At 41.1% G+C, this 57,671-nt stretch carries 60 protein-coding genes and 1 tRNA gene; 30 read left to right on the plus strand and 31 right to left on the minus strand.

Annotated elements, in window-relative coordinates:
• From HGJ91_RS04290 to HGJ91_RS04315, 6 genes are all read left to right on the plus strand, one after another.
• Positions 1-209: hypothetical protein (locus HGJ91_RS04290; protein ID WP_291346467.1), on the plus strand; the 209-nt coding region annotated here is incomplete at its 5' end.
• 211 nt (positions 210-420) lie between these two features.
• Positions 421-870: a Crp/Fnr family transcriptional regulator gene (locus tag HGJ91_RS04295; protein WP_291346468.1), complete on the plus strand. Its 450-nt coding sequence runs from the start codon at positions 421-423 to the stop codon at positions 868-870.
• 13 nt (positions 871-883) lie between these two features.
• Entirely contained in the window at positions 884-1,333 is a 450-nt protein-coding gene (locus HGJ91_RS04300; protein WP_291346469.1) for an OadG family protein, read from the plus strand.
• Between the two features lie 44 nt (positions 1,334-1,377).
• On the plus strand, positions 1,378-2,508 hold the full coding sequence (locus HGJ91_RS04305) for a sodium ion-translocating decarboxylase subunit beta (RefSeq protein ID WP_291346470.1): 1,131 nt from the start codon (positions 1,378-1,380) through the stop codon (positions 2,506-2,508).
• A gap of 57 nt (positions 2,509-2,565) precedes the next feature.
• Complete coding sequence (locus tag HGJ91_RS04310) at positions 2,566-3,021, plus strand: MFS transporter permease (RefSeq protein WP_291346471.1); 456 nt, start codon at positions 2,566-2,568, stop codon at positions 3,019-3,021.
• 22 nt (positions 3,022-3,043) lie between these two features.
• Entirely contained in the window at positions 3,044-4,654 is a 1,611-nt protein-coding gene (locus HGJ91_RS04315; RefSeq protein WP_291346472.1) for a thiamine pyrophosphate-binding protein, read from the plus strand.
• Between the two features lie 13 nt (positions 4,655-4,667).
• Here the strand turns inward: HGJ91_RS04315 and HGJ91_RS04320 are convergent, their stop codons facing one another.
• The 5 genes from HGJ91_RS04320 to HGJ91_RS04340 form a co-directional block, all read right to left on the minus strand.
• The gene (locus tag HGJ91_RS04320; RefSeq protein ID WP_291346473.1) at positions 4,668-5,798 is read right to left on the minus strand and encodes a DUF362 domain-containing protein; all 1,131 of its coding nucleotides are present in this window, start codon (positions 5,796-5,798) and stop codon (positions 4,668-4,670) included.
• A gap of 193 nt (positions 5,799-5,991) precedes the next feature.
• The gene (locus HGJ91_RS04325; RefSeq protein ID WP_291346474.1) at positions 5,992-7,869 is read right to left on the minus strand and encodes a CBS domain-containing protein; all 1,878 of its coding nucleotides are present in this window, start codon (positions 7,867-7,869) and stop codon (positions 5,992-5,994) included.
• Positions 7,870-7,893: 24 nt separating this feature from the next.
• Positions 7,894-9,156 (minus strand): hypothetical protein, encoded by a 1,263-nt coding sequence (locus tag HGJ91_RS04330; RefSeq protein WP_291346475.1) that lies wholly within the window; start codon positions 9,154-9,156, stop codon positions 7,894-7,896.
• Positions 9,157-9,180: 24 nt separating this feature from the next.
• Positions 9,181-10,029, minus strand: a complete 849-nt coding sequence (panB, locus tag HGJ91_RS04335) for a 3-methyl-2-oxobutanoate hydroxymethyltransferase (RefSeq protein WP_291346476.1) — start codon at positions 10,027-10,029, stop codon at positions 9,181-9,183.
• A 35-nt stretch (positions 10,030-10,064) separates the two neighbouring features.
• Positions 10,065-10,532 (minus strand): Lrp/AsnC family transcriptional regulator, encoded by a 468-nt coding sequence (locus HGJ91_RS04340; protein ID WP_291346477.1) that lies wholly within the window; start codon positions 10,530-10,532, stop codon positions 10,065-10,067.
• Between the two features lie 286 nt (positions 10,533-10,818).
• Here HGJ91_RS04340 and HGJ91_RS04345 point away from each other — a divergent pair, with 286 nt between their 5' ends.
• Together HGJ91_RS04345 and HGJ91_RS04350 are read left to right on the plus strand one after the other, a co-directional pair.
• Entirely contained in the window at positions 10,819-11,502 is a 684-nt protein-coding gene (locus tag HGJ91_RS04345) for a hypothetical protein (protein ID WP_291346478.1), read from the plus strand.
• A gap of 3 nt (positions 11,503-11,505) precedes the next feature.
• Entirely contained in the window at positions 11,506-12,756 is a 1,251-nt protein-coding gene (locus HGJ91_RS04350) for an IMP cyclohydrolase (RefSeq protein ID WP_291346479.1), read from the plus strand.
• Between the two features lie 57 nt (positions 12,757-12,813).
• Here HGJ91_RS04350 and HGJ91_RS04355 read toward each other — a convergent pair whose 3' ends face one another.
• A complete protein-coding gene (locus HGJ91_RS04355; RefSeq protein WP_291346480.1) occupies positions 12,814-14,844 on the minus strand; it encodes an RNB domain-containing ribonuclease in 2,031 nt (676 codons plus the stop codon).
• A gap of 42 nt (positions 14,845-14,886) precedes the next feature.
• Here HGJ91_RS04355 and HGJ91_RS04360 point away from each other — a divergent pair, with 42 nt between their 5' ends.
• Positions 14,887-15,489 carry a Smr/MutS family protein gene (locus HGJ91_RS04360; protein ID WP_291346481.1) on the plus strand — a complete coding sequence of 201 codons (603 nt, stop codon included), beginning with the start codon at positions 14,887-14,889 and terminating at the stop codon, positions 15,487-15,489.
• Here HGJ91_RS04360 and mltG read toward each other — a convergent pair whose 3' ends face one another.
• The 9 genes from mltG to HGJ91_RS04405 form a co-directional block, all read right to left on the minus strand.
• A complete protein-coding gene (gene mltG / locus HGJ91_RS04365; RefSeq protein WP_291346482.1) occupies positions 15,490-16,512 on the minus strand; it encodes an endolytic transglycosylase MltG in 1,023 nt (340 codons plus the stop codon). It lies immediately after the preceding gene.
• 85 nt (positions 16,513-16,597) lie between these two features.
• A complete protein-coding gene (locus tag HGJ91_RS04370) occupies positions 16,598-18,688 on the minus strand; it encodes an RnfABCDGE type electron transport complex subunit B (RefSeq protein ID WP_291346483.1) in 2,091 nt (696 codons plus the stop codon).
• 37 nt (positions 18,689-18,725) lie between these two features.
• The gene (locus HGJ91_RS04375) at positions 18,726-19,298 is read right to left on the minus strand and encodes an RnfABCDGE type electron transport complex subunit A (RefSeq protein WP_291346484.1); all 573 of its coding nucleotides are present in this window, start codon (positions 19,296-19,298) and stop codon (positions 18,726-18,728) included.
• Positions 19,299-19,310: 12 nt separating this feature from the next.
• Positions 19,311-19,928, minus strand: a complete 618-nt coding sequence (rsxE, locus tag HGJ91_RS04380; RefSeq protein ID WP_291346485.1) for an electron transport complex subunit RsxE — start codon at positions 19,926-19,928, stop codon at positions 19,311-19,313.
• Positions 19,929-19,951: 23 nt separating this feature from the next.
• Positions 19,952-20,536 (minus strand): RnfABCDGE type electron transport complex subunit G, encoded by a 585-nt coding sequence (gene rnfG / locus HGJ91_RS04385; protein WP_291346486.1) that lies wholly within the window; start codon positions 20,534-20,536, stop codon positions 19,952-19,954.
• Entirely contained in the window at positions 20,529-21,497 is a 969-nt protein-coding gene (locus HGJ91_RS04390) for an RnfABCDGE type electron transport complex subunit D (protein ID WP_291346487.1), read from the minus strand. The genes rnfG and HGJ91_RS04390 overlap by 8 nt, the downstream gene beginning before the upstream one ends.
• Positions 21,490-22,773, minus strand: a complete 1,284-nt coding sequence (locus tag HGJ91_RS04395) for a 4Fe-4S dicluster domain-containing protein (RefSeq protein WP_291346488.1) — start codon at positions 22,771-22,773, stop codon at positions 21,490-21,492. The genes HGJ91_RS04390 and HGJ91_RS04395 overlap by 8 nt, the downstream gene beginning before the upstream one ends.
• A gap of 74 nt (positions 22,774-22,847) precedes the next feature.
• On the minus strand, positions 22,848-23,213 hold the full coding sequence (locus tag HGJ91_RS04400) for a cytochrome c3 family protein (protein WP_291346489.1): 366 nt from the start codon (positions 23,211-23,213) through the stop codon (positions 22,848-22,850).
• Between the two features lie 104 nt (positions 23,214-23,317).
• A complete protein-coding gene (locus tag HGJ91_RS04405; protein ID WP_291346490.1) occupies positions 23,318-23,779 on the minus strand; it encodes a SoxR reducing system RseC family protein in 462 nt (153 codons plus the stop codon).
• A gap of 154 nt (positions 23,780-23,933) precedes the next feature.
• Between HGJ91_RS04405 and HGJ91_RS04410 the strand changes: the two genes are divergently transcribed.
• A tRNA-Asn gene (locus HGJ91_RS04410) sits at positions 23,934-24,009 on the plus strand.
• Positions 24,010-24,083: 74 nt separating this feature from the next.
• On the opposite strand, the gene HGJ91_RS04415 is transcribed toward HGJ91_RS04410, so the two are convergent.
• The 4 genes from HGJ91_RS04415 to HGJ91_RS04430 form a co-directional block, all read right to left on the minus strand.
• Positions 24,084-24,734 carry a lysophospholipid acyltransferase family protein gene (locus HGJ91_RS04415; RefSeq protein ID WP_291346491.1) on the minus strand — a complete coding sequence of 217 codons (651 nt, stop codon included), beginning with the start codon at positions 24,732-24,734 and terminating at the stop codon, positions 24,084-24,086.
• Between the two features lie 113 nt (positions 24,735-24,847).
• Positions 24,848-25,690 (minus strand): metal ABC transporter permease, encoded by an 843-nt coding sequence (locus HGJ91_RS04420; protein ID WP_291346492.1) that lies wholly within the window; start codon positions 25,688-25,690, stop codon positions 24,848-24,850.
• Entirely contained in the window at positions 25,683-26,438 is a 756-nt protein-coding gene (locus tag HGJ91_RS04425) for an ABC transporter ATP-binding protein (protein WP_291346493.1), read from the minus strand. The genes HGJ91_RS04420 and HGJ91_RS04425 overlap by 8 nt, the downstream gene beginning before the upstream one ends.
• 60 nt (positions 26,439-26,498) lie before the next feature.
• Positions 26,499-27,392, minus strand: coding sequence for a zinc ABC transporter substrate-binding protein (locus tag HGJ91_RS04430; RefSeq protein ID WP_291346494.1), 894 nt, complete (start codon positions 27,390-27,392; stop codon positions 26,499-26,501).
• Positions 27,393-27,564: 172 nt separating this feature from the next.
• Between HGJ91_RS04430 and HGJ91_RS04435 the strand changes: the two genes are divergently transcribed.
• From HGJ91_RS04435 to HGJ91_RS04450, 4 genes are all read left to right on the plus strand, one after another.
• Positions 27,565-28,587, plus strand: coding sequence for a HAMP domain-containing sensor histidine kinase (locus HGJ91_RS04435; protein WP_291346495.1), 1,023 nt, complete (start codon positions 27,565-27,567; stop codon positions 28,585-28,587).
• Positions 28,551-29,303, plus strand: a complete 753-nt coding sequence (locus HGJ91_RS04440; protein WP_291346496.1) for a response regulator transcription factor — start codon at positions 28,551-28,553, stop codon at positions 29,301-29,303. Before HGJ91_RS04435 ends, HGJ91_RS04440 begins: the two co-directional genes overlap by 37 nt.
• Positions 29,304-29,468: 165 nt before the next feature.
• Positions 29,469-29,696 (plus strand): DUF433 domain-containing protein, encoded by a 228-nt coding sequence (locus HGJ91_RS04445; RefSeq protein WP_291346497.1) that lies wholly within the window; start codon positions 29,469-29,471, stop codon positions 29,694-29,696.
• Positions 29,693-30,052, plus strand: coding sequence for a DUF5615 family PIN-like protein (locus HGJ91_RS04450; RefSeq protein ID WP_291346498.1), 360 nt, complete (start codon positions 29,693-29,695; stop codon positions 30,050-30,052). The genes HGJ91_RS04445 and HGJ91_RS04450 overlap by 4 nt, the downstream gene beginning before the upstream one ends.
• A gap of 94 nt (positions 30,053-30,146) precedes the next feature.
• Here the strand turns inward: HGJ91_RS04450 and HGJ91_RS04455 are convergent, their stop codons facing one another.
• From HGJ91_RS04455 to HGJ91_RS04465, 3 genes are all read right to left on the minus strand, one after another.
• Complete coding sequence (locus HGJ91_RS04455) at positions 30,147-30,875, minus strand: 4'-phosphopantetheinyl transferase superfamily protein (protein ID WP_291346499.1); 729 nt, start codon at positions 30,873-30,875, stop codon at positions 30,147-30,149.
• A gap of 122 nt (positions 30,876-30,997) precedes the next feature.
• Positions 30,998-31,141, minus strand: a complete 144-nt coding sequence (locus HGJ91_RS04460) for a hypothetical protein (protein ID WP_291346500.1) — start codon at positions 31,139-31,141, stop codon at positions 30,998-31,000.
• Between the two features lie 22 nt (positions 31,142-31,163).
• Complete coding sequence (locus HGJ91_RS04465) at positions 31,164-31,538, minus strand: hypothetical protein (protein ID WP_291346501.1); 375 nt, start codon at positions 31,536-31,538, stop codon at positions 31,164-31,166.
• Between the two features lie 167 nt (positions 31,539-31,705).
• Between HGJ91_RS04465 and HGJ91_RS04470 the strand changes: the two genes are divergently transcribed.
• From HGJ91_RS04470 to HGJ91_RS04495, 6 genes are all read left to right on the plus strand, one after another.
• On the plus strand, positions 31,706-31,897 hold the full coding sequence (locus HGJ91_RS04470; RefSeq protein WP_291346502.1) for a hypothetical protein: 192 nt from the start codon (positions 31,706-31,708) through the stop codon (positions 31,895-31,897).
• Positions 31,898-31,944: 47 nt separating this feature from the next.
• A complete protein-coding gene (locus tag HGJ91_RS04475) occupies positions 31,945-34,827 on the plus strand; it encodes an AAA family ATPase (protein ID WP_291346503.1) in 2,883 nt (960 codons plus the stop codon).
• Positions 34,820-36,076, plus strand: coding sequence for a hypothetical protein (locus HGJ91_RS04480; protein ID WP_291346504.1), 1,257 nt, complete (start codon positions 34,820-34,822; stop codon positions 36,074-36,076). The genes HGJ91_RS04475 and HGJ91_RS04480 overlap by 8 nt, the downstream gene beginning before the upstream one ends.
• Positions 36,077-36,107: 31 nt before the next feature.
• Positions 36,108-36,290, plus strand: a complete 183-nt coding sequence (locus tag HGJ91_RS04485; protein ID WP_291346505.1) for a hypothetical protein — start codon at positions 36,108-36,110, stop codon at positions 36,288-36,290.
• A gap of 75 nt (positions 36,291-36,365) precedes the next feature.
• Positions 36,366-36,959, plus strand: coding sequence for a hypothetical protein (locus HGJ91_RS04490; RefSeq protein ID WP_291346506.1), 594 nt, complete (start codon positions 36,366-36,368; stop codon positions 36,957-36,959).
• Positions 36,960-36,986: 27 nt separating this feature from the next.
• Positions 36,987-37,910: a hypothetical protein gene (locus tag HGJ91_RS04495; protein WP_291346507.1), complete on the plus strand. Its 924-nt coding sequence runs from the start codon at positions 36,987-36,989 to the stop codon at positions 37,908-37,910.
• Between the two features lie 150 nt (positions 37,911-38,060).
• On the opposite strand, the gene HGJ91_RS04500 is transcribed toward HGJ91_RS04495, so the two are convergent.
• The 4 genes from HGJ91_RS04500 to HGJ91_RS04515 are packed head-to-tail and all read right to left on the minus strand — an operon-like array spanning position 38,061 to position 42,757.
• Positions 38,061-39,824: a DUF6178 family protein gene (locus HGJ91_RS04500; RefSeq protein ID WP_291346508.1), complete on the minus strand. Its 1,764-nt coding sequence runs from the start codon at positions 39,822-39,824 to the stop codon at positions 38,061-38,063.
• A gap of 1 nt (position 39,825) precedes the next feature.
• A complete protein-coding gene (locus HGJ91_RS04505) occupies positions 39,826-41,529 on the minus strand; it encodes a radical SAM protein (RefSeq protein WP_291346509.1) in 1,704 nt (567 codons plus the stop codon).
• On the minus strand, positions 41,523-42,110 hold the full coding sequence (locus HGJ91_RS04510; RefSeq protein ID WP_291346510.1) for a nitroreductase family protein: 588 nt from the start codon (positions 42,108-42,110) through the stop codon (positions 41,523-41,525). The genes HGJ91_RS04505 and HGJ91_RS04510 overlap by 7 nt, the downstream gene beginning before the upstream one ends.
• Positions 42,107-42,757 carry an XTP/dITP diphosphatase gene (locus HGJ91_RS04515; protein ID WP_291346511.1) on the minus strand — a complete coding sequence of 217 codons (651 nt, stop codon included), beginning with the start codon at positions 42,755-42,757 and terminating at the stop codon, positions 42,107-42,109. Before HGJ91_RS04515 ends, HGJ91_RS04510 begins: the two co-directional genes overlap by 4 nt.
• Before the next feature lie 160 nt (positions 42,758-42,917).
• On the opposite strand from HGJ91_RS04515, the gene HGJ91_RS04520 reads away from it, so the two are divergent.
• The 10 genes from HGJ91_RS04520 (at position 42,918) to HGJ91_RS04565 (ending at position 52,949) form a co-directional block, all read left to right on the plus strand.
• A complete protein-coding gene (locus tag HGJ91_RS04520) occupies positions 42,918-43,727 on the plus strand; it encodes a DUF3786 domain-containing protein (protein WP_291346512.1) in 810 nt (269 codons plus the stop codon).
• Positions 43,728-43,957: 230 nt separating this feature from the next.
• Positions 43,958-44,404 carry a hypothetical protein gene (locus HGJ91_RS04525; RefSeq protein ID WP_291346513.1) on the plus strand — a complete coding sequence of 149 codons (447 nt, stop codon included), beginning with the start codon at positions 43,958-43,960 and terminating at the stop codon, positions 44,402-44,404.
• Positions 44,405-44,503: 99 nt separating this feature from the next.
• Positions 44,504-45,184, plus strand: a complete 681-nt coding sequence (gene fadR, locus HGJ91_RS04530; protein WP_291346514.1) for a fatty acid metabolism transcriptional regulator FadR — start codon at positions 44,504-44,506, stop codon at positions 45,182-45,184.
• Positions 45,166-46,740, plus strand: coding sequence for a glycerol-3-phosphate dehydrogenase/oxidase (locus tag HGJ91_RS04535; RefSeq protein WP_291346515.1), 1,575 nt, complete (start codon positions 45,166-45,168; stop codon positions 46,738-46,740). The genes fadR and HGJ91_RS04535 overlap by 19 nt, the downstream gene beginning before the upstream one ends.
• Position 46,741: 1 nt before the next feature.
• Positions 46,742-48,292 (plus strand): FGGY-family carbohydrate kinase, encoded by a 1,551-nt coding sequence (locus HGJ91_RS04540; RefSeq protein ID WP_291346516.1) that lies wholly within the window; start codon positions 46,742-46,744, stop codon positions 48,290-48,292.
• Positions 48,292-49,974 (plus strand): FAD-binding oxidoreductase, encoded by a 1,683-nt coding sequence (locus HGJ91_RS04545; protein ID WP_291346517.1) that lies wholly within the window; start codon positions 48,292-48,294, stop codon positions 49,972-49,974. The genes HGJ91_RS04540 and HGJ91_RS04545 overlap by 1 nt, the downstream gene beginning before the upstream one ends.
• A 33-nt stretch (positions 49,975-50,007) precedes the next feature.
• Positions 50,008-50,442, plus strand: coding sequence for a hotdog fold thioesterase (locus tag HGJ91_RS04550; protein ID WP_291346518.1), 435 nt, complete (start codon positions 50,008-50,010; stop codon positions 50,440-50,442).
• Between the two features lie 10 nt (positions 50,443-50,452).
• Positions 50,453-50,935 (plus strand): adenosine-specific kinase, encoded by a 483-nt coding sequence (locus HGJ91_RS04555; RefSeq protein ID WP_291346519.1) that lies wholly within the window; start codon positions 50,453-50,455, stop codon positions 50,933-50,935.
• A 612-nt stretch (positions 50,936-51,547) separates the two neighbouring features.
• On the plus strand, positions 51,548-52,432 hold the full coding sequence (locus HGJ91_RS04560; protein WP_291346520.1) for a hypothetical protein: 885 nt from the start codon (positions 51,548-51,550) through the stop codon (positions 52,430-52,432).
• A 76-nt stretch (positions 52,433-52,508) separates the two neighbouring features.
• A complete protein-coding gene (locus HGJ91_RS04565; RefSeq protein ID WP_291346521.1) occupies positions 52,509-52,949 on the plus strand; it encodes a hypothetical protein in 441 nt (146 codons plus the stop codon).
• A 262-nt stretch (positions 52,950-53,211) separates the two neighbouring features.
• Here the strand turns inward: HGJ91_RS04565 and panP are convergent, their stop codons facing one another.
• Genes panP through HGJ91_RS04590 form a run of 5 tightly spaced genes read right to left on the minus strand, consistent with a single transcriptional unit; the run spans position 53,212 to position 57,581 of the window.
• The gene (gene panP / locus HGJ91_RS04570) at positions 53,212-54,831 is read right to left on the minus strand and encodes a pyridoxal-dependent aspartate 1-decarboxylase PanP (protein ID WP_291346522.1); all 1,620 of its coding nucleotides are present in this window, start codon (positions 54,829-54,831) and stop codon (positions 53,212-53,214) included.
• 10 nt (positions 54,832-54,841) lie between these two features.
• Positions 54,842-55,387, minus strand: coding sequence for a 2-oxoacid:acceptor oxidoreductase family protein (locus HGJ91_RS04575; RefSeq protein ID WP_291346523.1), 546 nt, complete (start codon positions 55,385-55,387; stop codon positions 54,842-54,844).
• The gene (locus HGJ91_RS04580) at positions 55,387-56,211 is read right to left on the minus strand and encodes a 2-oxoacid:ferredoxin oxidoreductase subunit beta (RefSeq protein ID WP_291346524.1); all 825 of its coding nucleotides are present in this window, start codon (positions 56,209-56,211) and stop codon (positions 55,387-55,389) included. The genes HGJ91_RS04575 and HGJ91_RS04580 overlap by 1 nt, the downstream gene beginning before the upstream one ends.
• A 1-nt stretch (position 56,212) precedes the next feature.
• Positions 56,213-57,367 carry a 2-oxoacid:acceptor oxidoreductase subunit alpha gene (locus HGJ91_RS04585; protein WP_291346525.1) on the minus strand — a complete coding sequence of 385 codons (1,155 nt, stop codon included), beginning with the start codon at positions 57,365-57,367 and terminating at the stop codon, positions 56,213-56,215.
• Complete coding sequence (locus tag HGJ91_RS04590; protein ID WP_291346526.1) at positions 57,351-57,581, minus strand: ferredoxin family protein; 231 nt, start codon at positions 57,579-57,581, stop codon at positions 57,351-57,353. The genes HGJ91_RS04585 and HGJ91_RS04590 overlap by 17 nt, the downstream gene beginning before the upstream one ends.
• Positions 57,582-57,671: the final 90 nt, after the last annotated feature.

Genomic DNA, 57,671 nt, shown 5'->3' on the forward strand with positions numbered 1-57,671 from the left:
TGTTATCTTCCATTTGGTCTCCTTATTTTGTGTTATTGTATTTTCTTACCCAATTAAATCAATTAACACATTTGAGGTTCTACCTCAAAGGAGACCATCTTTCTCATTTTATCGAAGAACGAGCGAGTTCATGGCGGTCAGCGAAGGTAAGCTTAAACCGTGTTGCAATGTCCATCCAGCGGACGGAAGGGGATCAGCCGGGGACATAACCATATGAAATTATAGATTGTAAATAGCCTGTGACGGGTTAGGCGATATTTTTTATGGCAAATATCCAGTTTTGGAAAAACCAATCGTTTTTTTTGTAAAACAAAATCATATATAGAGGTAACTTATCACTTTCCTATCGACAGGATTTATAAAATATGGTTGAATGAATGTTTTTAAAACAAGTATGGTTTTAAATGTTACGGGAAAATAATGAGTAATATTAAAGAAATTTTAAACAAATCATCTATCTTCAGTTCTCTTGGGGAAGATGATATTCAAAGGCTGGAATCACTTTTTGAGAAACGGGAAATACACCCGGGAGATATCATTACAAATGCCAAAGATGTCGCACAATTCTTTTTTTTATTAAACAATGGTACTGTTTTGCTTGCCATGGAAGAAGGCAGATCAGTTGTTCTAAATACACCCGGGGATTTCATCGGACTGGAATTGTTATCTGCCGGAGGCATTTATAAAACGACCATGACTGTTCTTGGAAATGGAAGTGTGTTTGCCGTACCAAGGCAGGATTTTTTAGCCGTTATTCAGGAAGATTCTGAAGCAGCAGCCACCATTATGGTGTCCTGGCAGGAATATCTTGACAAAACAGCATCGTTTGCAAAAAATATTGAAGACATAAATCTTTTGGAACATTTTTAATGGAGGTAGACGTTTGTACGGATTAGAAGCAATCAATGCCAACAATGGGTGGGCTATTTCCGTTGTCGGAGTATCAATCGTATTTTCAGGTCTTGTCATGCTTTCCCTTGTGATCTCACAGCTTCATAAGGTATTGGCTTTGTGGGAAAATCCTTCAAAGATTAAAGCACTCTTTAAAATAAAACAACCTGAAGATCAGTCAGACAAATTGCAGGAAAAGGAAATAGCCGATCAGGCAATTTTTACGGAAAGCCAAAAAGAGGTTGTAAAGCAATTCGGCCTTCTTATAAGAACCATGGAAGATCATTTTTCATTGCCAAGACTGCTCCATCTTGCCCAAATCAGTGATTTAAAAAATCCTCATTCAACTCTTAATAACCTTCTCGAAACAAAGATAATTATCCCCGATGGCTCAGGTTTTTTTACATGGGAAAAAGAGACGTTTGACAAAGCCATTTTATAATAGAACAAATTTCTTAAAAAAAATGACAAGTAAAAGGAAATAAAATGGATGTGTTATTTATAGAGTTTTATCACAACACAGGGTTTTACCTGTGGGACTACCGTTACCTTATCATGATTGTTGTAGGGTTGGTGTTTGTCTATCTTGGAATTGCCAAAGATTATGAACCGCTGCTCCTGGTTCCCATTGGATTTGGTATCCTCATGGGAAATATTCCCGTATTCCAGGGACTGGGTTTAAGTATTTATGAAGACAACTCAGTTCTCCATTATTTATATTTCGGTGTGACACAAGGGATATATCCGCCCCTTATTTTCCTTGGCATAGGGGCTATGACAGATTTTTCCACCCTTTTGGCAAGGCCGATTCTAATGCTTTTAGGGGCAGCTGCCCAGACCGGTATTTTTATAACATTTCTGGGTGCACTGGCCCTCGGGTTTGCCCCTAATGAAGCCTCTTCCATCGGAATTATCGGTGGCGCTGATGGCCCGACCGCCATTTTCCTTACAGCAAAACTGGCACCCCACTTGATCGGCCCCATTGCCGTGGCAGCCTACTCATACATGGCGCTGGTTCCGGTTATTCAGCCTCCGATTATGAGGCTTTTGACTTCAAGAAAAGAGCGGTTGATACGAATGGAAGAGCCCAGGGAAGTTACAAAAAGAGAAAAAATAATTTTTCCCATTGTTGCATTCCTCCTCTGCTGTTTTCTGGCCCCTGCCGCCCTGCCATTGCTTGGAATGCTCTGCTTCGGCAATCTCTTAAAAGAGGCTGTTGTAACGGAAAGACTTGCTCAGACCGCAAGAAATTCCCTCATTGATACAGCAACCATACTATTGGGGATTACAGTTGGTGCAAGTACTCAGGGAGATATTTTTCTTGTACCAAGCTCGATTGGAATTTTCGCCCTTGGTGCACTCTCATTCAGTATTGCCACAGCATCCGGCGTTCTTTTTGCCAAGTTCATGAATCTGTTTTTAAAGATAAAGATCAATCCGCTTTTAGGGGCAGCCGGTGTGTCTGCTGTTCCGGATTCAGCCCGCGTTGTTCAGATGGTCGGCCAGAAAGAAGACCCCACCAACTTTTTATTGATGCATGCCATGGCGCCCAATGTGTCCGGTGTTATCGGATCAGCTATCGCCGCTGGTGTATTATGGAGTTTGATGGCGTCTTGATTTAAATTTAATAGTTGCCTGAATATATAAAAAGGCAAAATTAAAGGTGGATGGATAGTGTCAGAAAAGCCAAAAGAAATTATTATATCAAAAGAAGATGCCGTTTTCTGGATGGATAAAAATGGTGACTGGCATAATGAACACGGAAAGTTCGAGCATCCTAAAATCATAAAATATTTTAACGCATCCATAAAAAAAGATAAAAACGGGTATTATATCCACCAGGTGACGGATGAGGTTGATGAAAAAGTATATTTTCCTTATGAAGACACAGCCCTTTTTGTTTTTGATATAAAAGTGAATGAAAATATCCTCCTCACATTAAATAACAATGACACAATAAAATTTGATCCAAAACAACTTTTTACCAGGGATGACAACCTCTACATTCAAACCGCTGAACACCAGGTTAAGTTTAAAGATCGCGCGCTTTTAAAAATTTCAAAGTTTATGGAAGAAAAGAATGGACAATTGTTTTTTAAACTGGAAGGCAAGACCTATCCTGTTCAATAGCCATTGGAAGGGGTTAAACTAAATGATTACAGTGGCTCGCCAATTTTCTGAAACGCTTAAGGAAATCGGTGTTCGATATGTTTTCGGGGTCCCAAGCGGCAGCATGATTGACTATATTGAGGCCATCCGTAAAACAGGGAAGATTGATTTTATACTTGTCAGTCATGAAGCCAGTGCCGGCTTTATGGCATATGTCTGTGGCAGACTGACCGGTATTCCCGGCGCTTGTTTTGCCACTTTTGGCCCAGGCGCGACAAATCTTTCAACCGGTGTGGGCGGAGCACTGCTTGACCGGTCTCCGCTGCTGGCCTTTACAGATGAAATGCCGGAAGAAAAACGGCATCGCACCGTCCAGATGAATATTGATCATCAGGCATTCTTTAAGCCGATTACAAAGTGGACGACCCGTTTAAAGACCGGCACGGTCAGGGAAACACTTTTAGAGGCTGCCCGGATTGCCGGTTCCGGAATACCCGGACCGGTGCACGTCGGAATTCCTTCGGATATCAGCAACAAAAAGAGCCAAGAAGACCACATACAATTAACGCCGCTTCCAAAAAGAAAACCGGCAGCATTGTCTGTGATACAAACAATGCAGGAGATGTTTTCCCGGGCCTGTAACCCTCTGATTGTTCTGGGAATTACAGCGGTACAGACAGATGTAAAATCCTTGATACATGAGGTGATAGAAAAATTCCGGCTGCCTGTTATTCTGACCCCAATGGCCAAGGGAATGGTTTCAGAAGACCACCCTTCATATGCCGGTGTTCTGAATCATGCACTGGCAAATATTGTCAGCCGGACGTACCAGCAGGCAGATCTGATTCTTGGTATTGGATATGATCCTGTTGAAGTGAATTATGAAGACTGGGTCTCTGATGCTCCCATCATTCATATTAATACGGTTCCAGTGGATCTTGATACCGATTCCCATACGATTGCCGCAGACGTTGTCGGGGATATAAAAATCTCACTTCAATCGCTTATGACTGTTTCTCATTTGAACAATAAATGGGATATGGATGCAGTGCTGAAGCAAAAACAAAAAATGTTTGCAACTTTACAATCCTGCGAGGGGTCATTTGGTCCCCTGGCGGTGCTTGAAGGATTGAGAAAAATACTTCCCGATGACGGTATCATGACCTGTGATGTCGGTGCCCATCTGCATTTGATCGGACAACAATGGCGGACACCGGAACCCGGATGTCTGCTGATGACAAATGGATGGTCCTCAATGGGATTTGCCATACCGGCGGCAATTGCTGCAAAATTATGTCATCCTGAGAAAAAAGTCGTATGTGTCGTGGGGGATGGCGGTTTTTTAATGACGGCAGGAGAAATGGCAACCGCCCAAAGGCTGGATTTGCAAATTGTAATTATACTCCTATCGGATCAGGAGCTTTCACTGATTCGGATTAAACAAAAAAAGAAAAATTATCAATGTGGGTATGGTACCCTGCTTTCTGAAAAGGATCATCCGGTCTCGGATTTTTTTCTTGGCGTTCCGGTTTTAACCGTTTCGGATCAGACGGCTTATAAAACAGCATTGCAAAAAGCATTTGCCTGTTCTGGTCCAGTGATTGTCAAGGCTGCAATAAACAGCTCGGAATATGATGATTTGGTACTTAAATGATCGACCGGTTAAATTATTTTTTATATGACAGTGTTTTTAATTTAACCAGATTATACTCTCTTGTTCCAAGCCCTATTTTTTGGGCATAGTCAAGCTGATGTTCCCAGTCAACAGAGGGGTAAAGACCTTTGAACTTATCTTCTCCAGGGTTTAGATTTGTCTCAAGAACAGTGCCGGGCAGTGCTTTTTGCTGGTTGACAAGGTCGGCACTGGCCTGGTCAATGGCGACAGGATCGATGGATGCGAGAACGCCCACATTATTAACAATGGGGGATTCGCTGTAAGACAGACAATCGCATTTGGGTGTAATGTCCGTAATAAAGTTGATGAAAAAAGCCTTTTTTTCTTTGTTTTTAAGGACACCAAAAGTATGTTCCATCATTTTTTCAAGAAACACCGGGACGGTCTGATTCCAGTTGATATTCACCGATTCAGTCGGGCACCTGACAATGCATTCAGCACATCCGATGCATTTATTTTTATCAAGATAGGCTTTTTTTTCTTCAAGATGAATGGCGCCTGCAGGACAGTGTTTTTCACATTCGGCGCACCCGATACAGGTTTTTCTTTTTATTTTTGGGCTGACATTGGAATGTTGGTCAAGTTTCCCTCTTCTGGAGGCACATCCCATGCCAAGGTTTTTCAGAGTACCGCCAAACCCCGAGAGCTCATGGCCTTTAAAATGGGCCACAGAAACCAATGCATCTGCATCAATGATCTCAGATCCGATATAAACATGTTTGCAGTTTTTCTGGCCCACGTTAATTTTTGTTTCATTTTTCCCCCTTAACCCATCGGCAATAATAATGGGAGTGGCATCCATAGAAGAATAAGAGAATCCATTTTCAATGGCCGTATGAATATGAGAGATAGAATCTGATCTTGTCCCCACATAGAGGGTATTGGCATCGGTGAGAAAAGGGCCGGCCTTATATTTTTTTATGGTCCGGATGATTGTTCTGATAAAAACCGGACGGATATAGGCAGTATTGCCCTGCTCGCCAAAATGAATCTTTACGGCGGTCAGATCATTTTTGTTTAAAATGTTTTCAATCCCTGCTTTTTCAACAAGCCTTGAAAGTTTCTGGGGAAGGTTTTCCTTTGAAGTGGTTTCTAAATCTATAAAAAAAACATCAGCAGTCATTGTTTTCTCCTGGCAGGGTTTATATATTTTAGTTGTAAGAAATAAATTGTCAATTCTGATTTCCTCAATATTCACAACTATTAAATACGCTAACCAGTTGAGAATTACAATATACTGGATGCAAAAACAAGCTGTCTTTGGGAATAATCCCGAAAGACAGCCTGTTAAGGGTAAAGAGGTGCGATTGGATCGCTTATGTCATGGTTTGCAACAGCCGGAAGAGTGTTCTTCGGGCAAGTATGTCACCTGAAATGACACCGACCACTTTGTCTTTCTCAACAATGGGCATGGCTGATATTTCATGATTCTCCAGCTTCCGGATACAGTCAATAATGGTGGCATCGGGGCTGCTGGTAATTACGTCTGCAGTCATGATTTTGGTCAATGGAGAATCCATGGGCAGTTGTGACGCCATGGCCCTGGTAATATCCCAGGAGGTTACGATACCGATGAGTTTGCCTTTTTCAGACACGACATTGACGATGGTAACATGGGCATCCACTATCAATTGAGCTGCATCGGTCACGCTTTTGTCTACACCGATGGTGGGGGCTTCTTCCATGATATCCCGTGCTGTCCTTGATTTTTCTTTTGATGCAATTCTCTGAACACTTATTCTTTCTGCAATTTCACAGGGCAGGCTGTCTGCATCTTTGCAAAGACCGTCAATGAGTTCTCCCATATTTCGCCGGATAACTGTTTCAAGCTTTTCAACAGCAGCTTTTCTGCGAATTTCCGCAAGATTTGCAAAATCACTTCGGTTTTTTTCAAGCCAGGGTTCAATGGCGTTGGGATTTCCTAGAAGGTCTTTGGGAATCAGCAGATGATTCGGTGTCGGAATAATCCTTTCATGGGCAGCATAAATGACCCCGCCTGAGTTTACCAGGTAATCCGTTGCAATCAGCACACCTTTGTCCCTGTAAACATGACGTTCCATTCTTCTGCGCTCCGCTTTTCTTGCAGGGTTCGGAGAATAGGTGTTTGCCCCTTCAACAATGATCTGCCATTTTCCCATCCTGTCCGTGGTCATGGATGGGCTTGAGGCGGCATCCACATCCAGGTAGTTGAATACGGGCGATGCCGGAACCAGACAGAATGCGGATTCGGTTAGAAGGTTGTTGGGAGAGTTGGAAAAGACCATGTTTTTTAATTCAGGATGGTCCTCGTGCATGATTTGATCATGAAAATATTTCTGGGTCACGGTACCAAATTCTTTCCACATATCAAAGAGCTGTTTCCAGGGGAGCCCGTTCGAATTTAAAAGATAGCCGTCTACATCACTGATTCCTTTAATAATGGGGCAGTTTTCAGAATCATAATCATGGAAAATTCTTCCCACATGGGCACCCACAGCCCCAAATCCCTGGATGAGAATGTCTAGGTCCGAAGGGTTGGGGATGACCATGTTTTTAAACTGGGGCAGTTGCTTTAATTTGGGCAGGTGTTCGAGCAGGGCTTTGGTGGCTACCACAATACCATTGGCAGCACCGCCGAGTTCATCGATTCTGTTGCCGCCCATATCAGCCGGTTTTGATACGACATTGTTCAGGCCGTTTTCAATGGCAAAGGTTTTCATGTCCGCGTCATTGGTCCCCACATCCGGGCCGGGGATATAGATGTCCTTATATCGTTTTAAAAGTTGTCCAAATCCTTTTATGACTTCATACCGGCCTTCTTTAGAAAGATTTTCAGGTCTTACAATACCGGATTTTCCACCGCCAAAGGGAAGGTCGGCTGCGGCATTTTTAAGGGTCATGCCCCTTGCAAGATTATGGATAATATCCGGGGTGATATCCGGCAGCATTCTTGTGCCGCCCATGGACGGCTGACCCATGGCAAGGTTGTCCACCACAAGGAATCCGCCGATCTCCACAGGACTTTCTTCATTCCACATGCAGGACACCAGCCTTGGCCCCAGGCGGTCTACTTTTATGCCCAGGCGTTGAAGACGGTCAACATTCAGGGGACCGAATTCAAGAAATCTCGAAGGACCTTCCTTGATCAGGCGGTTTTTCCAGATACTTTCGGGCAGGGTATCGTGCAAAAATTGATGCATTCTTGACGGAATCATTTGTAAATTTCCTTATGCTTTAAATTAATGTAGATTTTTCGCTGCAATGATACCGGTGCCTGACTTGATCAATGCCTGTGCTGTCAGGTTGACGGAATCCTGTTTGTCAAGATAATTGGTTTGGAGTTCGTCCATCAGATCATTATCCAGAACTTCCTGTTTGGATAAAAAGTATTCAAGAATGTTGGATGGGTGTTCTCTTTCTTTCTCTACAGCAATTTCTCCACCTTCATGTTTTGCAGCCATATTAGGAACTTCTTTGGCAATTTCAATGAGTTCATCTCTCCTGTTGTAGGGTTGATTCACAATTGACTGATAAGTTTCAGTGATATGGTGCTCAAAGCGAACCTGTTTTTCCAGGCCCAATTGTTTTCTAATAATATTTGCCTGTCGGATGGTTTCATTGTTCACGGAGTTGGAAAGGTTAAAGCCCACAAGAGATGTGGTGCCATCTTCCCGGGAGAAGAGTTTGGCAGTCATGAGTGTCCACATGATAAAGTATGGATTGTCATTGCCCACGTATACGGAGATCTTAAATTCAATGTCCACACCCAGCCTGTGCATCATGTATCCTAAAAGAATAGTACCGGAATTTACGTTCAACACCTGCTGAATCCCATAGCTAGTATAATAATGGAGGTATTCTTCAGCCCATTTTATAGGATAGTCATTGGGCTGCCCGATACCGCCAAAATACCCGGTAATGGTGCCAGGGCCGCCAAGGTGAACATTGCTGCCATCGGTTCCCCGGGTATCAAGGGATTCCACGTAGGTGGCACCGATAATCTGCATGGCAAGGGCTGTAGCCATGATATCCCCGTTATCTTCAACCTGTTCGGCCATGTTTCTGACCCTGATAATCCGGCCCGGCATGAGCTGTTTTTTTTCAATGGCCTGTTTGGCCTGGGCCATCAGCCAGGGGAAAAACTGCAGGGCACTGATTTCAAGGGTTACAGCATTGATAGAATCAATAGATGAGGCATCGGCATCTTTTCCCAGAATATTTTTGCAATAGTCATCCATTGAAATAAAAGCTTTCTTATCCCTTTGTTCCATCAGCCATTCAAGGTCGGCAACATAGGGAGAGTTTATTTCTTTAAGACGTTTCATTAAGGTTTCAGGGTGTCTGGCCTGTTGAGCTTTTTCATTAATGGCTTTGGCACCGCCAAATTTTTCAATCAGGTCACAAAGTTCTTTAACTTGTTTGTTGTCAGGACTTGTGACGAGTTGATTAACGATGTCGAGATCTTTTGTTTTAATTTTAAGCATTTCTTTAAGGTCCGTCATGGTGATTCCTTTCTTTTTGGGCTTTTATTTTTTTATTTGTGCCAGAAATTTTTCTTTTTCCCCTGCCATCATATGGTAACAGTGCTGGTCTTCCGGGAATCTGCCTTCCCGAACATCTGCACAATAGGCTTTCATGGCATCGGTGATGATGCTGGCAACATCGCAATATTTTTTAACAAATTTCGGGGTGAATGCCTGGAATTGACCGATGAGGTCGCTGACAATCAAGAGCTGCCCGTCACATTCTTTTCCCGCACCAATTGAGAATACCGGTATGGTCAGGGTGTCGGCAATATATTGAGCTACTTCCGGGGGAACTGCTTCCACCAGAAGCATCTGGGCCCCGGCCTCCTGAACAGCCAGGGCATCTTCAACAACCAGGGCGGCATCTTTGGCTGTTCTGCCCTGAGCTTTGTGGCCGCCCAGCGCTCCTGAACTCTGGGGGGTCAGGCCAATATGCCCGATGACAACAATCCCTGCTTCCACAATAGCCTTGATTCTTGAAGCCACCCGGGTGCCGCCCTCAAGTTTGATGGCATCTACGTCTGCTTCTTTGAGGAAACGGCCGGCATTATATACCGCATCCACATCAGAGGTCTGGTAACTCATAAACGGCATGTCACCAATAATAAATGTGTTGGGCGCACCCCGTCGAACCGCATCACTGTGAACAATACATTGGTCCATAGTGACAGGAACCGTCCCCTTGTATCCATAGACACACATGCCAAGGGAATCACCCACAAGAATCATATCAAGTCCTGCTGCTTCTGCAAACTGGGCAGTGGGGAAATCATAGGATGTCAGCCAGGTGACTTTTTCATTCTTTTTCTTCATTTTATAAAAATCATGGATTGCTTTTTTCTTAGCCATTTTATTCTCCTTTTTAGATTATTCGTGTGTTTTTATTAACCTGAAGCTGCGTCAATAGGCCATCCCTGGTCGGGTTTGACCTCTGCGTATACAATAAATGTTTCGATTTTTCCCATGCCGGGAATGGTGGCCAGCTTCTCTTTGATCAATTTGCCAAGATCGCCTATGTCCGGGGCAACGACATGGAGAAGATAATCAAACCTGCCGGTAATATGGTAGCAGGCACGGACATTGGAAATCTTATTGATTTCATTTTCCAATAGTTCAATATCCTTGACCCGGTGCCGGTCAAGGGAAATACAGGCAAACCCCTGGGCTTTCAGCCCCAGCTTTGCTGGATCCACAATCGCCCGATATCCTTTAAGAATTCCCTTGTCTTCAAGCTTTTTGACCCGGTCCAGCATGGTGGATGGCGCAAGTCCGGTCTCTTTGGCAAGCTCAGTGTTTTTTTTTCGTCCATCCTGCTGCAATGCTTTTAAGGTGTGTCTGTCAATATCATCCATGGGGTCTCCAAGATTAAATTCGTTATTTTGGTCAAATAGATACAGAACAATTCGATAATATATTATTTATACCGAATAAAATTGCAATGTCAAGGATAAAAATTTAATAACTTACCAAAAATTGCTAAAATTATCGAATTTTATTCGATGGAAAAAAGTAAGATCATTATTGGAGAGGCTTTCGCACCTGGTATAGAAACTTGACTTTAAGGTGCTAATTATATTATTAATCGGGTCATTAAAAGAAAAAAATTTTAACCTTTCATTATAAAATTAAGGAAAGATTATGGGCAAGAATGTTGTGGAAAAAATTGATGATCAGGTGGAAATCAAGACCCTTCTGATGAGTGTGTCTGACAAATCAGGCCTGGAGTCCTTTATTCCGGGACTGGTTGAGTTGAACCCGGAAATTTTGATTCTGTCAACCGGCGGGACATATGGTAAAATAAAAGAGATCCTGGGGGATAAAGCAGATACGTGTTTAAAACAGGTGTCAGACTATACGGGTCAGCCTGAAACCCAGGGAGGACTTGTCAAAACCCTTGATTTTAAAATTTATCTGGGTCTGTTGACAGAAACCTATAATGATGCCCACCAGGAGGATTTAAAAAGAACCGCTGCCCGTGCCATTGATATGGTGGTGGTGAATCTTTATCCCTTTAGTGAAACCATTGCCAGACAAGGGGTGAGTTTGGAAGATGCCAGGGGAAATATTGATATCGGCGGCCCGACCATGATCCGGGCATCTGCCAAAAACTTTATCCGGGTGGCATCGGTGGTTGATCCTTCCACCTATCCTTTGATTCTGGAAAAACTTAAGGCCAATAACGGATCTTTATCCTTTGAGGACAGGTTTGGGCTTGCCCAAAAAGCATTTGAGCACACAGCAGTCTATGATAAAACCATTGCCGGTTATCTTGCCGAAAAATCGATAAATGATGTTAAATCATGCTATAAATCAGGAGAATAAGCCATGTCCAAAGATCTCAAAGCGATGTACAAAACAATTATGGATGATCATTTTACCCCGCAGATGGAAGTGTCTTTTGTTGATGGAGATAAGCGACAGACCCTTTTTTATGAAAAAGTTTCATGGGTGATTGACGGGGTGAACAAGGGATTAAGGTATGGTGAAAATCCAGGGCAGGAAGCAGCGCTTTACCGGCTTGTCAACGGCAACCTTTCCCTTGGCGATGCCCAGACCATTACCCCGGGTAAATACCTGGTGTCTGATATTGAATTACTGCAATCAGGCAAGCATCCGGGAAAAACTAACCTTACCGATGCGGACAATGCCTTGAACATCTTAAGATATTTTACCGATACCCCGTGCGCCGTGATTGTCAAACATAATAATCCTTGCGGGGCTGCAAGGGCGCAAAGCCTTGAAGAGGCCTATCACAAAGCTTATATGGCGGACCGTGTGGCAGCCTTTGGCGGTTGTATTGCACTGAATAAGGCCGTTGATAAGGCCACGGCACAGGCCATCGCCAGCCAGTATGCAGAAGTTGTGGTGGCACCGGAATTTGAAGACGGGGTTATCGATATATTGGGTGCCAGGAAAAATTTACGGGTAATCCGGATTAATAATATTGATACGCTTCAAACCTTTATCGGTGAACGGGTGATTGATTTTAAAACCCTGATGGACGGTGGGATGGTGGCTCAATGGTCCTTTGTTCCCCAAACCCTGTCTGAGAAAGATCTGGTTGTGGCGGTAACCGAGTATAAAGGAGAATCATACAAGATCAACCGAGAGCCTGCAAAACAGGAGTATGAAGATATGCTGTTCGGATGGCTGGTGGAATCCGGCATTACCTCCAATTCAGTGATTTATGTGAAAGACAATGTCACCGTAGGGATCGGAACGGGTGAGCAGGACAGGGTAGGGGTTGCAGAAATTGCCGTAGACAAGGCCTATAGAAAACTTGCTGACAGGTACTGCTTTGAAAGACATGAGATCTCCTTTGCCGATCTGACGGATGCTGATAAGAGAGAGCAAATTGAAAATGATGTTAAAGAAGTCAAGGGCGGTCTTATCGGATCTGCCATGGTGTCTGATGCATTTTTCCCTTTCAGGGACGGTATTGACGTGGGACTTGCGCAGGGGGTGAAAGCCGTGGTTCAGCCTGGCGGGTCTATGAACGATTATCAGTCTGTTGAAGCATGTAATGAGAATGATGCAACAATGGTTTATACTGGGCAGAGAAGTTTTAAACACTAAATTTATTTATATTGGATTTTTAAAAAAGCAGGGCAGAGATTTCTTGTCCTGCTTTTTTTATACAAACAAAGAGAGCTGGTCACGTCTTGCATCAGCATGTTGGATGGTGACCTGGACGATATCCCCGTACTTGAGTTTGATTCCGCTTGGGGGAAGTTTTGCTTCAAACATGAATTCCTTTATCAGCACATTATAGTGATCCCTGTGACAATCAAGAACCAAGGCTTCATAGGTGCTTCCCCGCATGGATTCCAGATACTTGATAATCCAGTATCGCTTTCTTGATGCCTGTACCCTGCCGACATTGGCAATGGTCAGTGAAATGGATTGGAGAATGTTTTCAAGTTCAGCCTTGGAGTAAGCTTTGTGATATCCGAAAATAGCCTTTATCTGCCGCTGTGTCAGAAGGTCATGATATCTTCTGATGGGGGATGTAGCGGTGGCATATGCTTTGACACCCAGACCCGAATGGATTTCCGGATCTGTTCCGACCATTGCACGGCTCAATTGTTTTCTTTGCATAAAATTCAGGGTTAAAGAGGTTTCAATACCTTTGAACAGTCTTTGTTTAGGTGCTGGTTGGGATCTGAAAACAGCAGGCATGTTGTTGTTTGCAAGAAATTCAGCCATCAGGGAATTGGCAAAGATCATCATTTCAGAGACCAGCATGCGTGCAGGGTTTTCCCGGTCAATTTTTAAATATCCGATCTCCTGATTTTCTTCGATCCATACATTTACTTCAGGCAGAGTGATCTGAATAGCGCCGGCTTTGAGTCTTTTTTCCCGCAATAGTGTTGCAATTTTATAGAGGGTGGTAATGGGGTCATTTTTGCCGTTTAACAGGTTTGCCTCGGTATAGCTCATCTGCGTATGAACTTTGATGATACTGGGGACAATATCGTATTCCAGAATTTTAAAAAAGCGGTTCATTTTAATGATGGTGCTGATACCCGGTCTTATTTCATTTTCTTTCAGGCTGCAAAGATTTTCAGAAAGATTGGGCGGTATCATGGGCAGTTTATCATCGGGCATGTAAATGGAACTGGCCCGATCCCTTGCCGCAAGATCTATCGGGTCATTGGATTTAACATAGGCATCAACATCAATGATATGTATTCCGAGCGTATATCCGGTTTCCGTATTTTCAAGGCTTATAGCATCATCAAAATCAAGTGTGGACTGGCCGTCAATAGTGATCAAGGGAGTATTTATCAGGTTCTTTCTTAACGGGTCGTCAAAAAAGTTAGTCTGGGCGCTTGCCAGGTTTTTTTCCTGTTCCAGCACATCTCGAGAAAAGACAGTGGGGATTTGCATGGCCAAAAGATTGGTATTCTCATTTTGATCCCATACCCCCGCCTTTACAAATACATTAAATAATTGTTCAGGTGAATTAAGGGGTGATTTTTTGATAATATTTCTGGCAGTCAGGTAGGAAGCAGAATCATTGTTAAACAGATAATAGGATTTTAAAACATCAATGATATTTTGATCAATCCTAGTGTTGCTGCCGTTTTTATTGTTTAAAACATCATTGATCCATGCAGCACCTTTTTGGATCAGGATTTCCCTTTTTTCAGCCTCTTTGATCTGTCTTTTTTTGGTTTTAACCTGTTCGGCCGTATAAGGGGCAAAGATTATTTTATTGAATTTAAAATAGAGCCTGTCGTGAAAAAAGGCCCGAATAACCGCTGCTTCATGGTCCGAAGTCAGGGGGGGATCAAAACAGAAAAGGGTCATGGTTTCGATATCAATGTCTTCAGATTCTTCATGAAGAATTTCCCATAATTCTTTAATGTCTATGGCCTCGGAAAGTTTTTTTCGGTTTTGTGTGAGCTGTTTTAACTGGGTGACAATGGAGTCCCTGGAAATAGAAGTGTCAAGGCATATCTGTGATATATGAGACAATCGTTTTTCAGAAAAATTAACTTCCCGATTATTCTCATTGAGTAATCTTAATTTGCCTTTTTTTTCCTGTAATATAACAGCAGAAATAATTTTCTGCTGGTCAATATACTCTACAATATTCCCTTTAATCATGATTCCGACAATAGCAGGAAGGGGGTGTGTTGTCAAATGAACAAGAGACATGAAAATCTTGTAAATTAAAGGGAAATACGATAGAATAATTTTATGGGAAACAAAGAGAATAAACAGAAAAAAGACTTAAAAAAACAGAACAAAAATGATCTGCCGATTTTTGATTCTGATCATGATTTTTCAAAGGCATTTGAAAAAAATGAGATAAAGACAGACAAAAAAACAATTCAAATAAACAAGCATGGGGTGCCGGTGTTGGATACTCTGTCTGGTGACCGGAATTTCACAGAAAATAGAGGCGAAGAAGATTTTGCCGAATTGTTGGAGGAATCTTTTAAAAACGGGGAAGTAAAACCTGTAAAGAAAACATCTCCCATGCCTGTAAAAAAAAGATTAAAGCGGTATCCGCCTGTTGAAGTTGAGCTGGACCTGCATGGTTACAACGCCATCGGGGCCCAGGTCAAAGCCAGGTCGTTTATCCTTTCTTGCAAACATCAGGGATTCTTTACATTAAGAATTATTGTTGGAAAAGGGCTCCATTCAGATCTTGGGCCGGTATTGCCTGATGTTGTTGAGGATATATGCAAAGAAATGAAAAAACAGAACCTGGTTATCGGGTATGAATGGGATAAAAAAAAGAAATCTAAAAGCGGTGCTGTGATTGTTTATTTGAAACAATTTGAACGCTTTGAATGATTATTTTTTTCTAAGCTGGTACTTTTTGACTGCCTGATTGTGCTCTTGGATGGTTTTTGAAAATTGATGGGTGGTATCTTTTTTGGAAACAAAAAACAGATACCCGGTTTGAGCAGGATACAAGGCTGCCTGCAATGATTTGGCTCCGGGGTTTGCAATGGGACCCATGGGAAGCCCCTTGATTTGATAGGTATTATAAGGGGTTACCATTTTAAGGTGTTTTCTTTTAATGTTGCCGTCAAAGTTTTTTATGCCGTATATGACGGTGGGATCACTTTCCAGCCGCATATTTTTTTTTAGTCGATTATGAAAAACCGAAGAGATCAAGGGCCTTTCTGAAGCATCTCCCGTCTCTTTTTCAATAATGGATGCAAGGGTCACAATATCATGGACAGAAAAGCCAAGAGTTTTTGCCCGGGCTTTCCATTGTTCAGTGAAAATAATTTTAAAACGTGTAACCATAGTGGTAATGATATCTTCACAGGAAGTATCCTTTGGGAAAAAATAAGTGTCCGGGAAAACCCAGCCTTCCAGAGTTGTTGATTGGATTCCTAACGAGAGGATAAAGGATTTGTTATGGCAAAGATCCACAAATTTTGTAATATTGCAGAAATTTGCCTTTTCAACTAAACCTGCAACCTCTTTTATATTCAATCCTTCCGGAAGAGTTATCCTGTATAATCTAACTTTGCCTTTGATAAGGATTTTAAGAATCTGGTCAGGGGATTTTGATGCAGACAGAAGATATTCTCCCGCCTGAAGGTTTTTGCCGGCTTTTTTTATTTTTGTGAATAATGTAAAATATGTTCTATTTGATATGATGGATTCTTTTTCAAGGTTTTTTGCAATGACCGCAAGGCTTTGACCGGCTTTGATGGTAAAAATTTTTTCAACGGCAGAAGGATTTACGGGTTTTTTAATAAAGGATGTTAACTCAAGGTAAAAGAAAAGTCCGCAGCTTATCAGGAAGGCAAAAAGTACGAAAATAGAAACAATAATTATTCTTAATTTGTTTTTGGCCATATTATTTGAAAAAGCATAAACGGATAAAGAGTATCCAGCACGACACCCTCTATCCGTTATAATGTTCTAAATTACAGCTTTAAAATCAATTCGCTTTTGCTATTGGAAAATCAATATCTGGATTATAACAAATCCTACAGCAGTTCAGGCATCTTTCAGCTTCTTTATGGGCCGCATCCTCCGGCAGAACAAGATCAACCTCAATCATTGAATCAAGTCTTTGATCAACAGGAATTTCCGGCATTTTTGCCCGGGCGGTTTTTTTGATACCATCCACTTTCGTGAAAATAGATTCAGGAATTCGTTTTTGCTGTAAAGAATCCTTTACCGGTTCGACCGGTTCTCCTTTTAGGAACAGGTCAATGGATCGGGCGGCACGCCGTCCACTGCCAATGGCATCAACAACAAGGGCAGGTCCTGTGGCAGAATCTCCTCCTGTAAAAATATAGGGGATGGAAGCCTGCAGGATTGCCGGGTCATTGTCAATGGTATTCCATCTTGTCAGTTCCAGCTCAGTCATCCTTTTATGAGGGTCTTGTTCTTTAAAAGAGGCATCCGGAGATTGACCAATGGCCGAGATCACCATTTCCACATCAAGAAGGGTTTCGGAACCTTCAATAGGTACTGGTCGACGTCTACCGCTGGCATCGGGTTCACCCAGTTCCATTTTAAGGTATTCGAGCTGGGTCGCCTTGCCGTTTTCATCACCAATGACTTTAGTGGGGGCAGCCAGGAAAACAAATTCAACGCCTTCTTCTTCAGATGCAACAATTTCAACCTCATTGGCCGGCATCTCATTTCGGGTTCTTCTGTAAACGATGTATACCTTTTCAAGACCAAGCCGTAAAAGAGTTCTTACACAGTCAATTGCGCTATTCCCGCCGCCGACTACAGCAGCAGTTTTCCCCAGTTTTATTTTTTCACCACTGGAAAATCTCTGGAGAAAATCAATTCCTTTAAAACAGCCGTCAAGATCCTCTCCTTCAATGCCAAGGGAATAATCCTCCCAGGCACCCACTCCAAGGAACACTGCTTCATAGCCCGAGGCCATCAATGATCCTAATCCAAAGTCAACACCAAATCTAACATTGCAAAAATCCTTGATTCCAAGGTCAAGAATTCCTTGGATTTCCCAATCCAGAACCTTTTTGGGGAGCCTGTACTCTGGTATGCCATATCTGATAATGCCGCCAAGCTTTGGCATGGCCTCAAAGATATCCACCTGATGTCCGATTCTTCGAAGGAAGAATGCACAGGAAAGCCCGGCCGGTCCGCCACCGATCACGGCCACCTTTTTGCCCGTATCCGGGGCGCATTTAATGGGAATTCTGGAACCTGAATTCATTTCATAATCAGCAACAAATCGTTTAAGCTGGTTAATGGAAACCGCCTCATCTTCAATTCCTCTTCTGCACTCATCTTCACAAGGATGGGGACAGACCCTGCCACAGGCAAGGGGCAAAGGATTTCTCATGCGGATGGTCTGGACAGCTTCCTTATATTTGCCTTCCCTGAGCTGGTTGATATATCTGGGAATATTAATTTCAGCAGGACAGGTCTGGGCACAGGGTGCCAGAGCATCCTGTGCCTGGTTAAACTTCATGAGTTGTTCAGAAAGGGTTTTTACCACAATAATATCTTTTGGGCATGCCTGCTGGCAAGCACCGCAGCCCACGCATTTGTCATCATCCACAACAGGATAGCCGTTGGCCCCAAGTTTAAGAGCATCAAACTGGCAGGCCTTTACGCAATCACCAAGACCAATACATCCAACACCACAAACCCGTTTCCCGCCAAACACAAGTGCCATGGCCTTGCAGGAGGAAATTCCCATATAGTGGTATTTATTATCGGCTCGATTTCCGCCTTCACACATATTATAGGAGAACAGGCTTTCAGCAGCGCCTGCATCAACTCCCATTATTTTTGCAACTTCTTCCACGCCTTCCTTGCTTGATATAACACATACAGAAGGTGGGGCTAAACCATTTACAACGGCTTCTGCAGCAGAAGAACATCCTGCATATCCACAACCACCGCAGTTTGCAGCGGCAAGGTTATTTTCCACCTGTGCGATTCTCGGATCTTCATATACATAAAAGACCTTGGATGAAAGGCTGAGCACAATACCGCATACCGCACCGATGCCTAACATAAACAATAAAGCTGGGATCATAATATCACCTTATATTTTTGAACTTTCTCTTTGTTTTTTAAACCATTCCTTTAAAGGACATAAATGTCAACGCAATCACACCTGCTGTAACAAGAGCGATAGACGTATCCTGTAATGGTTTGGGTACTCTGGCAAGATTGATTCTCTCCCGAACACCGGCAAACAAGATCAGGGCCAGCCCGAAACCCACTGCATAGGAAAAGGAGGAAACAAGGGCACCTAAAAATGAGTATTCATTACTGATGTTTAAAAGACATGCCCCCATTACTGCACAGTTAGTTGTGATTAACGGCAGGAAAATACCAAGTCCTGCATAGAGTCCGGGAATGCTTTTTTTCAAAAACATTTCAACAAACTGGACAAGGGAAGCAATGACCAGAATAAATGAGACGGTCCTTAAATATTCCACGTCAAGTGCTTTTAACAAGTATGTGTCCACTATCCAGGTGATCATCCCTGCCATGACCAGAACAAAAATAACGGCCATTGCCATACCCACAGCAGTCTCCATCTTTTTCGATGTGCCGAGGAACGGGCAGTTGCCAAGAAACTGGGCAAGGAGAATATTGTTAATGAAGACACCTGCGATGAAGATTTCAAAATATTCCATTAATAGTCTCCTTTATTTTTCCCCAATAAGATTCATGATTGCCAGCATCAGGCCAAGCGCCACAAATGCACCGGGTGCTTCGACCATAAATGTGAAAGGATTGAAGCCGGGAAAGCTGGTTGCCATATCAAAAACAGAGTTACCACCCCATATAGTGATGGTGCCTGCACCTAAAATTTCCCTAACCGCACCAAGGGCAGCCAGAGACAATGTAAACCCAATGCCGATGCCCATACCATCCGCAACTGACATGACAGGACTGTTCTTGCTGGCAAATGCTTCTGCCCGACCAAGAACAATGCAGTTTACAACGATCAAAGGGATAAATATACCCAGTTTAAGAAATAATGGATATGTATATGCCTGCATTACGAGCTCCACAATAGTAACAAATGTGGCGATGATTACAATATAACAGGCGATTCTGACTTTTGACGGTATCACGTTTCTAAGAAGGGATACCAACAGGTTTGAGAAAACAAGAACAAAGGTGGTCGCAATACCCATGCCAAGTCCGTTTTCAACTGTTTTGGTTACTGCAAGAACCGGGCAAAGCCCTAAAACAAGCCTGAAAGGAGGTATTTCAGCCCATAGTCCTTTTGTAAATTCTTTTGCCAAGGATTGTGCCATATCTAAACTTCTCCTCTTTTGCCTTATTTAATCTGTTTTAAGATTTCAGGTTTGAGTTTTTTATACAGATCCTGTGCCTGGATGGCTGCCAAAGTTACAGCCTGTGAGGTGATAGTGGCACCGGACATTGCATCGATTGATCCACCCTGACCTTTTAATGCCAGATTTGCATCCATGGTTTTTTCTTCAAATTGAGAAACAAATTCAGGGTCGTCCTTGGCCCTTGCACCCAGACCAGGAGTTTCAGAATGTGTTGTCACACGGGCGGCAACAATCTGGTCGCTGTCAAGGTCGATACCAACCATTAGACCTACATCACCGCCATAACCGCCTTTGCCTTTTGTTTGAAACGCAACAGCCTTAGATCCGTCTTCAAGTTTGGCAGGGAAGAATTTATATTTTATTCCCTCATGCTCAATCTCAAATTTTTCCTTGGCAGGGTCATTGGATACTTTTCCGAAAATATCATTCATGGCAGGTGCCAGCTGGAATTTAAAAATTTGTTGTTCGATCCTGTCTTCAGTACCGGATTTTACAGAGGCAAGCAGCCCTCCTGAAACAGCTGTCAAGACTGTTAAAACTATAATCATACTCATCATTTCACGCATTGTTCACACCCTTTCCCAAAGCTTTTGGTCTTATAATGTCAATGAGGGGGTTTACAACATTTAATAAGAGGATTGCCAATACAGTACCATCTGCATAGGCACCGATGTTTCTCATCAGGATGATCATTACTGCAGCAGAAAAACCGTAAATGAGCATGGGAATTCTGTTTACAGGAGAGGATGAATTCTCTGTGGCAAGAAAGAATGCCCCGATCAGGGTATACCCTGAAAATAGATGGATCACAGGGCCTGCATAGGTGTCCGGGTTTGCCATGCTGAACGCCAAGGCAGTTACAATGATGCCCACAATAAAAGACACTGGAATTTCCCACCGGATATATCCTCTTAAAATCAGGTAGATACCACCGATAATCAGGCCAAGCCCAAAGGTAGAACCAATGGCCCCCACCTGTTTGCCCATAATAAGGTCGCTCATGGGAAATACGCCTGCAACCTCATAGGCGCCCTGGAATTTAAGGGCTGCCAGCGGTGCAAGGGCGGTAAAATCGAATTCATAATTGACATAGGCAGCATCGAAATCGAAAAAGACTTTCCAGGAAAGCATTAAGAATGCCATTCCCACAAGGGCCGGGTTAAACGGGTTTGCCCCGATACCGCCAAAAATCATTTTGCCGATAATCACTGCTACAAAAGTCCCGGTAACGACAAGCCACCATGGGGATGTGGCCGGAAGCATCATGCCAAAAATAAGCCCGATGACTGCGGAATCCAGGTCACCGATAGAGATCTTTTTTTTGGATATCACATTCATGATAAGTTCCCAGACCATAGCACTGGAAAGAGATAGTGCAAGTACACCAAAGGCAGGTGCACCAAACTGAATAATACCAAAAATGACCGCCGGAAGGGTGGCAATCATTATATTCAGGTTCATTTGAAAAAGACTGTCTCCGTCATGCCAGAAAGGTGCATGGGATACTGTTAATTTGTTATTAGTCATTGGCAGTCTCCAAAGCTCTAAGTTTAAAAAGCTCATGTTTTCCTAATCTGATATACTGGTATAAAGGTATCCTTGCGGTACAGGTATAAGCGCAAAGACCACATTCAATACAGGACTCAAGATCATATTTATCGGCTGCCTCTTCATACTGGTCAGCCTCAAGGTATCGTACAAGAATATTCACAGGAACATTTGCAGGACAGATCCGGATACAGTTGCCGCAATTAACGCAAGGATTGTCTGATAATTCCGGAATAATATCTCTGTCCTGAATCATCACCGTATCCATATCCGGCTGGACAGGATGGTGAGGGGTGTATGTAGCAAATCCCTTCATGGGCCCACCGATGACAATTCTGTCCTGTTCGTTGATATGAATATTGAAGGCATTGAAAATTTTGCGTAAAGGTGTCCCAATGGTGGCCTTGATCCTGTATTGAGTTCCCTGTTTTCCAATAACCGTCAGAATTTTTTCAAACCCTGCAGATTTTGTTTTGTATGCGTTGGCTAAAGAAACCACAGCCTCGGCGCTGATAAAACTAACACCCATGTCTTCCGGGGCTTTCCCTGCAGGAAGTATCATGCTTAAATGGTCTTTTAAAATCATTGCCGGTAAATTGGACGGATATTCCATTGAGGTTTTGAATACCTGAATCGAATCAAACTTTCCTTGAACATTTAAGCTTTCCGGAACCATGATACATAGTTTTGGGACATGGGTTATCTTTTTTAAAACTTTTGCTCCCTCTTTTATCTCATCCAAAAACTTTAAGGTTATATACTGATTGGTTGTTGATAAAAGATCCATATCTGAACAGGTAATGACAATGGTATTAATTTTAACGTCATCACTGGCAAGAATTTTTAGCGGCGGTGCCCCCGGCAGTGTCCTGAAGTATTCATCAGCAGAGGCAATATCATCTTTTAAATCGTATGTTATCGAATTTGTCTGGGTTGTCTGGCCCTGATTACTTTTGATAACAAGATAGGTGGATGTGCTGCCAAAATCATCCGAATAAGTGTCAATAGCGCTGATGGTTCCTGCAACGGGAGAAATTGTATACTCTGTACTTTGATTGTAAAGGCGTAACTTTTCTCCCTTTTCAACCGCGTCCCCTTTTTTTATTAAAGCCTGTCTTGTGTTGTCAATGGGCTCATTTAATAATAAAGTAAGGTTGGACGGGATGGGTATTGGCTCCGACTCTTTAGGATCCGGTTCCACAAGATCATAGCTGAGTCTTGGTTTGGTTAACGTGAAAAAAGATCGTTTAATCATAATAAGTCCTTGTTTTGTAAAAAGCTTAGATCATTTATTATTGTTAATCTTTAAGATATAAAAATTTAAATTAACTATAATGAATGACACGTATTACATTCTACCGGACCTGCGCCAACATCTTCATGGCATCCCTGGCACTGAGCATGAAATGCATCAGTTCTTGATGGCAAGTCTTCATCACCTGTGTCTTCATGACACTCACTGCAGTTGTAGGTTTCATCATCTTCAATGTTATGATGGCAGTCCAGGCAATCATCTGTATAATCGCCTGTGTGTACTGAATGGGTGAATAAAACTTTGCCGGCTTTGTTCTGAAACATCATGCGTACTGGTTCTTCAGGTGCAGGGGGAGTAAAAGAGGCATAGCATATAATTCCTGTGATCAAAAATATGATCATAATTAATAGTGCTACTTTTAGGTCTCGTTGTGATGTCATAAATACTTCTCTCTTGTCTAAGGGTTAGAGTTCATGCGACAAACCCACAACTAGCATGGCGTTATATTACATCATAGTTGTCTTGGCAAGGAAAAAATTTAAATTTAGGGTGTGGTGCAATCGGCTGGGATAATTTGTGGTTTTTTTCTGACAAGGAAAGGCTTATAGGCCTCTTTTTTTGAAAGGGAGTTGTTTTTTTTCCGGATGATATAAAAGGAGAATCCAAAAAATAAAAATCCTGAAATCATGGAAGCAAAGGAGGGGTCCATTTGAAGAGAAGGTGCAAGACTGTTTCCGATCACTGCACCGATGATCAGTAAAATAATGGGGAATACATATAAAAAAAATGTTAAAAAAAGCATGGGTTTGGTTTCAAGTCCAATGACCACATGATCCCCTTTTTCAACATTGAGTGTGTTTTTAACATCAACAGTTATTTCTTTTTGATTATTGGCTGTTCCGCAGCTTTTTTGGGAAGAGCAGGACTCACAGGCACCGGATCTGGTTGTTTTTATCCAGGCAACAGACTGGTTTGCTTTGGTTACAATTCCGTTTTCAGTGATCATAGTTTAATTATCTCTTATCAGGTTCTTGGCATTATAGCTCTTCGTCTTTTAAAAGGATAAACGTGATGTATAATGATGTCAAATTTTTTTTGTTTTTTCTTGACAAAAAAAATGTGTTGATATAATCTCACCAAGTCTTATTCAAAGGCGCTGCTCCCCAGTAGCTCAGTTGGCAGAGCAATTGGCTGTTAACCAATGGGTCCGCGGTTCAAATCCGTGCTGGGGAGCCAACTTAAAAAACATCTCCCATGGAAATTTTAACTGGATTTTTTTCAGTCGGCTTAAAGGTCTTTTTTGTCCGGGTCTAAAGAAATAGTCTGGGCCTCATGGTGTTTTCAAGATATTGGCGATGGTGTTCAAAATTATTTCCGTTGTCGGAGGGTTTAAACCGGATTTCCCGGCCAAAGGTGATGCAGACCCGTGAAAAGGGTTTGGGCAGCATGAATCTATCCCATGAATTGAAAAACCAGGCCTGCTCTGTCGAGGTATAAAGGGGAATCACAACCGCATCTGCCTCAAGGGCCATCTTAATGGCACCGGCTTTGACTTTGCCGATGGGCCCGGTCGGTCCGTCAAGAATATGGGCACCAAGCCGGTACGTCTTTAAATGGGTGATCATCATATCCATAGCTTCCCCCCCCCCCCGTGAAGAGGACCCTCTGGGGGTATGCCAGCCTGTCCTTTTGGCCACCCCTGAAATCAAATCCCCGTCTTTGCTCTGGCTGATCATCAGACCGGGGTTGTATTTGGAATAGGTCTTGAAATGGCGGATGGCTGGGAAAAACTGCTGGTGCCATGCACATAAAAGAACGGGGGTTCCCTGTTTCCGAAGCTTCTGCCAGTGCCCCTCATTTTTTACCCTGAGCCTGAAGGTCATACTATAAATTTGGATAAGGTAATAGGCAAAAAAAATAAAGGGCCGGGTATAAATAATAAATTTTAATTTTTTAAACATTGGCTGCTTCTCCAAATTGAAATCCACAGGCACTTTAACAGATATATAGGGTAAAGTAATCTCCTAATTTATTTACAGAAAATTAACCGGATATTACGGACTTGATTTATAAATTATGATCTTAAGAACTTATGGATAATCAGCAGGACAAGGTAAACCGCACCGCTTAATACAATGATGGTAGGTCCGCTGGAAAGGCTCCATGAGTAGCTCAGGCATAAGCCGGTCCACGTAAATAAAGTGCAGAATAAACAAGAATAAAGCATCATCTGCCACAGCCTTTTTGCATAAAAGGAGGCAATAGCCGAAGGAATCGTCAACAGGGCAATCACCAGCACAATCCCCACGATCCTGACCATAAGCACCACGGTCAGGGCAGTAAGGATGAGCAGCAGAAGATAGAAAAAACTAGTATTGATTCCTCTTAAGGAGGTGAACTCATTGTCAAAACAAACACCAAAAAACCGGTTGAAAAAAAGGATGGAAACACTAAGAACCAAGGCATCCAGGCATGCAACATACAAAAGATCTTTACTTGAAATCAGCAGGATATCGCCAAACAGATAGGAACTGAGATTGAAATAACCCGGCGTCCTGTCAATGAGCAAAATACCCGATGCCATACCCACGGCCCAGAGCGTACCGATAATGGTGTCCTCCCTCTCCTTTGCATGAAGGCTGACAAGTCCCACGGTCACAGCGGCAACGATTGCGGCAAGCACGGCTCCTAACATCGGATCAAACCATGTGAGCCCTGCATTTACCTGGAGAAAAAGTGCCAGCCCAATGCCGCCGAATACGCAGTGGGAAATGGCTCCGGCAAGGTATCCGATTTTTTTTATGGTGACAAATGTTCCGATGATGCCAAAGGAGATGGAGGCAAGGGCACCCATGATAAATGCATATTTTAAAAACAGGTTGTCAGGGTCAAAGATTGCATAAACCATATCAATCATGAGTGTGTCCTTCTTCGCTGCACCTGTGATCATGCCGTACCATTTTCAGATCGCCATGATAAATATCCTTTATCATGGCTCCGTTTATCAGAGTTGTGGGGTGAATGACGACCTGACGGTTCACACATATAACGCTTTTTACATATTTTGAAACAAATCCGAGATCATGGGATACCAGGAGAATGGTCATTTTTGCGTTCAGTTTTTGTAAAATGGAAAATAGATTCTCTTCTGTCTCATGATCCACATTAGCAGTGGGTTCATCCAGCAAAAGGATATCCGGGCTGCTGCATAAAGCCCTGGCAATAAGAATACGCTGTTTCTGACCGCCGGAAAGTTCGTTAAATTCTGTGTTGACAAAGGCTGTCATCCCTACTTCATCAATGGCAGTTAATACCTCGACCTTGTCCTTTTTTGAAAACCACAGGTTTGATTTTGCGAGCCGTCCCATGAGAACCACATCCATTACGGTTGCCGGAAAGTCCATGTCCAGGTGGGCATACTGGGGCATATACCCCATCTGCTGTCTGACCTTGTCCGGAGATTTTCCAAATACACGGATCACCCCTCTATCCGGTTTAATCAAACCAAGGATCAGTTTGAGCAGGGTGGTTTTTCCGCCGCCGTTGGGGCCGACAATGCTTGCAAATTCTCCTTTTTTAATCACAAGGTCGACATTTTCCAGAACATTACGCTGCTTATACGCAAACGAGATATTATTTAATATGATTTGATGATCATTTTGCATAATTTAAACCTTGATGAATACGGTTGCCTTTCCGCATCGTGCCGGGAAAATCCGGATCATTTATTTTTTTAATACCCCGGCAATGGATTGAGCAATGTTTTCCATGTTGGCCAGGTAATCATAGGAAAGGGGATCTATGAACACCACCACACCGTTTATGGCAGATGCAATTTTTTCTGCTGTATTCCGGTCAAACTGGGGCTGCGCAAAAATCACCCGTGTTTTTTGTTTTTTTGCGAGCTTGATAATGTTGGAAAGCGTTTTCCCTTTGGGCGTTTTCCCCATAGTTTCAATCGCAACCTGTTTCAAATCGTAAGCATCTGTAAAATACCCGAAAGATGGATGGAACACAAACAGATTTTTCATCTTTAAATCTTTGAGTATGGTTTTCAGACGATGGTCAAGCTCGTCCAGATCTTTTACAAACAGCTCGTAATTCTTTTTATACTCGTCCCTGTTGTTCTGATCAATGCTGTAAAGCGCCTCAAAAATTGTATGGGCCTGTGTTTTTACAATCAGCGGACTCATCCAGATATGGGGATCTTTACCAACAGAGTCATGATGATTTTTATTATCCTGATGCTCGGCGTTATGATCCTGTTCCTCCATTTCTCTCAATATGATGCCCTGACGGGTATCCACAACCTTTGCTCCGGCAATGGCTTTAATTTTATGCAAAATACCATTTTCAAAAGGAACTCCGATCCTGAAATAAACATCTGCTGACATGAGTTTTTTTATCTGGTCCGGGGAGGGGGAATAGGTGGCAGGGTTTTTGCCCGGTTTTACCAGGACATCAACTTTTACATTGGTCTTGCCGATTCTTTCAACAAAATATTTTTGGGGCATAATACTGACATGGACGTTAAGGGGCTGCTTTGCAAAGGTGTTTAAGGGCATCAGCCATACCAGGACAGCAGCTAAAAGTATATAATATTTTATAAGGGCTTTCATTTTTTTATTAGCAGATCAGATTTTAACCTATTGGGGTGATTAATACTTGACATATAAACCTTTCCAAGAATAATGTTCTATACGTGCAAGATCAGGTTGTACCCGATATTTATAAAAAATGCCACAAAAGTTGTGGTAATGTATAAGCGATTAATTTGGAAGACAGCTAAATATGCAAATTTTAAATCCCTCTCGATGGTATCTTCATCCTGTCTTCATTTTTACCTGTTCCATTTTCGCCCTGGCCACATTTCTTGTGCTGACGGTCAGCTGGTACATGGAAATCACATCGGCTCTGGAAGTGATTGTTCTGAAGTTTCATATTGATCCAAAATTAATTTTTCCTTCAAAAACCGGGATGACCATACTGATCTTAAGTGCTTTAATTGCAGTGGTATTGATCGGTATTCTTCTTGCATTTATTTACTACCAGAAAACTGTCAATCTTTTCAGGCTTCAGCACAATTTTATTTATAATTTTACCCATGAGCTCAAAACCCCTGTAACCTCTTTAAGGATTTATCTTGAGACATTTATCCGGCACTCGTTAGAGCCTGATGAAATAAAAAAATACAGCAAAAACATGTTGGAAGATATTGATCGGCTTACGGAAAATATTAACAGCATTCTTAATCTTGCCAGGATTGAAAGTCAAAATTTTGATTCCGAAGTTACCAGAGACAATCTGATCAAGCTTGTAAAAAATTTTTGCAACAAAAATGCCTCTCTTTTTCGAGATCTGAATATTGAAATTGAAAATCAATCTACCAACCGGATGGTCTATCCGGTAAATCTGTTTTTATTTGAGATGCTTTTAATGAACATCATTTCTAATGCCATTAAGTATAATGAATCCCCAACGCCGAAACTTACCATCCGGTTTAAAAGCTTTATACAAAAAGTGACCATTGAGTTTATAGATAACGGGATCGGTGTTGATAAAAAGGAAGCAAAAAAAATTTTCAGAAAGTTTTATCAATCCGGCCGGAATCATAAAAATGAGGTCTCGGGATCGGGTCTTGGGTTGTACCTTGTTTCCAGCATTGCCAACATCCATGGGTGGAGAGCATCGGCTACAAGCAAAGGGAAAGGAAAAGGTGCCACTTTTACGATTAGCATTCCAAGAGCAAGCATTACCAATGTCAGGGAGAAGAATTTATGGAAGCGATTGAAAAAAAGCGTATTCTGGTCATAGAAGATGAAGTGCATATTGCAGACGGGATCCGTTTGAATCTTTCCCTCCAGGGGTATCAGGTAAAAATTGCCATAGATGGCCTTGATGGCCTTGATCAATGGCGGTCCTGGAAACCGGATTTGATTGTCCTTGATATTATGCTGCCCATGATCGACGGGTTTTCTATTTTAAAAACCATTCGGCAGGAAGATGAAAAAATTCCTGTGCTCATCCTTTCTGCCAGGGGGGATACAAAGGATAAAGTCAAAGGGCTTCGATACGGTGTAGATGATTATTTGTCAAAGCCGTTTGACCTGGAAGAGTTTCTTTTAAGGGTTGAAAGGTTAATCAAAAAAAAGACCTGGTATGAAGATGACAAAAAGGAGAGAAAACCGGGATATAACCTGAAGGTCACACGCAAAATATTTGAAGGTGACTATTATGATTTTGGGGATAATCATATTGATTTTGTCACTTTCAAAGCCCGATGTGCTGTCGGTGAAATTATTTTAACAGAGCAGGAAATTGTACTGTTAAAACTTTTTATTGAAAACAAGGGAAAGCCGATGTCAAGGGAAATGCTGCTGACTGCGGGCTGGGGATATTCAAGAGATACCTCCACAAGGACAGTGGATAATTTTATCGTCAGATTTCGAAAATATTTTGAAAAAAAACCTAAAAAACCAATTTATTTCATCAGCAGGCGGTCCGTGGGGTATGTATTTGACCATGATTAATGCCGACCGAAAATCGCCAATTATTGTTTTTCAGTGCTAAGGTTAAGAAAGAATTTGTTTGATTTCAAAAAACAGAAGTCTTATGGTGGGAAAGGAGGTAAACATGGATTGGTTAAACTTTCCAAAGCAAGAAAAATTTATGCGACAGGATCATAAGGAGCCAATATGTACAATCGTATTATGATAAATGCTAAAATATGCCATGGTCAGGCATGTATCAAGGGGACAAGAATCCCTGTACACCAGATCATCCGCATGCTTGCCAATGGGGATAAAATCGAAGAACTTCTGGAAGATTACCCCTCACTTAAACAAGATGATATTTATGCCTGCCTGGATTATGCTGCATCTCTTGCAGAAGAGCAGGTTACTCCTATTGAACACGCTATATGAAAATATTTGTTGATGAGAATATCCCCTTGGTAACGGTAAGGGAACTCATCCTTCAGGGGTATGATGTTATAGATATCCGTGGAACCGATGACCAGGGCATCATGGATGAAATTTTATGGCAAAAGGCTCAGGATCTTAAATGCCTACTGATTACAACTGATAAAGGGTTTGCCATCCACCGGGATGAACCACACCACGGCATTTTAATCATCCGTCTTAAACAGCCCTCCCGACAGAAGATCCATCAGCGGGTTCTCCAGGCTCTCAAACGATATCCCCCCAAACAATGGCCCATGCTTATGGTGGTTATGCGCGATGCTGTGCAAAGCACATGGAAGTCTCACCACACAAAATGATAAGATTCCAAGCCTCTTAGGAGCATAATTGATCTCGGTAGCCGCCTTTTTCAATCAAAAAATTTTAGGTTTTGGTCAGGCACTCGGGAAAAGCTCAGTCTGAAACAAGAGATAACACATAATCATCATCAATGAATGTTGAATAAACATCCACATCAATTTTCTTTTTGTTATGCCAAATTTCATTATTGATGACTTCCACCCGGTGAAGGCTTTCATTAAATCCTTTTTTTATATATTTTAAATAGGCTTCTTTGATGGTCCAGTTTTTGAAAACAGGAACAGGCCCGGCATCATTTTTCAAATTTAAAATTTCATTTGGTGTAAATGCTATTTTCATAAAAGCGGCATCCGGCTTTTTTGCGATCTTTTCAATATCAATACCAATAGTTTGATCTTTGTTTTTGCAGCATGCAGCTGCCGTATAATCGTTGCTGTGGGACAATGAAACAGGAATATCAGGGTGATGGGTAAGATAGGGGGCGCCCTCATCAAGATAGGAAAGCATGATTTGATCAAGGGAAGCGTTCTCCAAAAAAAAGTGTTGCATCATCTGTTTGATCAGATATCGGCCACTTATCCATTCTATCTGTTTTTTCAGGGCTTTGAAGCTATTGATGGTGCTGATTTCATCATCGTTTAAAAAGGGGTTGATAAAATCATCTTTTTGAAATATCTCATTTATCATTGATTTGAAATTATGATACCTGCCTTTAATGAAAATCGAATCAATGATATCCGGTATTCTGGAATACCAGATGGTGACGCCTGGTTTTGGAGACAGGGTGTTAATGTGGATTTCATTTTGAAAATTTGAAGTCATGGTAGGTTTATATCTCAACCGCTTTTGTTTGACAATATTTTAAGGAGGATTTGTGGCCGATTATTGATATGTCCCAACCCAGCAGAGAAGTAAGACCAGACCCCCGCTAAATGTCGAAATCATCAAAATAATGGTGCCCAACCGGCATTGTTTGACCCTTTTTGCGGCCCCCCGCCCTTTGTTATCTCATCGTATATGATATAATCAAAGACCTCATTATCACCGAATATATTGTCATCTTCTTCAAAAAAATCATCTTCCATCATGCCCCCCGCTTGTGCTATCAACTCATTGTTTTAGGCTGTTTAATTCCGACCGTGATATAAATATTTCCTTTGCCTTGTTCAAATATTCTTCTATAGAATATGGACTATCAACAGACCCGTATGTTGGCTTTGTTCCTTTTTTATCCATAAATGCCAAGGCTATAAGTAAACCAGAATCAATTTTCCCATCCAATTCTGGTATTTTTAATAATTCTTTCCGCAAATCATGAAGAATACCTGCATGGCTGTTCTGAACATTATTTGTTTTTAATGCCTGTTCCCACCATAAACGAGGGATGTCCATTGACAGGTAAGACAAAATACATTTTGCTCTTGATTCGAGATTATCCTCGGAGTTGTCCAAACAAAATGATAAACTTTGCAGCCATAAGCTCATAGCATTCCCTATAAATTAAACCTCTTTTAAAGTACCACAGAATCATTCTATGCTTCAAATCAATTCGGGATAATCTTCGAAAAACCTTGAATTCTCCTCCCCTTAGTGCGATAAAATCCATAACAAACTCAGTTCCATATTCATCATAACCTGAAACGGGGGGCATCATGTATCTATCTGAAGAGAAACGGGCTGAAATCAGGGAATGTATTGAAAAGCAGCAATCTAATCCCAATATCAATCCCGAACAAAATAAAAAGAACCATATTAAATGTTTTCATAATACAACAGGGGGAAGGAAAGTTTCCCAAATTTTATTTGGCGATAGAAATGGGAAAGAAGTGTTTACACCGTTTTGAGATGAAGTGTTCATTTGTGATACATTGTATTGTTTAAAAGGATTGATATGAATTCAAAAGAGGACCAAACAAGTGTTCAAAAAAAAATAATCGAAAAATATAAAGAATTAGTAAAGCAAGATAACAATGAGGATGAAGTTTATAAATGGGAGCTGGTAAAAGAATTTCAATCCAGATGGGATATCGATGCTGAAGATTTTCCTGCCATGATTAAAAGTATAAATTTCTCCAATCTGATGTTTCATCATTCCAAAAAATTTATGGATATCTCTGATAACTACTCTGAAGATATAAGGGGAATGTTTAAGGATTTGTTTAATGAGAATAAAGATCTTAGGGAAAGAATCTTAAGCTTTCAAAAAAGAGCAAATGAATTGTTTGCCGAATATGAACCGGAACTAAAAGCTCAACAAGATGAAAGAGCCATTTCTACGTATTTGACTTTTAGGTATCCTGAAAAGTATACTTTTTATAAATCATCATTCTATAATAAATATACAAAACTCCTTGGATTACAATCACATAAAACAAATGAAAAGTTTATCCATTATTTGTCGTTGATTGATTCCTTCATTGAGGATTACATAACTAAAGACAAAGAGCTGCTGAGTATTTCTAAATCGTATTTAAGTTCAAATTGTTATGATGATTCTAATTATAAAATTTTAGCTCAGAATATTCTTTTTCGAGTTCTTGACAACTCTGACTTTACAAAAAAAGCAACCGATTCGAATTATTGGATTTTTCAAGGAAATCCCAAGGCATTTGATTTCGAAAAAGGATTAAAAGATGATCTTATTGATAATTGGACTGTAACAACACACAAAGATAAAATAAAAAACGGCGATAAAGTAATTATTTGGATTACCGGTAAAAATTCTGGTTGCTATGCTTTAGCTGAAGTAACCCATGATCCAATGGTTATCGAAGAATCTAAGGATGATCATCTGTGGAATAAAAAATCGAAAGAAAGCTTAAAAGCTGGAATAAAAATTACCCATAATCTGATTGAGAAACCCATTTTAGAGAAGAATTTAATTGATTTAAAAGAGTTCTCGAACTTGAAGGTTGGAAATCAAGGAACAAATTTCACATTAAAAGAAACTGAATATTTAAAATTTTTAGAATTGGCGAATTCAACGGGAGAAAAAAAATACTGGATGTATGCACCTGGAGAGGGAGCCAAAAAATGGGATCAGTTCTATGATGAAGGTTATATGGGGTTAGGTTGGATTGATTTAGGCGATTTGGAGCAGTATGAAACAAAGCAAGACATAGCTGATAAACTTATGGAATTGGATGGTACTGGGAAAAAAAAATATAATGATGCATCAGCAAATTGGGATTTTAAATATACTATATCCATTGGGGATATAATCATAGCCAAAAAAGGAACAAGTGACTATTTAGGTTATGGTGTAGTGGAATCGGATTATTATTATGATGAAGATAGAGATACATACAAAAAATGTCGAAAAGTGAGTTGGAAAAAAAAAGGCGTTTGGAAAGAACCAGATGAAGGTCCAATTGTTCAAAAAACTTTGACTGATATAACCAAGTATCCAAAATATGTTGAAAAACTTATCAAGCTGATAGGAATTGAAGAAGGGGATATTCCAACTAAAATGGAGTTACCACTCAATACTATAATATACGGTCCTCCTGGAACGGGTAAAACATATCGATTGAAAAATGAATTTTTTGAAAAATTTACCGATGAACAATCAACCCAAACTAAGGAAGCATTTTGTGAAAATTTAATTCAAGATACTTCCTGGTGGCAGATAATAAGCATTGTGATGCTTGATTTAAAAAAAGCAAAAGTTCAAGAAATATTCGATCATCCATTGTTACAGGCGAAAATAAGAATTTCAGAAAACAAAACCCCTAAAAATACAATTTGGAGTTGGTTACAACGGCATACTAAAGATGATTGTCCAAATGTGAATTTCAAAAAGCGTGATAATCCCCAATTTTTTGAAAAAGATACTCAATCGACCTGGACAATTGATGAAGAGATCGCTAAGGCTGAAACACCTGATTTTTATGAAGTTTTAAAGGAATATCAAAATTTCAAACCAAAGACAGAATCAAAAAAAAGATATGTATTCACCACATTCCATCAATCATTCAGCTACGAGGATTTTATAGAAGGTATTAAACCTAAGCTGATGAAGTCTGAAGAGAATTTAGAATCCCAGGATATAAGTTATCACATTGAAAATGGAATTTTTAAAAACATTGTCAATAAAGCTATAAATGACCCGAATAAAGATTATGCGATTTTCATTGATGAGATTAACAGGGGGAATATTGCAAATATATTTGGTGAACTGATAACCCTTATTGAAGAGGATAAACGAAAGGAATGTAAAAATCATATTTCAGCCATCTTGCCATACTCTAAAACAGAATTCTGGGTTCCTAAAAATCTATACATTATTGGGACAATGAACACCGCTGACCGGAGTGTTGAGGCTCTGGACAATGCTCTTAGAAGAAGATTCTCATTTTTGGAAATGAATCCCGAACCCTCAAAATTATCCCAGGAAGAGTTTGCTTGTGAAGGGGTGAATTTGGAAAAACTATTATCAGCAATTAATAACCGGATCGAAAAACTATTGGATAAAGATTATTGTATCGGTCATTCATATTTTATGAATTTTAATGATCGGAAAAATCCTTTAGAGGATCTCAAGATGATATTCTCAAATCGAATCTTACCATTGCTGCAAGAATATTTTTATGGTGATTGGGGAAAAATAATGCTTGTTCTTGGGAAAGGTTTTATTGAAAAGAGAGTTGAATCCGTGACCTTTCTTGCAACTGAAGATTACGATGATTTTGAAGACTATGATGAGAAACCTGTTTTTAATTTGGTCTCGTCTGATACCTGGACATTAGAGACCTTTAAGAAGATTTATGAATAAAAATATAATACAAGTTTTCGAGCATCAGTTGCTTAAGGTCAACGGTGACAATAAGTTTGATGAGCGCCATTTTAATGCGTTAAAGAATTATGGATATAAAACAGGTGAAAAGTATTATTCTGTAGGTCATAAAAGGATCAAATTTTCAAATTATGTGGGTGTGATCCAGGTTAAAAATTTGACCATTGAAATTTTGCCAAAAGCTGATTCCAACGATGATAACGCAAAAGCAAAAAGTAAATGGCACGATGCACTAATTTCAATGCTTCAAGAATGTAAATTAATTAAATTAAGCTCAATATCAAATGCAAAATTGAAATTAAAATCAGCTTCAATCCTTGATTTATATTATGAAGCATTCCTGACAGAAGCAGAAAGGATTGTCAGGCAGGGTTTAGTAAAATCATATCGAAATGTATCCGAAAATCTCAACAAGATTAAAGGGAAAATTAATTTTACAAAACACACTCTAAAAAACTATCTGCATAAGGAAAAATTTTTTGTTGAGCATAAAGTCTATGATGAGAATAATAAATTCAATCAGATCCTTTTAAAAGCATTAATCACTCTTGAAAAATTATCCAATAATCCCCAATATTTAATTAGAATAAAAAGATTGTTGTTAGATTTTGAAAATGTCAGAGAAAAAAATGTAACCAGTTCATGGTTTAAAAACCTCAAATATGGGCGAAACTCAGAGCGGTATAAATATGCAGTTACTCTTTCGAAACTTATCATCCTCAAATATTCTCCGGATTTGAAAGGTGGGAAAGAAGATGTTTTAGCCATTATGTTTGATATGAATATGCTGTATGAGAATTATATCTACAGGAAACTAAAAGCATTACAGCGCGATTCAATGATTCCAATTACAAGAGTCCGTGGGCAGAATAGACGACCCTTTTGGGAAACAAGAGGTCTTAGAGCAGATATCGTCATTGAAACTGAATCAGATAATTTTGTGATTGATACTAAGTGGAAAGTTTTAAAATCTAAAACGCCATCTGATGATGATTTAAAACAGATGTTTGTTTACAATCTTCATTACGATACCGATTTGAGCATTTTGCTTTATCCAAAAACAACATTGAGTACAAATGGCAAGAAACCTTTTAGAAATTTAAAGTTTCAAGATAAAAATTGTCAGTTAGCGTTTACAGATCTATTTGATACAGATGGACAACTGGAGAAGCGTTTGGGTCATCGTATTTATGATGAGTTATTGAAGGATGAGATAGAACCAATTTAAATTTTTTGATGATGAAGTGGGTTTAACTGATATGACTTATAATTTTGATCTGGACAAATGGTATGATAGTGAATTGTATTTAATTCAATTGAAACTAAAAACCGGTGAAATAACCCAAAATGAATATGATGACGCTGTGGAAATCCTGGATAAAAAATTTGAAGAAATGTGGAAACGATTGGATGGGACTTATCAGATAGATTTAAATAATTGAAACCATACATTAAGAGAAGAATATGATTGTTTAGCCAACACCAGCCGGGAAAGAGAACTAAGCATAAGGGGAAAAATGATAACCGATCAAGATAAAAAAAAATTAAAAAGCAAAATATCAAGATATAAATCCGCATTAAACAAAGAAAAGAAAATTCATGGTTTTATTAACGACGGTGCTGGTAAAAGATATATACTGTTTTCCCTGTATTTTTTGCTGGATGATTTAAAAAAATCTAAAAAGTATTTCGAATGGTATAAAGCAGAGTTTGATGATGACTCTGGGGAACCTGTTCAAAAATTATGTTGGGCTGTGAGCCTGTTTAGAATGAAGCATATGGATGAAGGCAAATATATGCTGGCTGATTTAATGCTATCAAATCTTTATATAATACCAAAAGTTCTTGGCCTGGATATTAAAAAGTATGATATCTGGCATTCCTCAAGTGATGAATTTATTGATTATTTCGATTACATTCCGAATGAGGTTCTGGAATCGTTAAGCGAAAAAGATAAAAATTGGATTGAAGAATCCTATGATTCTTTTGTATTCAAACGTATCAGACAAAGATATATTGAAATATACCACAATTTGTTAACGATAAAAGATTCTGAAGAACGTGGTCAAATCCTTGAGGAATCATATTCTTTGCTTGATCAACTTAAATAGTTAAAAAATAAGGACCATTTTCCAAACATGGGGCCAATATCAAAAAAAGTAATTGCAGGATTTAAAAAAGCTAAAAACCAAAAAATTATAGACTTTAAAGAGCTTAAAGAAGCAAAAGCATATTCACAAGATCTGCATAAAACAGTGGTCTCAGAAGATGATTTGGAAAAGTATGATCCTCTCCATGCGGTCTATATCTATGTACAAAACAAGGTTTCACTCCTCGTAGAACAATTATCCGACTTGCCTGCTTTATCGAAACTGACAAATATTCTTGAACAGGCAGATGATATTTATTTGCCGTCATCCCCCCCAAAGAGTCCACTTACAAAGTCTTATTTCACATGCTGGGGATTTTTTGATCTTTGTGTTGGAATTAAAAAAGAATCCTTTGGGACTGTCATTCTTGATCTATTGAAAAATCTAAAAGCAGATCCTTGGTTGATCAAAATTATTGAATGTATGCAAAGCTCCAGAATGGGAATTTTTATCCATAAGAGGAATTTGGATAGATATGTAATTTTAGAGGAGTTGGTAACCAGGGAAGAAATAAAAGTTATTGTACCTGCCGGTTATCAGGGAAAGAAAGATGAGATATGGTATGCCCGTGTGATGCCAGATCCATATAAAAATTTGAGTTATGGATACTCATTAGTATTTACAACCCCATATATCCTTGTAGATATAAATGGCAATCTGGGATCTTCAGCAAAACGGGATGATTGGGAAGCGTTCTTTGATCGGAATTTAAAAGCAGCAGGGAAAAAAGACAAAATCAAAGCATATAAATCCTTTATGAAATACGGGAAAAACAAATATTTTTGGAATGAATATATTTTTGAAGGTTATGTGAACTATCAAGAAGATATGATAATGCTTGCAGGATTTCCAGATATTCCTTTAAGCATGCCCCATTCAGAAGAAAGCCAAAAAGAACGGGGGGAAATATAAAAATGAAATCCATAAACAGATATTTGAAGAAGAACTTGAATCTTGGATGACTGATCCGGATGTCTACGGTGGACCCCAATATCAAGACAGTTTTTTACTCAATTTAAGCGTCATGTTCGCATGAATCTTCCAAGAAAATTTGGCCTGGCTCTACCCATCCTTTAGTAAAAAATGAGGGATAAATCTGGGATCAATGTTTTTGGGAGAGACAGCGCTGTATTCCTCTTCAAGTTCTTTGATTAAATCTGTTAAGACCTCAAGAAATTCTTTTGTCAGATTTGATTCGTTTATGCCGGTGGCTTCTGCTGTCCAGGTGATCAGGTCGTTTAATTGTATCTGTCCGGTTTTGCCGGTGTCCGTGGATGAAAACAGGGCAATGAAAAACTCTTTGAAAGTGGTCGTGTTAATGGGTTTGAGGGTGGGTTCCAGGTTCAGGCGATCTTTTGTCCACAGGGTTAAAATTAATGTTTTATAGGTTAAGATGCCTTCTTTAAAAGAGGTGATATCTACGGTTAATTTGTCCAGCATTGTATCCAGAGCGATGACTTGTTCCAGGGTTCTGCTGGTCTGGAAAATGTCTGAAAGGGAGCTGAAATTCCGATATACTTCTTTGCCGGATGCATAATTGTCATAATACAATGGACGCTCAAGGAATAGACCGCCTATTATGCCTAAATAATTTTCTCCAAAAAAACTTAGGGGAAGATGATTCTTGTTGGCAAAGCTTTGTTTAAACCAGTTGAGTGCTTTTGTCTTCAGGGTGATGCCCGCCCTTGAGCCGGTTCTGAAGATGTCTTCAAGAAAATATTCCTGGATAACCTCTTTGGCAAGCTCTGGTTTGCAGTTTCCTTTCAGAATGACCTCGAGCCCGAGATTTAGATACGCACAGGCCTTTTTAATGACTTTTCCCAGAATATCTCTGGATTGAATTTTCACTTTATCGGCAGAAATAATTTTATTAATTAATGCGGCAAGCTCGGATTCCAGATGAAGGATGACCGTAGAATCGAAAAATTTAAGGGAGGTTACAAACAGGTCATCTCCTTCAATAAATGCAGAGAAAAACTGGGGGGGTAAGGGAATCTCCGGATCAAACGGTTCTTGCCTGAAAAGAGAATTGTCCGGCCGTTTGCGAAGTGAAGAAAGTCGGGTGGGCTGATAAATGCCAATGGCTTCATGGGTTGGCAAAAATCCTTTTTCAGCCAGTCGGATGGTTTTAAGCCGGAATTGTTCTTCTTCGACTTCAGCCGGCAGTACAGATCGGGTTTCCAGTAAAAGCCCATGAAAGACCGACAGATCCATATCTGCCACAGTTCTTACCATTTTTTCGATCAATTCCCAGGCGTCCTGTTTGTCTTCTGGCTTTGGGCTGTCGTCATCTGGGGTCTTATCGGTGTCTTCGTCAGAGGGTTGCGGTTTGTTGGGAAACCGGAAATAAAATTTGTCATCAAGGGTGATATAATCATCAAAATCATCCGGGGTTGGATCGTCATGTTCCCTGACGCAGATGTCCATGTTTTTAAACAGATAGAATTCAAAAAAATCAGGTTTTTCTTTGATGACCCATCGCAGAAGCCTTTTGGGATCCGCCTGGAAAAGCAGATCAAATGTCTTTGTCATATATTCAAGATCAAGCCGGTCATTGTCCCAGGCTTCCACATCCAGGATATATTCCCATTGTTCCGACGTGGCCATGGACAGGACGGGGATGAAATCAGAGGGTCCTATTTTGTGCATGAGATAATAGAGGTCCTGGTCTGGAAAAGACTGTACCATTGTGGCTGGTGACGGGGCATCAAGAATTAATTCCAGGGCTTTTTCAGAGTCACTGACAAGGATTTCATGGCGCACTGCCCGAAGTTTCAATTCCTTTTTTTGAATATTGACAAGTTTATAATTTTCTTTTTCGGTCATATTAGTGTCCTGATATTTTTTGATGACAAATATTAATGTAGTGGTTTGTTTCGGGACTTTCCCCAAATTTTTCAAAGAAGTCCAATGCGTGTTTAAACCGGCCCGTATTCATCAGGCAGACCCCCATACAGATATTTAAATTTTTATTTTCAGGTGAATGCTCCAACCCTTTTTCCAAAATGGAAATCGCATCATTAAAATTTCTCTGTTTTTGGTGCAGCATGGCAAGCCCTAAAAATGCTCTGGAATCCGGAGCAAATGATAATGCTTTAGTATACAGCAGTTGTGCTGTTTTGTCCTGGTTTTTGATCCGGATGTCGGCAGCGTATTCTCCATGGGAAAATGTCATGGCAAGCCTGGATAGAAAGTCGGCATGAAAGGGGATTAATTCTTTTATATTGACAAGATCCACTTGCCGGGCAAAGGCATCAAGATTATTGTAAAATTCAGATCTTAAACGATCGCCAAATGCTTTGACTTTTGCAAAATCAAGATGATCATCCACTTCAAACCAGGGAATGTCTTCTATCTTTTGATACCATATATCATCAGATATTAAGTGCTGGTTGACCATTTTTTGATACAGATAGGTCCCCGGGAAAATGACCAGCAGATAAAATATGGCACTCAAAGGCCTGATATCTTTTAGAAGGTCAATACTTTCCTGTATGGTTTTGTCTGTTTCTCCGGGTGAGCCATAAATAAAGTAGGCCCGGGGCAGTATGCCATAGGATGCGGTCAGGGAGAAAGTATTTATGATTTTGTCACGTTTAATGGGCTTGCCAAGAATTTTTCGGATTTTTTCAGACCCTGATTCAACGCCGAAACTCAATTGTATGCATCCGGCCTTTCTCATTGAAAAAAGAATGTCCTCATCAATGGCATCCACTCTTGAAATAGCATTCCAGGTGATGTTAAGCTTTCTGTTGATAATATGATCGCAAAACTCAATCACCTGCTGCTTATCCGTTGTAAAGGTATCATCTGAAATATAAAAATGGGTAACGCCTTTTTTTACAAGACTTTCCACTTCATCGGCAAACCATTTTGGAGAATGAAACCTTAGCGTTTGATTTCCCCAGAATTTTGGTGATCCGCAAAAGGTGCACTTGCCGGGGCAGCCCCGTGACATGGCAAGGTGCTGATATATAAAATATTTAGACGGGTGAACCAGTGTGTCAAGTACTTCAACCCGGTGCCTTGTAGAAGTTCGGACAATGCGGTTATCTTTTTTAAAGACAAGACCGTTAATATTTTTAAAGGGCCCAATGCTTTTATTTTCAAGTTGAGTTATAAGTTCAAGAAAGGTGATTTCACCCTCTCCTGCAACAATAAAATCAATGTCAGGACAGGCAGTCAAAAGATGGCGGGCAAGAAAGGTCGGTGCAGGCCCGCCAAAAACAATGGTGATATCCGGGTTGAACTGTTTGGCTGCTCTTGCACATTCCATTGCGTTCCAGCGGTTCGGATTGATTACGGAAAACCCGATAACATCCGGTTGTTCGGTTGTGACAAGTTTTTTAAACACTTTAACAGGGTCGTCCCTGCCATCTGCCAGGTTGACAAGTTTTGTTTCAAATGAGTTTTCAATTAGCAGCGCCCCAATATAGTAGAGCCCTATGGGAACGATGTGGGCATCTTCCCCGGAAATTCTTGTATCAAGACAAGAGGGGTTTACAAGAAGAATTTTTTTTTGCTTTACCATGAACCCATGATAATGTCGGCAAGTTTTCTTTTGGGAACATGATGGATCTGGTTTTCATCGCGCCAGTATTTGATATCCCCGGCTTCATTTAATTCATCAATCTGGATCTCTTCAACCGGTTTTCCCAAAGCCACCACCAGTTTGACTTTCAGGTGATCCCCGATATCCAGAAACACTTTGAGCTTCTTGATATTGGTAGAGCCGAACATACATCCGCCAAGCCCCATAGCCCTTGCTCCCAGAAGCATGGTCTGGGCAGCGATGCCGTGATCACACCAGAATTTGTCGGAAATAGTGTGGTCACCCATGATGACAATATAGGCGGAAGGCCGTTCTTCTTTTACAGGGCCTTTCCAGTCTTTGAGATATGCGGCCCAGCCAAGACAGGAAAAGATCTCTTCATTTTTATTCTCATCGCAGCAGATCACATATTTCAAGGGCTGCATATTGGCACCCGATGCACAGTTTCTGGCAAGATCAACCAGTTCCTTTAAGGTTTTCTCGTCAATTTTATGGGAGTTGTCAAACCGTCGGCAGGATCTGTTCTCTTTTACAAGGTTTTTAAAAGATGATGGGTTCATGAATTACCTCCTTTGTATTCAACAGGTTTGAATATTGGCATATTCATATCAATCCACTTAATGATTTTATCAATTTCACTTGCAATTTCCTTTAATGCTTTGCCCCGATGGCTGACCTGCCCTTTTTTTTGAATGCTCAGTTGAGCAAAGGTTTTATTAAAGTCAGGATAAAAAAAGAGGGGATCATATCCAAACCCGTTGTCACCAGCGGGTTCTTTTGTAAGAACACCGTTGCATTCCCCTTCATAGGTTAATGCGGCACCTGTGGGAACTGCTATGGAAATGACACACTTAAAGGCGGCATCCCGGTTTTCTTTGCCTTTCAAGTCATCCAGCATTTTTTTAACATTGTCTTCATCCGATGCATTATCGCCTGCATATCTGGCAGAATAGACACCTGGCGCACCGTCAAGTGCTTCAACACAAAGCCCGGAGTCATCAGCCATGGCAGGATGTCCTAAAATCTTTGCTGTAAACGAGGCTTTTTTATAGGCGTTGTCATCAAAGGTTTCTCCATCTTCAATGACTTCAGGGATAGGGCCGAAATCATCAAGGTTTTTGATATCAATGGGAAAGTCTTTTAAAAGCTCCCTGATTTCCCTTGTTTTTCCCCTGTTTCTGGTTGCAAGAACAATTATTTGTTTCAATGGTTTGCTCCATATTAATTTTCAGGTTTAGTTTGATTTGGAATAATATAAGATCAAGCACACATTTTGTAAACCCCGGCAGATTTTTTAAAAAAGTCATCTTGTGGTTGCCATTCAGGATATCATAATATAAAAAGGTTTTTAAAAAGAGGAATATCATATGTCTGAATTTGCCAATGCCATGGAAGTGTTTAAGCTTTTGGATAAATCCAATTGCAGGAAATGTAATGAGCAAACCTGTCTTGCCTTTGCCTCAAAGGTCTTTTTAGGAGATAAGCCCCTTAATCAATGCCCGGTTTTAAGCCGGGAAGTGATTGAACAATATCAGGGCAGACAAAAGAAAAAAATGACAATTGAAGCATATCGTGAATCCTTGCTGGCAGACCTGAAAAATGAAATAAAATCCTGTGATCTGGAATTTTCTGCCCAAAGGGTGGGGGGCGTTTTTTCAAAGGGGAAGCTTACCATCAGGATTTTTGGCAAACGGTTTTCCATTGATCGTGATGGCAACATGTTTTCGGATATCCATATCAATCCCTGGGTTTCCGCATCTGTTCTGGGGTATGTACTTCACTGCAAAGGTGTTCCCCTGACAGGGAAATGGATACCCTTCAGAGAGCTTGAAGGCGGTCATGAAAGGAATGGCCTGTTTGTCCAGCGGTCGGAAAAACCATTGAAAAAAATTGCAGATACCTATACCCGCCTGTTTGAAGACCTGATCCTTATTTTTAATGGCAAAAAGGTAGAGAATCATTATGAATCCGATATATCACTGGTCCTCTATCCGTTGCCCAAATTTCCTATGCTGATCTGCTACTGGAAACCGGAAGACGGGCTGGCATCTGATCTTCACCTGTTTTTTGATTCATCGGCCGATATGAACGCCACGATAGATATTGTATATGGAATTGCTGCCGGCATTGTTGTCATGTTTGAAAAAATTTCATTAAAGCATGGCGTGGCCCTTTAACGGATTCAAAACTGTACGCATTACGTATCTGAACCCTTTTAACAGAAACAAGGGAATAATTTCTATTTCAAACTTGACGTAACAAATTTTGATATTTTCTAAAAAAATATTGTGTAATATCTCCAGTTGTGGGAAGGCATAACATGTATCATGAATTGTTTATGTTAAATTCTAATGGCATTATTTTGTGTTCTGAATTTTGTTGCGATAACTGAGAGGAGGAAATCAAAGTGGATAAAATTTGTCCCGAATGCATAGATGAGTATGCCCCTGAGAAAGTAAAATGTGATAGATGCAATTCCAAACTTATACCCGTAAATGAATTTAAAATTAAAGCGATATGGCCACATTGTAAAAAATGTCAAAGTGCTATTTCTGAATCAGCTGAAAAATGTGAAAAATGTGGACAATCCTTATACATTATCCCCTTTTTTCCTAAAATTTCGGCATTAATAATGGGTCTTGCAGGCATCTCCTGTGCAGGCTTTTTATTGGAACGGATGGGAGCTTCTCGGACTGTCATGAATGGAGTTGCATTCCTTGTGGGCGTAATTATTTGGGGGGTTTTAAATAAACAAAATCATGTGACTAAAAAAGAAGGCGATATCGCTTGGACTAAAATATCTCAAAAATCTAAATTTAATTTTCGAAAGAAAAAAAGGGATGCAATGGGCTAAAGGGTTATCCGTTACCGTTAAATTTGATTCTTTTTAAAATAACTGGTATGACCTCTTACCAGATAAAATTTAATTTATTCATATGAAATAGGTGGAACCTTGGTAGAAAAATTATTAAAACCTGCTGAATTTGCTGAAAAACAATTGCTGGAAGCGATTTTAGGATCAAAATATAGACCCGGTGAAGCGCTTCCGGCAGAAAGAATTCTTGCCACTGAACTTGGGGTGACAAGGCCTACGCTGAGGGAGACCCTGCAACGGCTGTCAAAGGAAGGATGGATCACCATACGGCACGGCAAGCCGACAAAGGTGAATGATTATCTGGAAAACGGCGGGCTTGGAATCTTAGGGTCCCTGGCAAGATATGGTAAGAATTTATCCACAGACATGGTGTCTCATTTACTGGAAGTCAGAACCGCAATGTTTCCCAATATCGCTCAGAAAGCCGTATCCAACAGTCCTGAAAAGATTTTAAACTATCTTAAAAAATCAAAGACCTTAAAAGATCGACCCGATGCCTATGCCGGATATGACTGGGGATTGCAGATGCTCATGGTTAAGGCAACAAACAATCCGGTTTTTAATATGATTTTAAATGATTTTGAACCGCTCTATGCAGTCCTGGGAGAGATCTATTTTCAAAAAAAAAATGTCAGAACCGCTTCATTGACATACTACAGGGACCTGATTAAGGCACTGGAACAAACCCATATGGATGTAAAGTCCATTGTTGAAAAGATCATGATTCGTGCAGAGAAGATATGGCAGGTTATAAGATGAAGCTTTCTGATATAAATAAAGAATATGATATGATTGTAGTTGGCGGCGGAATCAATGGGGCCGGTATTTTTTATGAGGCCGTAAAAAAAGGGTATCGTATGCTTCTTGTCGAAGCAAAGGATTTTGCCTGGGGAACGTCAAGCAGGTCGTCAAAAATGGTTCATGGGGGATTAAGATATCTTAAACAGGGAAAGTTTCTCTTAACAAAAGCGGCTGTAAAGGAGCGGGAACGATTATTGAAACAATACCCCGGACTTATTACCCCTTTGAAATTTATCATGCCCGTGTTTGATGATTATGGTCCTTCCAGATCATCCATGAAAATCGGTCTTTCCATTTATAGTTTCATGGCTCGGGAAAAGCAGCATAAAAGTTATACAAAAGCGCAGGCCATAGAGAAAATTCCCGGAATCAGAAAGAAAAGCCTGGTATCGGCTGTTGGATTCAAGGATGCCCAGGTGGATGATGCACGGCTTGTATTAAGGCTGATTTACGAAGGGTGCCTTTTAGGCGGGACAGCACTGAATTATACAAAAGTGACAGGGATTGAAAGGGATCGGAAAGGACATCTGGCTGCGGTTAACGTTATGGATGAAACATCCGGAACATCAGTTGAAATCAAAACAAAGGTCCTGATCAATGCCACCGGTGCATTTGCAGAAACCCTTCATCCATCTCCGATGAAAGGATTTCACATACGGCCGTTAAGGGGCAGCCACCTGGTTTTCCCCGAAAGTATATTCCCCCTGGACCGGGTTATCAGTTTTATCCACCCGCAGGATTTGCGGCCTGTCTTTCTGTTTCCCTGGGAGGGATCGGTTCTGTTGGGCACAACAGATGTTGATCATGATCAGGATATGGAAATGGAGCCGTTTGTGACCATTAAGGAAGCCCGTTATTTAATGGATGGACTAAGTCATATTCTGCCGGATCTTGACTTGTCTTTGAAGGACTGCATATCTTCGATTGCCGGGGTTCGACCGGTATTAAGCAAAAAAAAGAAGGCGGCATCGCGGGAGTCAAGAGAACATGTGGTATGGAAGGATAAGGGCCTTATAACTGTTACCGGAGGGAAACTCACTACGTTTCGAATGCTTGCCAATGATGCATTAAAGGCGGCAAAATCATACCTGCCAAAACCAGCGGTCCCAAATTCCGGACAAAAGATAAAAGGCCAACCTTGTGATGAAATATGTCAGAACGGATCAAAAAATGTCCAGGAAAGGCTTTTGGGCCGGTATGGATCTTTTGGCTGTCAAATGATCAGGCAGTACGACAAACAATTGTTCAGTCCGATTGAAAACACAAAAAGCCTTTGGGCGGAAATTTGTTATGCAGCTGAATACGAAAATATTTGCCATCTTTCCGATTTGTTATTGCGGCGGGTCAGGATCGGCCTGCTTCTTCCCGAAGGTGGGAAAAAATTGCTGGACAGGATTGAAACCTTGTGCAAACCTTATCTTTCATGGGACAATAAAAAGTGGAATATGGAGAAGAAAGCCTATATAAAACTATGGGAAACATATTATTCTCCGCCTGAAGAAAGGGAGCTTTGATTTGGAGCAAAAAACAATTCTTGCAGTTGATTGTGGAACCCAAAGCCTTAGAACCATTCTCTTTTCTCAAAAGGGCGAGGTGCTCGCAAGGATTCAGATTGAATATGAACCCTATTTTTGCAAGCATCCCGGTTGGGCAGAACAGGACCCTGAACTTTATTGGAACAGTCTTATTAAGGCCTGTCACAAGTTAAAGCAGTTAAACTCGAAATTGTTTGAATCCATCGCCGGGGTAGGGGTAACAACCCAGCGAGCCAGTATGGTGAATGTGGATGAAAAAGGTGTTCCCCTGCGGCCTGCAATCATATGGCTGGATCAGAGAAGATCTAAACCTGTTTGGGGGCAAAAAGTGCCTTTAAATATCGGCCTCAATATTTTGGGCCTGAAAAAAAAGATAGATGGTATTCAATCCCAGGGCAAATGTAACTGGATCATGCAGAATCAGCCTGAAATCTGGGAGAAAACACATAAGTATCTTCAGATTTCAGGTTTTTTAAACCACAGGCTGACCGGGAATTTTGCAGATTCCGTGGCGTCACAGATCGGGCATATTCCGTTTTGTTATAAAAAACACTTATGGGCAAAAAAACATCAATTGGCAAGAAAATTGTTTCCCATTGAAAAAGATAAACTTCCGATTCTTGTGCCGCCCGGGGAGATTTTAGGCAGGATCAGCACCACGGCTTCACAGCAAAGCGGAATTAAAAAAGGTATTCCCGTGATTGCCTGCGGATCTGACAAAGGATGCGAAACTTTGGGGGCAGGGGTTGTAAATTCCGAAATGGCAAGCTTAAGCTTTGGTACGACAGCAACGGTTCAGACCTTGTCTGAAAAATATGTTGAGCCCATAAAATATTTGCCTGCATACCCGGCTTCGGTTCCGGGGTTTTATAATCCTGAGGTGGAGATTTTTCGCGGATTCTGGATGATTACATGGTTTAAAAAAGAGTTTGCGCATAAAGAGGTAAGCCTGGCAAAAAAAAAGGGTATTCCGGCGGAAGAAGTGTTAAATCAATGCCTTGAGAGAACTCAACCCGGGGCCATGGGGCTTATTGTACAGCCTTACTGGGGGCCGGGCTTGGATCATCCCGATGCCAAAGGTGCCATGATCGGATTCGGGGACGTCCATACAAAAGATCATGTGTACCGTGCGGTTATTGAAGGACTGGGGTTTGCCCTCTGGGAGGGGTTGGAAAAAATTCAGGGCAAAACCAGGATAAAAATAGAAAAAGCCGCTGTTTCAGGCGGTGCATCACAAAGCGATGAGATCTGCAGGATAACGGCAGATATTTTCAATCTTCCCATGGTTAAAGGGCAGACCCATGAAACATCGGGCCTGGGGGCAGCCATTCTTGTGGCCAGGGGCCTTGGATGGTTTTCAAGCATAGATGAGGCTGTGGGGAATATGGTCCATATGAAAAAAATTTTTGAACCCAACCAAAAGCATGTTCAGATTTATAAGGCCTTGTATTCAAGGGTTTATGCTAAGATGTACGGGGCTCTCGAACCCTTGTATTCACAAATTCGTGACATAACAGGATATCCCAAATAATGAAAAAATATGATTTTATACCGGACTGGCTGGAAAGAGAACCGGATCAGCAAACCTTCAGGTCCATATTCAAATGGGGAGCAAAGGATCGATTTAAACATCCAGGCCAGGGATTTTTCAGTATCATAAAAGAGGAGCTCGGACTTTCAAATGCGGATTTTCAAACCCCTGTCAACTTGGGGAACAAGACTGTTGAAAACACGCGGAAAACAAGGATTACGAAAGAAGATATTACCCTGTTTGAAACCATTGTCGGGCGGGAGAACCTTTTTCTTGATACCTATTCCCGGCTGAAATATTCCACTGGTAAATCCATGGAAGATATTTTTGATTTAAGACAGGAGAAAATTGAAAATATTTGTGATATTGTCTTACGTCCGCGCAGTAAAGAGGACATCATAAAAATCGTAGCCCTTTGCCGTGAAAAGAAAATCCCTGTCCATGTGTATGGCGGCGGAAGTTGTGTCACCATAGGGCTTACCTGCCCAAAAGGTGGAGTTACCCTGGTGATGAATACCCACATGAATAAAATGATTAAATTTAATGAAGTCAATCATACCATTACGGTTGAACCGGGTATGATGGGCCCTGAGTATGAAGACTTGTTAAATCATGCCCCTGAAAAACTGAATGCAGAAAGGCGGTATACCGGAGGTCATTTCCCCCAGAGTTTTGAATTCTCTTCGGTTGGCGGCTGGGTGGTTACCCTTGGTTCGGGTCAGGCATCATCATATTATGGAGATGCCTGCGACCTGGTGATCAGCCAGGAGTATGTCACTCCGACAGGCACCTTTAAAACCCATGATTTTCCCGCAACTGCCACAGGGCCTAAGATCAATGATATCATGAAAGGATCTGAAGGATGTTTTGGGGTGCTGGTTGGTGTAACCATGAAGATTTTTCAATATCAACCTGAAACCGCAAGACAGTTCACTTTCATGTTTCCAAAGTTTGAAACTGCCATCAATGCAGCACAACAGATCAGCCAGGCGGAGTCTGGCATGCCCTCCATCCTTCGGCTGTCTGATCCTGAAGAGACGGATGTGGCCATGAAAATGTACGGCCTTGAGGGCAGCCTGCCGGACAAATATATGGGATTTAAGGGCTTGAAACCTGGGTCGCGGTGTCTTTTAATGGGCCAGACAGACGGGGAAAATGGCTTTTCAAAAAATTTATTTAAACAGATTAAAAAAATCTGTAAAACAAATCAGGGACTTTATTTAACCGGATATCCCATGAAAAAATGGCAAAAGGGAAGATTTTCAGATCCCTATATGCGGGATGCCTTAAATGACTTTGGTGTACTGATTGATACTCTTGAGGCGTCCGTTACCTGGGACCATCTTCAATCACTTTATCATGCTGTAAGAGGGTACATCAAAAAACATTCCCACACCATTTGCATGACCCATGCATCCCATTTTTATGCCCAGGGAACCAACCTGTATTTTATTTTTATTACAAAGATGCAGGATGTGGATGAATTCAAATTGTTTCAGCGGGGCATCATAGAAAAAATTGAAGAAAATTTTGGATCATTAAGCCATCATCACGGGGTGGGCAGAATGATGGCGCCCTTTATGGAGAAGCATCTGGGCACAGAGCAGATGGATGTATTGCGGGCCATAAAAAAACATTTTGACCCCCATAACATTATGAACCCGGGGGGGCTTGGATTATAATACACTGGAAGAGTCAATATTCAGGAGGACAACATGGATGATAAAACCCGTCAGCAAGCCATCAATGATCATATTCAAAAAGATGCGTTTGCCAAGTATCTTGGAGCAAAGGTGGAAATTGTTAAACCCGGTTACAGCCGTGTGTCCCTTATCGTTAAAGACCATATGACCAATTTTCACGGCACAACCCATGGCGGTATTATTTTTGCCATCAGTGACATGGCATTTGCAGCCGCCTGCAATTCTCACGGCAAAGTTGCAGTTGCCCTGAATGTGAGCATCTGTTTTTTAAAACCCAGCTATCCGGGAGATCATCTGGTTGCAGAGGCAGAAGAGGAACATAATGGCAGGCGGACAGCATTGTATAATATTAAAATTTATAATAAGAATACGGGTGAACTGGTGGCAAAAAGCCAGGATCAGGCATATAGAAAGAAAGAATGGTTTATACCCCAATTAAATAGATAGAGAGGACAAAATGGAACTAAAAACCATAACCATTGAAAATCCGGATGAATTAAATTTTATTCTTGGTCATTCCCATTTTATAAAAACGATTGAGGATATCCATGAGGCCATTGTCTGTACAGTGCCCAATGCTAAATTCGGTGTTGCATTCTGTGAAGCATCCATGGAGTGCCTTGTCAGGCACAGCGGTACAGATGAGGAGATGATAGAGCTGGCAAAGAAAAATGCCTTTGCACTTTCAGCCGGTCATTCTTTTATCGTTTTTATGAAGGATATGTTTCCTATTAATGTTCTCAATACTATTAAAAATGTACCTGAAGTTGCCAGGATCCATTGTGCAACAGCGAATCCTGTTCAGGTAATTCTTGCCCAGACAGATCAGGGCCGGGGAATTCTCGGAGTCATAGACGGATTCTCATCCAAGGGTATTGAAACCGAGGAAGATATTGAAAAACGCAAAGGGTTTTTGAGAATGATCGGTTATAAACAATAAGCAAGAAAATCTGAAACCTCAGGGTCCCGGGTCTTAAGACCTCAAGACAAAATTTGTTATGGTTATCTGTTATATTGGCAGTAAAACTTACAAGTTTGAAGGGGTTGTTTTGCTTTAACCCGGCCGGGGTACGGGGCATGCTTGCGATGAATCCGATTGGACCTCTTACAGCTTCTAAATTCCGTTGCGCTGACCGGTAAAAACTCGTTTCACTCAGACACTTTACCGGTTTTAACGCTCCACTGCATTAAGAATCTGTACAGATGCCCAATCAACGATTCCCTGCAACCATACCCCGACCTCCTGAATAAAATCCAAAGCCAAAAATCTATCTGTAATTTGGGTTATGCTAAGTCTCCAACTTGACGTAACAAAATCATAATTGTCCGTTTGATTGTGTCAATTTCCCATATATTTAACTGGGAAGCTTTTGTAAAGTGAGCGTTATTTCAGGTTTTTTTGAAAAATAGGCATCTTTACATATATACAAACAAAATTTAATTTGATATTGCATTACTGATCAATATCTCAAATTGTTTTACATCGCATATCATTCAAATATGGAAGATATGGGGGTAACCGCTCAATTACTTGTTAAGCCACTATGAACCAATGAAATATGATCAACACCAAAATATAACGTCTTTATGGCAAGAGTTCTTACAAAACTACGAATGGATGGTCTCTGTTGCCCGACCTTCTGATAGTAATAGGTTCGCCGATATAAAGGGACGACTCGAAATCGTTGCCCAAAATTACGACCCGAACACCAACAAGGTCACAAGAGACTTCCCGGAGCGTGAAATCTTTTTGACCTCCTATGAAGCGAAACGATTCAACCAAGCCATAGCATACTTGAAAATGCTAAATGTCCATCATCTTCCAATTAAAAAGATTCGGTCAATGTGCATGGGGCCTCCTTATCATCTTGAAGAAGACCCAGAGATTTTCAACTCGGAGGGCCGTGATATACAATTCGAATTCATATTGGCGGCATTCCTGAAACGGGCTGGATTTCAAATAGAGGAAATTTTTGATGACATCCAAATATCATACGCAACAAGTCTGATAAGATACGAATGCAAACGTCCCGCATCTTTAAGGAATATTGGCAGAAACTTCGATAGAACCCTCTCTCAATTAGCGTCTAAAATAGCCACAAAAGAAAATGAATATGGCTTTGTTGCACTCTCAATAGAAAGGTTGAACGATTTTGATCAGAAACTTTACCGTGGGGACGATATAGGCGTTGTATTTGATGAGTTGATTCGAAACAAAGATGTAATCCTAGCTGATCTCCAATCAAAGTTGAAGATATCATCCCAAAATAGGATTCTCGGACTTCATTTGTTCGTTAGTACGTTTCTATGGAACAAAGGCTCTGGTTCTTTTATGGACGTAACTGCGCATTTCACTGAAAGGCTCAGTCAGGAGCCTGTGACGCCTTTGCATGACTACATCTTTAATGCGGTAAGGCAAAAATTAGAAGAGGCTTAACCATGCAATTCAGCGGAAAACTAGGCCCGCGGGCTATTTTCCGCTGATCGCAGCGTTAGCTATGGAGGGATTCAAGGTGGGCAGCGATTTGCTTGAACAGATTCGAAAAACTGATGTAAGAGTACTTTCCTTAGGAATGATTGCTTTTCTCGCGCTCATCGGGCCAGCGATGATTGAGATTTACATTGTCGACCCTGACTTATATCGGACTCTAACGGTGTCAAAATTACTTTTCCTTGCCATCGGAGCGACTCTTCCCGTCGCCATCCTTAACACTTTGCTTTGTTTTGCAGCAACGAAGCATGATAAAACATCACAAACTCTACCAGGAACACCAGATCTAAATGTCGCTGCTGGACTCTTCATTACTGCTTTGATTTTTTATATTGACATTGGCCTGCAATTTTTCGTCGGCTATTCGTTTAGGGTTTTTGTGATAGTTTACATAGTCATAGAATTTGCAGTAATCTCGTGGAGTTTTGTGCAAATATATAATACTCGTAAGACAGCTAAATAGCCAATTCATCGGAGTGTTTCGCAGTCGGGCATGGATGCCCAGTGGAGGTCTGATTGCCTTGCAATGAGCGGATTGCCTGCGATTTTTGTGAAAGTTTAAAAGGCCTGGAATGTTAAAACGGCGGACTGTTTGAGGACATATTTGCCCGCAGTTTCCGCCGTTAAATGAAAGGCCTTTTGAACTTTAAAAAATCGTTCAGGCACTAGCGAGTGTAAGGTAAACAGACCGGAAACGGGTGTTGGTTAGAATTCTTTCAGGGCGTTTAAAGATTATGAAAAATGGATTCCTGCTCGTCAAGGATCTCATTCAGAATATCAACATTGGTCATTGGATTCATAATAACAGATCTTAACACAACAGTGTTGTAATGGTTATCCAGTGAGGTTTTCAGCCGGGTTCTTGATACAAAGCTAAACCCTGCTTCCCTTTGAATTCTCTGGATTTTAATATTGATGTCATCCAGGAAGGCATTAAGTCTTTGCCGTTCTTTTTTATCAGCAGTTTCCAGTTTTTTCTGCATATCCACAGGAACAATCCTGTACGTCAGGATATTCAACTGGGGCTTGGTAACCAGTTGAAAGAGAGGTCTTTGTTCAATCATTTTTGCAAACTGCCCGGCTATTTCAATTCCATGTTCAATCATCAGTGCATATCCTTTTGAACCCATAATCTTAAGGGCGCTGTCAAGGATCAGAGAGTTGGCTTCTCTTGATCCTTCAAGGGTTTTTATCCCCAGATCAACACTGCCGGGCCTGTTAACATACCTTGCATGGTATACAATCTGATCCAGGGCTTTGGGATCTTTGAAATAAACCATGCCCGAACTCATGGGCATGTAAAATTGTTTGTGACAGTCAATGGTGACAGAATCCGCCTTTTCAATACCTTTCAGAAGATGCCTGTATTTTTCAGATAAAAGCACGGGTCCTCCCCAGGCTGCATCCACATGGAAATGAATGCCCCGGGTTTTGCAGATATCTGCAAGTTTGGGCAAGGGATCAATAATCCCTGTTTCAGTAGCACCGGCAATACCGATGATGGCGACGATTTTTGTTTTTTTGTCTGCCTGAAGTTCTTTGATTTTTTTTTCAAGTTTTACCAGGTCAATGCTTCGGTTTGAATCGATATCTATGGGGATAATATTCTGGTTTCCCAGTCCCAATATACCCCCGGCTTTTTTTAGGGAAAAATGGCCTCTTTTTGAGACAAGGACCACGGCTCTCTCAAGATCGTGGGCTTTCATAGCCTCAAAAAAACCATTTTTTTCTATGCTTTCAAAGTTTTCTTTAGGGGAGAAACTTTTGTTTCTGGCCACCCACAGAGCGGTAAGGTTTGCTGTTGTTCCGCCGGTTGTGAAAACACCCAGGGATGTTTCCGTGTTCTGAACATGCTTAAGATAGAAATGGTCGTCAAAGTTGAAAATCAGCCGGTGTATTTTGGCAAGGATTTGTTTTTCCAGTATGGATAAGACCTTTGAGGTTTCAAGTTTGATTACATTCTGGTTTAAAGCGGCAGTGATGGCTTTTAAGTGAACCATGAAAAAAGGGATAGCAGACGTCATGTGACCGATAAAATAAGGAGAAGTTATATTGACAGCCCTGGGGGCAATTTCATCAATGATATCCTTGATCACATCAGCCAGTTTTTTTTGCGGGTTTTTGTTGATCCTTGTATCTGTGTACTCTTCGGCCAGCTTAATCAGGCTGATTTCTTCGGTCACTCCGACATGCCTGTTTAAAAAATCATGAAGACCAAACAGAATCTGTTCCATATATTTGACAAGGGTCTTCCTGCTGTTCTCATCTTCGGGTCTGATAAACACCCTGTGAAGGGTGTCCCAGTCTGCAACAAGAGAAGGCGGGCTGTTTTTTATTCTGGGCATGGTCTGTTTTTTAATATTTTTCTTTTTTACCCATTTCCAACCCCAGGCTCAGGGCTTTTTTATTCATTTCCATAAAATCTTCAGGGATCGTAGTTTCAAGAACTTTCAGAATGGATGCAGGTTTGATAAGCCCGGATACACCAATCAGGGCTCCCAGCATGCAGATATTGAACACAATGGGTTTGCCGATTTTTTTTATCACAGTATCATACATGGGAAGAGCGATATGTTTGGCATCCACTTTTTTTTCAATGGTGACATATTTTGAATCCACTAAAAGCAGGCCGCCGGGTCTGATGATGGCAGAAAATTTATTATAGCTTTCCTGGGTCAGGCAGACCAGAATATTTGGCTGGATCACTTTTGGAAAATATATTTCAGAATCATCAATAATAATATCGCTTCTGGTGGACCCGCCCCTTGCTGCCGCACCGTAGCTTTGGGACTGGATGGCACTTTTGTTTTCAAAAATCGCTGCAGCCTTGGCAAGGATGATGGCAGCTGTTATGACGCCTTGTCCTCCTGAACCTGAAAAGACCAATCTTGAACGTTCCATTATGCTTTTCCTTTCATTGCTGTTTCGATTATTTTATCATATGCCTCACAGTATTCAGGGATATCCGTATTCTCAATAAAAATTCCTCTCTGGATCAAATCAGGATTCTTCTCCAGTTTTTTGGATCCTATTTTAACTGTGTTGGTCTTATAACCTTCCATCATCTGGATGGCGTCTCCTTCCTTATTTTTCCGTCCGTAATAGGTCGGGCATTGTGTCAGGATTTCTACAACGGAAAATCCTTTGTGGGAAATACCTTTTTTAAGAAGGTTTTTGCATTCATTGGCATGGAAAACAGTGGATCTGGCAACAAAGGTTGCGCCGGCACTTTTGGCCAGTTCAACCACATCAAAGTTTCTGTCAATGGTTGAATAGGGCGCTGTTGTCGCTTTTTTGTCAAGGCCGGACAAAGGAGAAAACTGCCCGCCGGTCATACCGTAAATCCTGTTGTTCATAACAATGGCTGTGATATCAATGTTTCTCCTGGCTGCATGGATAAAATGATTACCACCAATGGCAAGGGCATCTCCGTCACCCATGGGAACAATGGCTTTTAAGTGGGGTTTTGACAGCTTGACACCTGTTGCAAAAGAAAGGGCTCTTCCGTGGATAGTATGAAGAGAGTGAAAATCAACATATCCTGAAATTCTGGATGAGCACCCAATGCCTGAGGTTATTACGATTTCATTTTTATCAAGACCCAGTTCATGAACAGCCCGCAGCAAAGATCCCAAAACAATGCCATGGCCGCAGCCGGGACACCAGATATGGGGAAAGAACCTTGGCCGAATATAGTCTTTAAAATTAAATACTTGTTTTGTCATGTTATACTCCCTTCCCCTGGATCATCCTCAAAAGGGATTTAATGTCGGTTGGTGAGATCAATTGTCCATCGATCCTGTTGGCAAGGAAAACAGTTTGGGGATTGTCAACCGCATTTTTTACCTGGGTGACCACCTGTCCCATGTTCATTTCAACCACGATAACAGCCTTGGCACCCGCACATTTTTCTTTGACCATTTCAGTTGGGAAGGGCCAGAGGGTTTGCAGTTCAAGAACACCAAGTTTTACACCCCTTGATCTTCTGTTTCTCGCTAAATGAATGGCGGATCTGGCAGATGATCCATAGGAGATCAGTATATATTCCGCATCATCCATCCAGTATTCTTTATGCATGCTGATCTCATGGACATTGTTTTCTATTTTATCCACAAGGTGTCGCAGAAGCTCGCTGACGACTTCTGGATTGTTGTTGGGAAACCCCCACATATCATGGAAGAGACCCGTGACATTATATCGATGTTCTGCGCCGAAATCGGACATGGGCAGCCTGCCGTCCTCTCTTGGAAGGTATGGGTGATAATCAATCCCTTTTTTGACAGAAGTTCTAAGACGTTCAACTACCGGGATTTCTCCTGGTTCGGGAATCACAAGCTTTTCGCGCATATGCCCGATGACTTCATCCAGCAGGAGGACTACAGGGGTTCGATAGGTTTCAGCCATGTTAAAGGCATCAACCGTTATTTTGAAGACATCCTGATGATTGGATGCCGTCAGAGCAATAATGGCGTGATCACCGTGAGTGCCCCATCTGGCCTGATTTACATCCCCCTGGCTGACATGGGTTGGGTTGCCTGTTGAAGGGCCGCCGCGCTGTACATTGGCAATAACACAGGGAATTTCAGCCATACAGGCATAGCCTAAGGCTTCCTGTTTAAGGGAGAAGCCCGGGCCGGATGTGGCCGTCATTACCTTGTTGCCTGTGAGCGAAGCGCCAATAATTGCACCCATTGATGCAATCTCATCCTCCATCTGGATAAACTTGCCGCCTTTCTGGGGAAGCCGTGTTGCAAGATGTTCCATTATTTCAGTGGACGGAGTGATCGGGTATCCTGCGAAAAAATCTATCCCGGCATAGATAGCGCCTTCTACACAGGCTTCATTTCCCTGGACAAACCTGATATTATTCTTGTTTTTCATGTTCCACTTCCTGCTCTTCTATGATTTGTATTGCTAAATCAGGGCATCGAAGTTCGCAAAGTTTGCATGCGATGCAATCTTCAGGCCTTGCCGCTTTTGCCTTCCCGTGCTTGTCAAATTCAAGTACGTTTTTGGGACAAAAGTGAATGCAGATACCACACCCTTTACACCATTCTTTGTCAATTAAATGTTTGACTGTTTTGCCTTTTGCCATAATATCCTCTTAATAGATAATAAATATCTGTAAATTAAGGCCTTTCATTAAGTGATTTAAATTCGTATGTCAAGGATAACCATCATTAAA

This window comes from Desulfobacula sp. (assembly GCF_014237455.1).
Taxonomy (GTDB): Bacteria; Desulfobacterota; Desulfobacteria; order Desulfobacterales; family Desulfobacteraceae; genus Desulfobacula.

Coding starts and splice junctions, on each gene's coding strand:
- HGJ91_RS04520 (WP_291346512.1), top strand. CDS start 42,918: ATGTCTGAATTTGCCAATGCCATGGAAGTGTTTAAGCTTTTGGATAAA.
- HGJ91_RS04485 (WP_291346505.1), top strand. CDS start 36,108: ATGACTTATAATTTTGATCTGGACAAATGGTATGATAGTGAATTGTAT.
- HGJ91_RS04375 (WP_291346484.1), bottom strand. CDS start 19,298: ATGGAATATTTTGAAATCTTCATCGCAGGTGTCTTCATTAACAATATT.
- HGJ91_RS04550 (WP_291346518.1), top strand. CDS start 50,008: ATGGATGATAAAACCCGTCAGCAAGCCATCAATGATCATATTCAAAAA.
- HGJ91_RS04545 (WP_291346517.1), top strand. CDS start 48,292: ATGAAAAAATATGATTTTATACCGGACTGGCTGGAAAGAGAACCGGAT.
- HGJ91_RS04440 (WP_291346496.1), top strand. CDS start 28,551: ATGGAAGCGATTGAAAAAAAGCGTATTCTGGTCATAGAAGATGAAGTG.
- HGJ91_RS04345 (WP_291346478.1), top strand. CDS start 10,819: ATGGGCAAGAATGTTGTGGAAAAAATTGATGATCAGGTGGAAATCAAG.
- HGJ91_RS04555 (WP_291346519.1), top strand. CDS start 50,453: ATGGAACTAAAAACCATAACCATTGAAAATCCGGATGAATTAAATTTT.
- HGJ91_RS04415 (WP_291346491.1), bottom strand. CDS start 24,734: ATGTTTAAAAAATTAAAATTTATTATTTATACCCGGCCCTTTATTTTT.
- HGJ91_RS04420 (WP_291346492.1), bottom strand. CDS start 25,690: ATGATTGATATGGTTTATGCAATCTTTGACCCTGACAACCTGTTTTTA.
- HGJ91_RS04370 (WP_291346483.1), bottom strand. CDS start 18,688: ATGATCCCAGCTTTATTGTTTATGTTAGGCATCGGTGCGGTATGCGGT.
- HGJ91_RS04325 (WP_291346474.1), bottom strand. CDS start 7,869: ATGATTCCGTCAAGAATGCATCAATTTTTGCACGATACCCTGCCCGAA.
- HGJ91_RS04350 (WP_291346479.1), top strand. CDS start 11,506: ATGTCCAAAGATCTCAAAGCGATGTACAAAACAATTATGGATGATCAT.
- HGJ91_RS04430 (WP_291346494.1), bottom strand. CDS start 27,392: ATGAAAGCCCTTATAAAATATTATATACTTTTAGCTGCTGTCCTGGTA.
- HGJ91_RS04320 (WP_291346473.1), bottom strand. CDS start 5,798: ATGACTGCTGATGTTTTTTTTATAGATTTAGAAACCACTTCAAAGGAA.
- HGJ91_RS04305 (WP_291346470.1), top strand. CDS start 1,378: ATGGATGTGTTATTTATAGAGTTTTATCACAACACAGGGTTTTACCTG.
- HGJ91_RS04495 (WP_291346507.1), top strand. CDS start 36,987: ATGGGGCCAATATCAAAAAAAGTAATTGCAGGATTTAAAAAAGCTAAA.
- HGJ91_RS04500 (WP_291346508.1), bottom strand. CDS start 39,824: ATGACCGAAAAAGAAAATTATAAACTTGTCAATATTCAAAAAAAGGAA.
- HGJ91_RS04360 (WP_291346481.1), top strand. CDS start 14,887: ATGGGAAACAAAGAGAATAAACAGAAAAAAGACTTAAAAAAACAGAAC.
- HGJ91_RS04390 (WP_291346487.1), bottom strand. CDS start 21,497: ATGACTAATAACAAATTAACAGTATCCCATGCACCTTTCTGGCATGAC.
- HGJ91_RS04575 (WP_291346523.1), bottom strand. CDS start 55,387: ATGGAACGTTCAAGATTGGTCTTTTCAGGTTCAGGAGGACAAGGCGTC.
- HGJ91_RS04295 (WP_291346468.1), top strand. CDS start 421: ATGAGTAATATTAAAGAAATTTTAAACAAATCATCTATCTTCAGTTCT.
- HGJ91_RS04475 (WP_291346503.1), top strand. CDS start 31,945: ATGAATTCAAAAGAGGACCAAACAAGTGTTCAAAAAAAAATAATCGAA.
- panP (WP_291346522.1), bottom strand. CDS start 54,831: ATGCCCAGAATAAAAAACAGCCCGCCTTCTCTTGTTGCAGACTGGGAC.
- HGJ91_RS04580 (WP_291346524.1), bottom strand. CDS start 56,211: ATGACAAAACAAGTATTTAATTTTAAAGACTATATTCGGCCAAGGTTC.
- HGJ91_RS04480 (WP_291346504.1), top strand. CDS start 34,820: ATGAATAAAAATATAATACAAGTTTTCGAGCATCAGTTGCTTAAGGTC.
- HGJ91_RS04405 (WP_291346490.1), bottom strand. CDS start 23,779: ATGATCACTGAAAACGGAATTGTAACCAAAGCAAACCAGTCTGTTGCC.
- HGJ91_RS04535 (WP_291346515.1), top strand. CDS start 45,166: ATGGCAGGTTATAAGATGAAGCTTTCTGATATAAATAAAGAATATGAT.
- rnfG (WP_291346486.1), bottom strand. CDS start 20,536: ATGCGTGAAATGATGAGTATGATTATAGTTTTAACAGTCTTGACAGCT.
- HGJ91_RS04585 (WP_291346525.1), bottom strand. CDS start 57,367: ATGAAAAACAAGAATAATATCAGGTTTGTCCAGGGAAATGAAGCCTGT.
- HGJ91_RS04400 (WP_291346489.1), bottom strand. CDS start 23,213: ATGACATCACAACGAGACCTAAAAGTAGCACTATTAATTATGATCATA.
- mltG (WP_291346482.1), bottom strand. CDS start 16,512: ATGGCCAAAAACAAATTAAGAATAATTATTGTTTCTATTTTCGTACTT.
- HGJ91_RS04510 (WP_291346510.1), bottom strand. CDS start 42,110: ATGAACCCATCATCTTTTAAAAACCTTGTAAAAGAGAACAGATCCTGC.
- HGJ91_RS04455 (WP_291346499.1), bottom strand. CDS start 30,875: ATGACTTCAAATTTTCAAAATGAAATCCACATTAACACCCTGTCTCCA.
- HGJ91_RS04460 (WP_291346500.1), bottom strand. CDS start 31,141: ATGATGGAAGATGATTTTTTTGAAGAAGATGACAATATATTCGGTGAT.
- HGJ91_RS04330 (WP_291346475.1), bottom strand. CDS start 9,156: ATGACGGACCTTAAAGAAATGCTTAAAATTAAAACAAAAGATCTCGAC.
- HGJ91_RS04395 (WP_291346488.1), bottom strand. CDS start 22,773: ATGATTAAACGATCTTTTTTCACGTTAACCAAACCAAGACTCAGCTAT.
- HGJ91_RS04490 (WP_291346506.1), top strand. CDS start 36,366: ATGATAACCGATCAAGATAAAAAAAAATTAAAAAGCAAAATATCAAGA.
- HGJ91_RS04445 (WP_291346497.1), top strand. CDS start 29,469: ATGTACAATCGTATTATGATAAATGCTAAAATATGCCATGGTCAGGCA.
- HGJ91_RS04450 (WP_291346498.1), top strand. CDS start 29,693: ATGAAAATATTTGTTGATGAGAATATCCCCTTGGTAACGGTAAGGGAA.
- HGJ91_RS04560 (WP_291346520.1), top strand. CDS start 51,548: ATGAAATATGATCAACACCAAAATATAACGTCTTTATGGCAAGAGTTC.
- HGJ91_RS04355 (WP_291346480.1), bottom strand. CDS start 14,844: ATGTCTCTTGTTCATTTGACAACACACCCCCTTCCTGCTATTGTCGGA.
- HGJ91_RS04425 (WP_291346493.1), bottom strand. CDS start 26,438: ATGCAAAATGATCATCAAATCATATTAAATAATATCTCGTTTGCGTAT.
- HGJ91_RS04590 (WP_291346526.1), bottom strand. CDS start 57,581: ATGGCAAAAGGCAAAACAGTCAAACATTTAATTGACAAAGAATGGTGT.
- rsxE (WP_291346485.1), bottom strand. CDS start 19,928: ATGGCACAATCCTTGGCAAAAGAATTTACAAAAGGACTATGGGCTGAA.
- HGJ91_RS04470 (WP_291346502.1), top strand. CDS start 31,706: ATGTATCTATCTGAAGAGAAACGGGCTGAAATCAGGGAATGTATTGAA.
- HGJ91_RS04465 (WP_291346501.1), bottom strand. CDS start 31,538: ATGAGCTTATGGCTGCAAAGTTTATCATTTTGTTTGGACAACTCCGAG.
- panB (WP_291346476.1), bottom strand. CDS start 10,029: ATGGCTAAGAAAAAAGCAATCCATGATTTTTATAAAATGAAGAAAAAG.
- HGJ91_RS04315 (WP_291346472.1), top strand. CDS start 3,044: ATGATTACAGTGGCTCGCCAATTTTCTGAAACGCTTAAGGAAATCGGT.
- HGJ91_RS04505 (WP_291346509.1), bottom strand. CDS start 41,529: ATGGTAAAGCAAAAAAAAATTCTTCTTGTAAACCCCTCTTGTCTTGAT.
- HGJ91_RS04340 (WP_291346477.1), bottom strand. CDS start 10,532: ATGGATGATATTGACAGACACACCTTAAAAGCATTGCAGCAGGATGGA.
- HGJ91_RS04435 (WP_291346495.1), top strand. CDS start 27,565: ATGCAAATTTTAAATCCCTCTCGATGGTATCTTCATCCTGTCTTCATT.